Genomic DNA, 57,244 nt, shown 5'->3' with positions numbered 1-57,244 from the left:
CTGCGTCGGCTCGGCGATGATCGCGTCGGTGAACCCGTGTTCGCGTGCCAGGAATGCCGCGATGCAACGTGGGTCGTTTGCTTCCTCGTCGGTGCTGAAGAGGAAGGCCGCATCGCCCCGGGTCGCGCTCGCAGCCGCAAGCAACCCTGCCGCCGCACCCTTGATGTCGCAAGCGCCCAGGCCGATGGCGCGGTCGCTGGTCACGCGGAGCACGTGCGGGTTGGCCGTCCATGCCGGCGAATCCGGCACGGTATCCATGTGCACGTTGAACACGCGCCGCGGGTTGCCGCGCACCGCCAGCAGCGACACCGCACCTTCACCGTGATCGGTGACTTCGATGCGGAAGTCCGGCAGTTGCGCACGGATGTAATCGAACATCCCGCCGGTGCCGATCAGGCGTGGCGGGTTGCGGGTGTCGTGCGACACCAGCACTTCCAGGTGTTGCAGGACCTTGTCCAGCATGGTCGTCACTTGCGGTTGACCTCGGCCCACAGCGTGCTGCTCATGCCGAACAGCTTGATGAAACCCTCGGCCTCGGCCACGCCCCAGTCCGCCGACTGCGCGTAGGTCGCGCCCTTGGCGTTGAGGATGTGCGCCGATTCCACGGCCACCGCGCCCACGCTACCGCCTTGGGTCTCCAGCACCACGTCGCCGTTCACCGTCGCCTGGCTGGACGCCAGGAACGCCTCCAGGTCGGTCTTCAGCGGGTCGTGGAAGAAGCCCTCGTACACCAACTCCACCCACTTGCGCGCCACCTCAGGCTTGAAGCGGTTCTGCTGCTTGGTCAGCACTGCTTCCTCCAGCGCCCGATGTGCGGTCAGCAGCGCCGCCAGGCCCGGGGCCTCGAAGATTATCCGGCCCTTCAGGCCGATCGTGGTGTCGCCGGTGTACAGGCCCCGGCCCACGCCGTACTGCGCGAACAGGTCGTTGAGCTTGGCCAGGATGCGGTGGCCGTCCATCTTCTCGCCGTCCAGCGCCACGGCCTCGCCGTTGACGAAGCTCAGGCGCACGCGCAGCGGCGCCGTCGGCCATTCGGCGCGCGGCTTGCACCAGCCCACCGCGCCCTCGCCAGGGGCCTGCCACTTGTCGATTTCGCCGCCGGACATGGTCAGTCCCAGCAGGTTCTCGTTGATTGTGTAGGCCTGCTGCTTGGCGCGCACGCCAAAGCCGCGCTCCTCCAGGTACTTTTGCTCGTAGGCGCGGGTCTGGGTGTGCTCTTTCTGGATCTCGCGGATCGGCGCCACGATTTCGTAGTCGCCCGAGGCCTTAACCGCCAGGTCGAAACGCACCTGGTCATTGCCCATGCCGGTGCAACCGTGGGCGATGGCGTTGGTACCCAGTTCCGCGCAACGCTGCAGCGCCGCATCCACGATCAGGTAACGGTCGGAAACCAGCAGCGGGTACTGCCCCTGGTAGCCCTCGCCCGCCCACACGAACGGCTTGACGAAGCCGTTCCAGATGGCCGGGCCGCCATCCACCGTGACGTGCGAAGTGGCGCCCAGCTCAGCCGCGCGTGCCTCGATATAGGCCCGTTCGTCGGCGTCCACGCCGCCGGTGTCGGCGAACACGGTGTGCACGTTCCAGCCACGCTCCTGCAGGTACGGCACGCAGAAGCTGGTGTCGAGTCCGCCGGAAAAGGCGAGGACGATATCTTTGCTCATGGGGGGAGGTTCTCGGTTGGGGTGCCCCACTCGGGGCCAAGAAGTAGAGGGTGGTCCTGGACGCCTTCAGCCGCCGTCAAGGGCGCCTGGACAAACGCGTCGCGCGCGTCACTGCCCGATCAGCGCGGCCATCACGGCCTTCTGCACATGCAGGCGGTTTTCGGCCTCATCGATGGCGATGCACTGCGGCGAATCCATCACCGCGTCGGTGGCCTTGACGTTGCGGCGCAGCGGCAGGCAGTGGCTGAAGACGCCGTTGTTGGTCAGCGCCATCTTGGCTTCGTCGACGATGAAGTGCTGGTACTGGTCGCGGATAGGCTTCTCCGGCGCCCAGTTACCGAAGAACGGCAGCGCGCCCCAGCTCTTGGCATACACCACGTCGGCACCCGCGTAGGCGCTCTGGATGTCGTGGCTGACGGTCAGCGAGCCGCCGCTCTCGGCCACGTTCTGCTCTGCCCAGCCCATGTATCGCTCGTCGAGGATGTAATCGGGCGTCGGGCACAGCAGAGTCACGTCCATGCCCAGGCGCGTGGCAATGGTCAGCGCCGAGTTGGCCACGGCGGTGTTCAGGGGCTTGGGGTGGTAGGTCCATGTCAGCACGTACTTCTTGCCGCGCAGGTCGGTGGTGCCGAAGTGCTCCTGCAGCGCCAATGCGTGCGCCAGCTCCTGGCACGGGTGGGTGATCGTCTCCATGTTGATCACCGGCACCGGCGAGTACTTGGCGAACGACTTCAGCACGATGTCCTCGCGGTCATACGCCCAGTCCACGAACTTCGGGAACGCTCGTACGCCGATCAGGTCGACGTAGCGGCCCAGCACGCGCGCCACTTCGGCGATGTGTTCCTCGGTGTCCCCGTCCATCACCGTGCCTAGGTTGAACTCGATCGGCCACGCGTCCTTGCCCGGTTGCAGCACCACCGCGTGGCCGCCCAGTTGGAACGCGCCCAGCTCGAAGCTGGTGCGGGTGCGCATGGAGGGGTTGAAGAACACCAGCGCGATCGACTTGCCCTTCAGCGCGTCGCCCAGCTTGTGCTGCTTGAACAACGCCGCCTGGGTCAACAGGGCATCCAGGTCGGTACGCGACCAGTCCTGGGTGTTGAGGAAATGCCTCATGGAAGCCGGCGAGTGGGAGGTGGTCATCGGGGTGTCCAGGTGGTGGAGCTGGGTGGGGGTAGGGGTCGGTTGCGGCTGAAACTGAAAACGAAAAAGCCCAGCACTGAGGCTGGGCTTTTCGTGTGTCGTGTTGCGTTCACGAACGGCGTGCGCCGTTACCCAGCCGGATTGGGAGGCAACGGTCGGCGCGCGCGCGAAGTCATGCCCGCCGCCATCCAGGCGGAGGTCAGCACGTCGGCGTCGGCGTAAAAGGCGTTCATGAGGGAGCGAATGCTCGCACGTGGGGGCGGCGGGGGCAATAGTCCGTTGGGCGAACGCGCCCGGCTCAGCGGGTCCGCACGCCAGGCACCGCCGGGGTCACCCCGATCCGGATGCGCAGGCGGTTGCCGGGGTCTTCGGGCAGGCGCGAACGGTATCGTGCGCCCTTGTAGACATAGTCCACGTCATACGCGATGGGGCGCCGGAACTCCCGAGCGACCGGCACCGGGCGGCAGTCGACCTGGCCTTCGGCCTCGTCACGGGTCAACGCACCCTTCACCGCACCCACCACGCGACCAAGGCGACTGTCGCCCTTGCCGGCCTGTTCGCAGCGCTGCTCCACCCGGGTGGCCTTCAAGGTCTGGTACACGGGCGTCACCCGCAGCACCTGGGCGTAGTCGTACCGCACATTCTCGGACTGCAGGACGGTGGCGTCCTGCGCATGCGCACCGCTGGCGCACAGTGCCAGCAGCGCGCAAAGCGCAGCCGAGCGGGGGGCGTGGTAAGCGAAGGGCATACGCATGGCGTGCAAGTGTAGTCCGTGACGGCCGCCACGGGCTGAACCCCTGCTGTCACGATCTTGTCCTCCACGGGCCCGGAACCCGGGCAACGCCCCGGGGGGCCAGCGCCGGGCCACCGCGATACAGGGCCAGCCCCGCTACAATGCCCCGTCCACTGCCGTAGCCCCCATGAGCCTGCACCTCTACAACAGCCTGACCCGCCGGGTCGAACCCTTCGTCCCCGCCGATCCGAACCGCGTGACCATGTATGTCTGCGGCCCGACGGTCTACAACTACGTGCACATCGGCAACGGCCGCGGGCCCGTGGTGTTCGGCGTGCTGGCGGACGTGCTCCGCCGCCGCTACGGCGCCCTCGCCTACGCCCGCAACATCACCGACGTCGACGACAAGATCAACACGGCCGCCCGTGAACAGGGGGTGCCGATCTCGACCATCACCGACCGTTTCGCCGCTGCGTACCGCGAGGACATGGCCGCGCTGGGCGTGCAGCCGCCGGACATCGAGCCGGAGGCCACCCGCCACATCCCGCAGATCATCGCCATGATCGAACGCCTCATCGCGGAAGGCCATGCCTACGCCGCCGAGAGCCACGTCATGTTCGCCGTGGGCAGCTTCGACGGTTACGGCAAGCTGTCCCGCCGCGACACCGAGGACATGCTGGCCGGTGCCCGCATCGAAGTGGCGCCCTACAAGCGCGACCCGGGCGACTTCGTACTGTGGAAGCCTTCCACCGACGACCTGCCCGGATGGGACTCGCCGTGGGGTCGCGGCCGCCCCGGCTGGCACATCGAATGCTCGGCCATGGCCGAGGCGCACCTGGGCGAGACCATCGACATCCATGCCGGTGGCGTTGACCTGCAATTCCCGCACCACGAGAACGAGATCGCGCAGAGCGAGTGCGCCCACGGCGGCAAGCCCTTCGCCCGCTGGTGGCTGCACAACGGCATGCTCAACTTTGGCGGCGCCAAGATGAGCAAATCGCTGGGAAACATCGAGAAGATCCACGATCTGGTGCGCGCGCACCCGCCCGAGGCGCTGCGCTACGCCCTGATCTCGGCGCACTACCGCCAGCCGCTGGACTGGTCGGACAACCTGATCGAACAGAGCATCCGTACCCTGGACCGTCTGTACGGCACCCTGCGCGACATCGATGCGCTGGTGGCCCCGGGCGATGCCCCGGACGCGGCCATTCCCGCCGCCATCGAAACCGCACTGGACGATGACCTCAATACCCCGCAGGCACTGGCCGAGCTGGCGTCCATCGCCGGCAATGCCCGCGTGCTGCGCAATGCCCTCGCGAATGGCGAGGTGGAGGGCGACGACGGTCCGCTGAAGGCCCTGGCCACGTTGGGCAGCAGTCTGCGCGCCGCCGGCCGTGCGTTGGGGCTGCTGCAGCAGCAGCCGGAGGCGTGGTTTGCGCGGGGCGCGAGTGGCGACGACGATGCCCGCATCCAGGCGCTGGTCGATGAGCGCACCGCGGCCAAGAAGTCCCGCGACTTCGCCCGGGCCGACGCGCTGCGCGACCAGCTCGCCGCGGACGGTATCCTGCTGGAAGACACGCCACAGGGCGTGCGCTGGCGCCGGGCCTGAGTTGGAGCCACCGACATGACCGTCTCTCCCTTCCCGCTCGAACCCACCGCCCCCGAAGCCCAGGCCGCCATCCGCGAGGAATTTGCTTTCTTCGGCGACTGGGCCGAGCGCTACCAGTACCTGATCGACCTGGGCCGCAAGCTGCCCGACCTGCCCGCCGAATGGAAGGTGGAGGACAACCGCCTGCAGGGTTGCCAGTCGCTGGTGTGGATCGTGGCGGAAGGCGATGCCGACCGGCTGGTCTTCCACGCGATCAGCGACTCGGCCATCGTTTCCGGCCTGATCTACCTCGCACTGCGCGTGTATTCGGGCCGCAGCGCGCGTGAGATCCTCGCCACCGAGGCGGACTACATCGCCGACATCGGCCTGGCCAAGCATCTGTCGCCCACGCGCAGCAACGGGCTGACCTCGCTGCTCGGCTTCATCCGCGACAAGGCCCAAGCCGCCCTGTGAGCACGCCGGTACCGGGGGTGGCCACGGTACTGCGCAACCCTGCGTTCCTTGGCCTGCTGGGCTACCGCCTGCTGGCGATGCTGTCGTACCAGATCGTGGCCGTCACCGTTGGCTGGCACATTTACCAGCTGACGCGCGACACGCTGTCGCTGGGCCTGATCGGCCTGGCCGAGGTGTTGCCTTACATCGCCTTCGCCCTGTTCGCAGGCTATGCCGTGGACCACCTTCCCCGTCGCCGGCTGGGCATGGCCGCGTGCCTGGGGTTGTGCGTGACCACACTGGTGCTGGCCGGTGTCGCCCACGGCAGCGTGCCGGCGATGGGCACGATCACCATCTACGTCGCCATCGCCTGCAATGGCGTGGTCCGCGCGTTCCTTGCCCCGGTGTACATGTCCTTGTTCGCGCGGGTGCTGCCCCGGGAGGCCTACGCCCGAGGCGCGGGTATCAGCAGCGTGGTGATGCAGACCGGACTGGTGGTAGGCCCGGCCTTGGGCGGTGTGCTGGTGGCATTGGGAGGCAAGACCACTGCGTACCTGGTCGCCGCGGCATTCGCACTGGCGGCCGCCATCGCCATCATCAGCCTTCGCGTCTCCGAACCCGCCCTGCCGACCGAGCGCGCCCCTATCTTTCGCAGCATCGGCGAGGGCCTGCGCTTCGTCTTCAACAACCAGGTGATCCTGGGCGCGCAAGCCTTGGACATGTTCTCGGTGCTGTTTGGTGGCGCGGTGGCCCTGCTCCCGGCCTTCATCAATGACGTCTTCCACTACGGCCCCGAGGCACTGGGCATCCTCCGCGCGGCCCCGGCCGCGGGTGCGGTGCTGGTGGGCATGTGGCTGGCGCGCCATCCGCCGGACCGCAACGCCGGCCGGCTGTTGCTGGCCGCGGTGGCCGGCTTCGGCCTGTGCATCATCGGCTTCGCGCTGTCGCGCCACTTCTGGCTGTCGGCCGCGCTGCTCATGATGTCGGGCATGTGCGACAGCGTGTCGGTGGTGGTGCGCTCCACGATCCTGCAGTTGTCCACCCCCGACCACATGCGCGGACGCGTGGCCTCGATCAACGGCATTTTCATCGGCTCTTCCAACGAGCTGGGCGCGTTCGAATCGGGCGTGGCGGCGCGGGTACTCGGGCTGGTGCCGTCGGTGATCTTCGGCGGCAGCATGACCCTGGCGGTAGTGGGGATCACCGCGCGATATGCCCCGAAGCTCCGCAGGCTCAACCTGGGGGAGCTTCGCTGACCGCCGGCGTGCGGCTCACCGCCCCTGCCGTTGCATCGCGACTGCTGCAACGCTCCAAGCCCGCGCCTCAGAAACGGTACAAGGCGCTCAACAGGTAGTAGCGCCCGCGCGGGTCGTCCGTGGCGAAGTCGTAGCCCGCCTGTTCCACGTCATAGCTCACCGGATCGTGGCCGAAGACGTTGCGGAGGTGGAACGAATAACGCCACTGCGCTGATGCCGCATAGGCAATGTCGAGATCGAACAAGCTGAAGCCCGGCGTGACGCAACGACCCTGTTCCACGTTCTTCCACAGACACGGCTGGTCCGGCGCGTGCACCCGCACCGAACCCGCGCGGCGCCAGTTAAACGTGTGTGTCCACTTGCCCATGGCCCAGTCCACGGAGCCCAACAGGCTGTGGCGCGGTACGCGGTAGCCGGCGTGGTCGAGCGTGGGTGCCCCCGCAAAACGCGTGCGCTCCAAGCGCTCAAGGAAATACGCACCGCCCCGGATCCCGAAACGCCCGATCGACCTCGTCTGCCACCGGTATCGCAACTCGGCTTCGTACCCGCGCAGGTCACTGTCGCCGACGTTCTCGTAATAGTCGTTGATGCCGATGAGGTACCCCGCATCGTCGCGCACCAGCGACCGCGGAAACGCCGCCGCGTCATCGGCCGCGCTGACCGGCAGGATTTCGTCGTGTCGGCTGATGCGGAAATAATCGAGGCTCAACAGGAAACGCTCGGTGGGGGCCCACACCACCCCGAAGGTCTGGCTGGACGAGGTTTCCGGTTCGAGATCGGGGTTCTCCGTCGAGCCACGCAGCAGTCGGCAGTACGTGCCCAGGCCGGGATCGCTCACCTCGTCGAGGCATGGCCCGAATTCGGGCTGGAAAGCGAAGAAGTCGTAGTTCTCCTCCACGCCTGGGCGCCGCAGCTCGAACAGCGTCGGCGCACGGTAGCCCGTAGCGATGGTTCCCCGCACGGTGAGGGCGTCGACAACGTTCCACTTCAGCCCCAGCTTCGGCGACCACCGGCTTCCGTAGCCCTCACGATAGTCCAGCCTGAGGGCGAGGTCCGCGTGCACGCGCGGCACCAGCGGCAAGCTGAGCTCGCCATACAGCGCCGCACCTGCACGGTGCTCGTCGATGCGGATCTTCTGCGGGCCCAATGCGACATCGTGTTCGAGCATCAGGGCGTCCGGCCGATGCTCCAGTCCGTCAAGGAACACCTCCAGCCCGGTGGCGAACTTGGCCTGACCTCCCCTCATGGTCCACGCCGGCCCATTGGCACCCACGCCCACCTGTTCAAAGCTGGAGGTCCCGCGGGTCGTGAGTGCGGGCGATATCGCAGCCAGCAGCCCAGGCGGGTTCTCCCCCCCGAATCGGTAGGCGTTCTCGTACACTGCGTCCACGAACACCGTCTCGCGCACCAGGCCGCCGGTCCGGCTGGTCACAGCGTTGCGATGGTGCGCCGCGCTGGCGTGCCACTGCCACTCGCCCAGCCAACCGTTCAGCCCGGTGGCGAGGTCCCAGGATGTCGCGTCGGTGTCATTGCGGATGGGGCCGATGTCGAAGAAGGCATAATCCAGCCGCTCCATGCCCGATATCCAGTCCGGGTGGGTGCGGGGCACCAACACGCTGGCGTGGAATGGGGCGCGCCAGAGCGTCTGTTCCGCATGCGTCACCCGCAGGCTGGAATGCCACTCCGCGTTTTCGCCCACCGGGACGCGCGCGCTCGCATAAAGCGAGCCGCGCTCGGTTTCCGGTTCCAGGCTTTCGTAGCGCGGCGGGTCGAAGACGCAGCTGCCCTGCGAATCCGGGGTCGCGCCAGGGCAATGCCGACGAAGCAAACGACCGCTGGAACTACGGTACCCCAGGCGGTAGCGCCAGTCGCCCAGGCGCAGGTGTCGCAGATTGCGGGTGCGCCAGCTGCGCTGCGCACCCACCATCCCTTCATTGCGGAAGTACTCCGCGCCCAGGAACAGGTCGCCACCCTCGCCCCATGCGTGGCCCACCGTCATCGAAGCCTGCGTCTGTTCCGCCTCTCCGACCGCGGTCCCGCCGCGGCGGATGACCATCGTCGGCGCCTCGGCATCCTTGCGCAGGATGATGTTGATCACACCGGCCATGGCATCGGCACCGTAGATGGCCGACGCCCCCCCTCGGATGATCTCGATGCGGTCGACGATGCTCAGCGGGATGCTCGCGAGGTCGGTAAGCCCCCCCAGATCCGCCGAAACCAGTCCGTAATTAGCGAGGCGCTGGCCATCCACCAGGAACAGAGTTGCCCGCGGCCCGAGGGCGTAGAGACTGGTCGTCGCCGCAGAGGCGAAGGGCTGCTGGGTGCTACTGCCCCCCTCGACCGCCACCTCCACCGGATGGTGGCCGACCATGCCTGGTTGCTCGCGCAACAATTCGAACAGCGTGAGATGACCACTCGCCTCGATCTGCTCGCGGGTGATCCGGGTCATCGGGGACGCTTCGATCCCATCGACCGGCACGCGCGGAATATGCGTCCCCGTCACCGTCACCGGACCCACGTCCACGGGACGGTCAACAGGGATGCTGGAGCGGGGCGTGGCGCCCACCCGGCGCGGCTTCGGCGGCACCTTCTCTATGACGAAGGCGTCATCGGTCACCGCGACGGCACGGAGCCCAGTGCCATCCAGCAGCATGGCCAGTGCGGCAGCAACCGAGGGGGCGCCAGACACGGGGCGCGAGCGGAGGGGTGCCACCAGCACGGCGGAGTACAGCAGCTGGATTCCCGACTGACGTGCCAACGCCTTGAGCGCGTCGTCCAAGGGTCCTGCTGGAATGCTCAGCGAGCGCGCTTCACGCGTCGCCGGTCCACGAACCTGCGCCACAGCCGTCGGCACAATGCCGGACAGCATGGCAGCGAGGGTCAGGGCATTAGTGCAGCGCGGCCGGGGCATGCGCGGGCGTCACGGGTCAGGGTAAACGCCCCACATTACGGACGCGCGACATCGCGTGCAACGTCGGGACACGCGCCTCAGTTGACTGTCAGCGCTGTCACCGATGCAGGCGGATCTCATCCGGTCCGACACGACGGGCGTGCAGTCCCCACCCGCGTTCCAGCGCCGACACCAGCGCATCCTGGTTTCCGGCCCGGAACACGCCACTGACACTGATCTCGGCCAATGCCGGGTCGGCCAAGGTCAACTTGGTGGTGGAGTATCGATTGGCCTCGGCGAGGAGCGCGTCCAGCCGGTGCTCCTTGAACACCAGCTCGCCCTGCGTCCAGCCCTCCGCGACGGCGATGTCGAACGTCTCCACCGGGGCGAACCCGGCGCCAGCCTGCAGGGCCACCTGCTCGCCCGGCGCCAGGCGCACGCGTTCCACCTTGCCAGTGGACATCGGGGCCGAAACGACCACCGCGCCTTCAACCAGCCCCACGCGGGTCGCACCGCCCGTGCGGCTGACCTGGAACGTGGTGCCAATGTCGCGGATCGTCGTGGTGCCCGCATGCACCAGGAACGGGCGGGGATCGTCCCCCACCACCAGTTGCACGCGACCCGCGTCAACATCGACTTCGCGCTGGCGCTGGTCCATGCGGACGCTGACTGCCGACGCGGTATCGAGCAACAACGACGTGCCGTCGGCCAGTTCGATGGTGCGCTGCTCGCCCACGAGAGTCGCGAAGTGCTGCTCCGGTGTCGGGGCCGACGGCTGCAGACGCCAGGCCAGAACTCCGACCGCGACGGCCAGGCTGGCCGCCACTGCCCACCCCCAGTTCCGCAAGCCCTGGCGATCGGAAAAGGCGTTCCGGCCTTCACGACGCGCCTTCCGTGCCGCTGCCCGCAGCAGGTCGTCATCGGCAAGCTCGGCGGCCGCCGAGTGGATGGCGTCTGCCCACACCCACGCCTCGACATGCCGCGGCGACTGCGCCAGCCAGTCCTCAAACGCCGCGCGTTCGCTGGCATCGCAATCCGGGGCGTCCAGTCGCGCCACCCACCATGCGGCCTGGTCTGCGTCCAGCTTGGAGGTGTGTTCGTTCATGTTCATGGCCAATCCGTGTGACCGCCGTTGTTGCCGCGCAGGTGCACGCGCAGCAGTGAAAGGGCCTTGCCGATGTGCTTCTCGACGGCCTTGACCGAAATCCCGCAATGACGCGCGATCTCGGTGTAACTCATGTCTTCGATCCGGTTGAGCAGGTAGACCTCGCGGCAACGCGGGGGCAAGCGCAACACGGCTGTCCGCACCGCCATCAAGGCCTGCTGGTGCGCCACGCGTTCGTCCTGTGCCGGCTCCGCCGACGGCAGCGCAAGGACGTCGTCCTCCAGGCTGACGTGCGCATGGGCCATGCGACTGGCATCGCGGCGGCCGCGGTCGGCCAGCGCGTTGAGCCCAATCCGGTACATCAACGGGCGCAGGGCCTCGACCGGTTGGCCGCCGTAGCGCATCAGCCGCACCATCGTCTCCTGCGCCACGTCCTGTGCGTCGTCGTCGGATACCCGCCGACGCAGGAATGCCACCAGCAGCGGCCGGTGCTCGCGCACGAAGTGCTCAAAGCCAGCCCCCGGGGCGGTGTCCGGCCCAGGCGGCGACGCGGCGCTCAAGCACGCCTCCAGCGCACGTGCAAACGCGTCTTCGCAGAGTTCCGCCACTGGAGAGCCGTCATCCAGCACACGGCCTCCCGCCCGACGGTCGCGCGGAACCGTGGGTCCATCGGGTCTGGCGGTGACAACGGGAAACCCATCGACTCATGTCCCCAAGAACGCCGCCGGAATGCCACCTCCCTACCCCGCCGCGCAAACAACGACGCCCCGGCATGGGGGCGTCGTCGAGTCCGGGCCGGCAAACGCGACTGGCGCGCGGGCTTCGGTAGGCGTCAGTCGCCCATCTGCTTCTGCAGGTGCTCCCAGCGTTCCTGGGCGTCAATGGTGCGCTCGGCGGTCAGGCGCGCCTCGAGGCGCTCCAGGCCGATTTCCTCACCGGTGTCCACGCAGTAGCCGTAGTCACCCGAGTCGACGCGCTTGAGCGTGCTGTCAATCTTGCTGATCAGCTTGCGGTAGCGGTCGCGGGTTCGCAGTTCCAGCGAGTTCTCGGTCTCGCGGGTCGCGCGCTCGGCCTCGTCACCGACGTCGCGAACTTCGTCCTTGAGGTTCTCGATGGTCTGCTTGGATTCCTCGACCAGGTCCGCACGCCACTGCATCAAGCGCTGGCGGAAGTATTCGAGCTGCAGCGGGCTCATGTATTCCTCGTCCGCGCTGGGCTTGTAGCCCTTGGGAACGATGGGGCGGCCACTGCCTGGTTCAACGTTGTACTGCACGACTTTCACCTTGCCTTTCGGTGCCGGCTCGTGCGGCTTCGCCGCAACGGCCACGGCCACCTTTCCAACCTTGCGGGGGGCCGCAGGCGGATTGTTCTGGGGGGGAGCCTTCTCGACCGTGGGCTTGCTGGCCACTGCCTTCACCGGGGCTTCCGGCTTGGCGGCCGCGGGGGCGGGCGCCGTGGGCTTGGCCGCCGGCACGGAGGCCGGCTTGCTGACCGCGGTCGGCTTGGCGACGGGCTTCTCGGCGGCCACCTTGGCCACCGGGGTCTTCTTTGCAGCCGGGGCGGATTTGGTCGCCACGACCTTCTTGGCCACCGGCGCCTTGACCGGGGCCTTGGTCGCCACCGGCTTGCGGGCCGGGGCGGCCTTCTTGGCCACGACCTTGGAGCTGGTCGCGGCGGATTTCTTGGCGGGAGGCGCCTTCTTGGCGGGTGCCGACTTGCTGGTGGCGCCCTTCGTCGCAGCAGGCTTGGTTGCCACAGCCTTCTTGGACGCCGGCATCTTCGGGGCAGGCTTCTTGGCTGCCACCGGCTTGGTCGCGACCGACTTGGTCGGCGCCTTCTTGGCGACCGGCTTCTTGGCCACAGCCTTCTTCGCAGCCGGCTTGGTGGTCGCGGCCTTCTTGGCAGCCGCCTGCTTGGCGGCCGGCTTGACGGACTTCTTGATGGCCTTGGCGGCCTTCTTCGCGGTTTTCTTCACTGCCACGAGCGACGTGTCCTTTTGATTCCCTTGTGACGGGAAGGCGCGCTGTTATACCCTGCCCCGGTGACCGCGGCAACCGCGACTCCCCACTGCCTCCACCATACATCGCCACGGCTCCTCAGGCCATGACCGCAGGGCTGGGCGACAGGCGAATCATTCGCAGTTCCAACGCGCACCAACACCGGGGCGCATCATGGCGCCAGTCCGCATAAAGAACCCGTGATCGACCGACTGCTCATCGCCTGCCTTCGCTTCTACAAGCGCTGGATCAGCCCACTGCTGGGACCGCGCTGCCGCTTCCACCCCACGTGCTCGGTGTACGCGATGGAGGCGATCGGCCGCTTCGGCGCCCTCAAGGGCAGCTGGCTGGCGACCCGCCGGATCCTGCGTTGCCATCCGTTCCATCCGGGCGGCCTGGACCCCGTTCCGCCTGCTTCGGCAAAACCGCCCCACCCTCCCCACTCCCACTGACGGCCCCTACCGATGCCCAACACCCTCATCGTCAACGCACGACTGGTCAACGAAGGCCGCGAATTCGACGGCGACCTGCGCATCGAAGGCGGGCGCATCGCGGAAATCGGCAGCGGGCTGAGCGCGCGCGGCAACGAAACCGTGGTCGATGCCAAGGGGCGACGTTTGCTCCCGGGCATGATCGACGACCAGGTCCACTTCCGTGAGCCGGGCCTGGAGTACAAGGCCGACATGGCCACGGAGTCAGCGGCGGCCGTCGCCGGCGGGCTGACCAGCTTCATGGACATGCCCAACACCAACCCGCCCACGCTGGATGCCGACGCGCTGGAGGACAAGTACCGCCGCGCGAACGGCCGCGCGTGGGGCAACTACGGTTTCTACCTGGGCGCCAGCAACGACAACCTGGAGGCCGTGCGCCGCCTGGACCCGCTCACTGCGCCCGGGGTGAAGGTGTTCATGGGTGCCTCCACCGGCAACATGCTGGTCGACAACCCCGCGGTGCTGGACGGCATCTTCGCCGGCGCGCCCACGCCGATCATCACCCATTGCGAGGACACGCCGACCATCGACGCCGAACTGGCCCGCTACAAGGCCCAGTACGGCGACGACATTCCGGCCGAGTTCCACCCGGACATCCGCTCGCGCGAGGCGTGCCTGAAGTCGACCGAACTGGCCATTTCGCTGGCGCGCCGTCACGGCACTCGCCTGCACGTGCTGCACATCTCCACCGCCGACGAGCTGGCACTGTTCGAGGCCGGCCCGCTGATCCGCGCCGACGGCAGTCGCAAGCAGATCACCGCCGAGACCTGCATCCATTTCCTGCGCTTCGACCGCACCGACTACGCGACGCTGGGCCACCTGATCAAGTGCAATCCGGCCATCAAGGACAGCAGCGACCGCGAAGCCCTGATTGCCGCGGTGGCCGACGATGTGATCGACGTGCTGGCCACCGACCATGCGCCGCACACGCTGGAGGAGAAGGCCCGCCCCTATACCGGCGCACCGAGCGGCCTCCCGCTGGTGCAGTTCGCGCTCAACGCCGCGCTGGAACTGGTGCACGAAGGCAAGCTGACCACGGCTCAGGTGGTCCAGAAGTTCGCGCACGCGCCCGCACAGTTGTTCGACGTGGCCGAGCGCGGCTTCCTGCGCGAGGGTTATTTCGCCGACCTGGTGCTGGTGGATGACACGCCCTTCACCGTGCAGCGCTCTCAAGTGCTTTCCAAGTGCGGCTGGTCGCCGTTCGAAGGCCGCACGTTCCACTCGCGCATCGCCTCCACCTGGGTGAACGGCGTGTTGGCATGGGATGGTGAGCGGCTAGTGGGCGCGGCCAACGGCAAGCGACTGGTGTTCTCGCGCTGATGCGGCATTCGCTGGTGCGGCTCGCGTGGGTGGTGGCGCTGTCGGCATTGCTGGCCTCCGCCAGTGGCTGCGTCGCTGCCGGCGCTTCCGCTGCAGGACGCGCGAATGCCGACGTGGCACGGGTAACCTTCCTCCCGGCCGCCGTGCCCCAGGGGTCGCTGGTGCTAGGCCTGGCCGAAGCGGGTGCGACGGTGGAGTACGCCGGGCGCACCCTACGGATTTCCCCGGAGGGGCGTTTCGTGTTCGGCGTCGGGCGCGACGCCACGGGAGCGTTGGCAATCCACATCACCCGCCGCGACGGCACTGTGCTGGCCCACAGCATGGCGGTCACGCCGCGGGACTGGCCCGAGGAGCGCATTGACGGCGTGCCCCCGGCCACCGTGAACCCCCCGCCCGCGATCGCGGAACGCATCAGGGAGGAACAGGCGCGCGTGGCCGCAGCACGCCTGCGCGATGATGCGCGCGCCGACTTCGCCCAGTCGTTCGACTGGCCGGTTAAAGGACGGGTGAGCGGCCGCTTCGGCAACCGGCGTGTCTACAACGGCGAACCCGGGGCGGCCCACTCCGGCATGGATATCGCCGCGCCGGAGGGTGCACCGGTGAAGGCGCCGGCCGCCGGCGTGGTGTCGTTCGCCGACCCGGGTCTGTACCTCACCGGCGGCACGCTGCTGCTGGACCATGGCCATGGCATCAGCTCCAACTTCCTCCATCTGTCACGACTGGACGTGAAGGTGGGTGACCGCGTTGAACAGGGCCAGTTGATCGGTGCGGTGGGCGCTACCGGCCGCGCGACGGGGCCCCACCTGCATTGGGGCATGAACTGGTTCGACGTGCGGATCGATCCGCTGTTGGTGCTCGAGGCGTCGGAGGCGGCGCCACCGTAGCGCGTCTTCGATTCGCGCTCAGGCCGGCATTACCGGGCCGTGCCCGGCAACGTTCGCCACGGCATCGTGTGCGTGCAGGCTCTCGAAGTGGGACACCGTCGCGTCGAAGCGCTCAACCCGAGGGTCTGCCGATAGCACCGCCGCCACGCGGCGCGCGGCATCCTCGCAGAACATCAGATTCTCCGCGTTGAGCCGTGCGAATGCCTGCTCGTCCTCGCGCTTGACGGCGGTCTGCACAGGCGTGGCGAGACCCCGCTCCAACTCGTCGATCAGATGGCCCAACGGCAGTTCTTCGAAGGCGTGGCGCAGCTCGACGCGGACATCGGCACGGCTGCGCTGCGCGTGCGGAGTAGCGGCCATGCCGCGGGGCGAGGCCAGCCAGTCGCGCACCACGGCCGTGGACATCGGGCGCGCGTCGGCGAAATCTTCGGCAAAACGTTCGGCGTTGATCTGGCGTGACAAGGCCGCCGAGGCCGGGCAAGTACTGGAGTACTCGACGGCGAAGCGCAGCCCCAGGTGCAGGTGGCCGTCGGTGAGCCGGGCATCGATCTCCACCGGATACCGCTTCCAGCCGGCATGCTCACTGGCCAGCGCGGGGCGCAGCAGCAGGTGCTCGTAGCGCAGCACGAGCCGGGCCGCGCTGGAGAGTCCAGCTTGCGTGTCCACGAGCGTCTGGAGGATCCGACGCAGCCCAGCGGGCGTCACCACTTCGCTGGTGAAGGCGTGCTGCAGTTCCAGGTACAGGCGCGACATGTGGATGCCACGCTTGTCTGCCTTGGTCAGGTTGACGGCCACATCGGCCGAGGCCGCCACTTGCAGGGTCTCGCCGGTCCCGGAGGGCACCCGCAGCGGCAGCGCGATGTTTGACATCCCCACCCAATCCAGCGGACGCGCCGCGGCCGCAGCGTCGAAGGCCACGTCGGGAAGGGTGCGGGGCGGGTTGAGGGAAGTGGTCACGGCGGTTGATATGGGGTTGGATGGGAGGATCGCAACGCGACTCATTCTATCGGCCGGTCACGGGGTAACCGCTTGCGCCACCGGAACAATCAGTTCCGGGCTGCCTGCCACGTGGTCCACAGGGCGCGCCAGGCGGGCAACGGCCGGGCGACATCGCCCTGTTGGAGCCGCTGCCGGGCCAACGTGGCCGTCACTCGGCGAAATCGCGGGATGTCCGCCCGTGTTGTCGCAGCGCTCCGGCCGGCCAAGTCCGGCGCGGTAGCGTCGCCTCCCCCCCCGGGCGCTGGCGACAGCGCGGGCACGCGACGCGCCCACATGATCACCGCATTCCCCTGCCCCGCCCGGGCGAGTTCCTGTAGCGGCACGGCCCCTTCCCCCGAGACGACCAGCCGCGCGTGCAGCAATTGATGGCGCACCAGTAGGGCGCCGTTGAGCCCATGCGCCGCGCAGGGCGCATTGCGCGCCAAGGCGGCCTCGAGCGCGGCATCGATTCCGGCAAATGCGCGGGCTACCACCTCGACCTGCGCAAACGCCTCCGCGGCATCGGCCGGCCGCTCGCGACTGTCACGTAGCGCGGGCAGGACGTTGGCCAGGATCTGCCAGTCGTCTATTTGACCCTGCAGTACGCTACCCAACGGGTGGCGGCGCAGGCCGCGACTCCAGCCCAGCAGCTCTTCCTGCCACCAGCCCAGCTTTGCCTCGCCGGGGCGCGCATCCTGGCCGCCCCAAGCTGCGTCGGTAAGTTCCTGCTGCAGCGCGGCCCACGCCAGCAGCGTCCGCCGCTGGGCTTGTGGCACGAACACCTGCGCCACCGCCCATTCGGGCCAGCGCGCCAGCCATTTGTCGATGAAGCTGTCGGGGGCCGCGGTGATGTCGGGCGCCGACTGGGCGTGATTGTCCGAATCCTTCACGGCACAGGCCAGGCGCCAGGGGCACACAACACCTGTGGCTGCTCGACCATGGTGTCGCCGCGCCAGTCTTGCGGATGGTCACCGGGCAGGCGATAGCCCCACAGGGCCACGACCGACGGCATGCCGGCCGCGCGGGCGGCGACGATATCGCGCTCGTCGTCACCGACGTACACGCAGTCGGCGGGCGCCATCCCAATGCGCTCGGCGGCGACGATCAGCGGCAGCGGATCGGGCTTGCGCACCGGCAGCGTGTCGCCGCCGATGAGCACCGCACAGCGGTCCTCCCAGCCGAGCATCGGCACCAGCAGGGCGGCCAGGTATTCGGGCTTGTTGGTGACGATGCCCCACGCGCAGCCGGCGGCCTCCAGCGCGGTCAACATCGCTTCGACGCCCTCGAACGGCGCGCCGTGGCGGCCCAGTTCGCGGCCGTAGTGCTCCAGGAACTCAGGTACCCAGCCTTCGCGCTCGGCCACGTCCACATCCGGGAACGCTGCGCCGATCATCGCGCGGGCGCCCTTTGACACGTGTGGCCGCAGCGCGGCAAGCGTCATGGGTGCCCGGCCGCGCGCGGCAAGCATTCCATTGGTGGCCGCCAGCATGTCCGGGGCACTGTCCAGCAGCGTGCCATCCAGGTCGAACAGCACCGCCTTGGGGAAACCGATGGCCGTGGGATCAGCGCAGGGAGCGATGTCTCCTCCCCTCGCGGCCGCGGGATCGCGATGCTCGCGTCTCATGCCGGCTTGACCGCGCAGGCCAGGTAGTTGACGTCGGTTCGACGTGTCACCCGCGCGGCATTGCGCCACGGCTCGTACATCAGGCCGCTGACGTCCTCCAACTGCAGGCCGGCGTCGCGCAGCCAGGCCGCCAACTCGGACGGCTTGATGAAGTCGCGGTACTGGTGGGTGCCCCTGGGCAGCAATCGGGCCACGTATTCCGCGCCGACGATGGCCAGCGCGAAAGCGGCCGGGGTGCGGTTGAGCGTGGACAGGAACAGCTTGCCACCGGGCTTCAGCAGCGCGGCGCATGCCTGGATGATCGCCGCAGGATCGGGCACATGCTCCAGCATTTCCATGCAGGTGACAGCATCGAAATGGCCAGCCTTTTCCACGGCCAGGGTCTCGACCGACTGCAGTCGGTAATCCACCTTCACGCCCGACTCCAGACCGTGCAGGCGCGCGACCTTCACCAGTTCGGGCGCCAGGTCGATCGCGGTGACGTGCGCCCCTTCCTGGGCCAAGGCCTCGCTCAGCAGGCCGCCACCGCATCCCACGTCGAGCACGTCGGCATTGCGCAGCGTGGTCCGTGCCGCCACGTAGCCCAAACGCGCGGGATTCAGCGCGTGCAGCGCCTTCTGCGGGCCGTCCGGATCCCACCAGCGGTTGGCCAGCGCGCCGAACTTGTCGAGCTCGGCCTGGTTGAAGTTGGTGTCGTGTGACTGCGGCTGCGTGGTCATCAGGAAATCCGGATGGAGGCGATACGCGCGCGCCATTGGCGGGCGTTGGCGATGAGTTCTGCGAGGTCCATGCCCACCAGTTCGCGCTGGCGGAGCCTGGCCTTGCCGGCGATCCACACGTCGCTCACTTGCTGGCGACCGGCGGCATAGACCAACTGCGAGATCACATGGTGCAGGGGCTGGGTTTCCAGTTGGCCCAGGTCGACCAGCGCGAGATCCGCCAGCTTGCCCGCTTCGATGCTGCCCACCCGCGCGTCCAGGCCCAAGGCCTTGGCCCCGCCGAGGGTGGCGGCATGCAGCGCGCTGGCGGCGTCCAACGCCGATGCGTCGTTGGCCACCGCCTTGGCCAGCAGCGCCGCGGTGCGCATCTCGCCAAACATGTCGAGATCGTTGTTGCTGGCGCAGCCGTCGGTGCCGATGGCGAGGTTGACGCCGGCCTTCTGCAGCTTGCCCACGGGGCAGAAGCCCGAGGCCAGCTTCAGGTTGGATTCCGGACAATGCACCACGCTCACGCCGCGTTCGGCGCAGAGCGCGATCTCGGCGTCGGTCAGCTGGGTCATGTGCACGGCGATCAGGCGATCGTTGACCAGCCCAAGGCGGTCCAGGCGCCCGAGCGGGCGCTGGCCGTGCTTCTCCTGCGATTCGTCCGTCTCGTGCGCGGTTTCATGCACGTGGCAGTGCACGGGCACGTCCAACTGGTCGGCCAGCATGCGGATGCGCTCGAAGTTCGCGTCCGATACCGTGTACGGCGCATGCGGCGCGAAGGCCGTGCCCACCAGCGGGTCGTCGCGCCACTGGTCGTGCACCTCGGCGGCCTTGTCGAAGTATTCGTCAGAGGTGCGCGCCCACGCAGTGGGGAAGTCGATCACGGGCAGGCCGACGACGGCGCGGAAACCGTGGCGCTTGTACACCGCAGCCTGTACGTCGGGGAAGAAGTAGTTCTCGTTTGAGCAGGTTGTTCCGCCGCGCAGCATCTCGGCGATCGCCAGGGCGATGCCGTCGGCCACGAACCCGGGGCCGATGACTTCGGCTTCGATCGGCCAGATGTGGCCCTGCAACCACTGCATGAGCGGCAGATCGTCGGCGACGCCGCGCAGCAGCGTCATCGGGTTGTGGGTGTGGGCGTTGACCAGGCCGGGGATTAGCGCGCCGTCGGGGCGCGACACCACTTCGCGGGCCGAGAACCGCTGGCGGGCCAAGGCACGCGGCAGCACGGCCTGGATCACACCGCCGGTCACCACCACGGCATGGTCCTCCAGGACCACCCCGTGCGGGACGACCGGCACCACCCAGCCGGCTTCGATCAGAAGGTCACAGGCTTCGGGTGCGGCATGGATCGTCATCGGGCATTCCTGTCGGGGCCGCTCCCCGGCAGCCTGCACCGGGCGCATGACAGCGTGATGCAGGCCATCCGGCTGGCGGCAACGCACCGCCCGGTGTGGGCGGCGCGGGTTTCACCGGGGCGAGCTGGTCGCCCCGCCGGTATTACTTGACGCGCGAGACGTATTCGCCCGAGCGGGTATCGACCTTGATCACCTCATCCGTGCCCACGAACAGCGGCACGCGGACCACCGCGCCGGTCTCGAGGGTGGCCGGCTTGCCACCGCCGCCCGAGGTGTCGCCGCGCACGCCCGGGTCGGTCTCGGTGATCTTCAGCTCGACGAAATTCGGCGGCTGCACGGCGATCGGGGTGCCATTCCACAGGGTCACCACGCACTCCTCCTCGCCCTTGAGCCACTTCTCGGCGCCGCTCATGCCGGCCTTGTCCGACTGCACCTGCTCGAAGGTTTCCGGGTTCATGAAGTGCCAGTACTCGCCGTCGGCGTACAGGTACTGCATGTCGGTGTCGACCACATCCGCCACTTCCAGCGAGTCGGTCGCCTTCATGGTCAGTTCGACCACGCGACCCGACTTGATGTTGCGGTACTTCACGCGGGTGAACGCCTGGCCCTTGCCCGGCTTGACGTACTCGGTCTCGGTGATGACGCAGGGGTCATTGTTGACGAGGATCTTCTGACCGTTCTTCACGTCGTTCATGCCAAGGCTGGCCATGGTGCAACTCCTGGATGGTGCTTCTAGTTGGAATGGAGGGTCGCCAAGGGCGCGGCACGCGAGGCCACGCCCGGCTAGAATATTGGCCCGCGCTGCCGCCCGATGAGCAGCTTCGGCGCGAAATCAGTAGGCCATGATACCCGCTGCCCCCCTCCCCATGCAGCCCGCCCCTTCCCTGCCCCCCGGTTGGCAGCAACTGTGGCGGGACGCCGTGCGCGATCCCCGTGAGCTGCTGGCCATGCTCGGGTTGGATGGCCGGGGGCCCGGCCTGTCCGCCGAGGCCGCGGCACAGTTCCCGCTGCGGGTACCGCGCGGCTTCGTGGCCCGGATGCGCCACGGCGACCCGGCCGACCCCCTGCTGCGGCAGATCCTCCCGCTCGACGCCGAGATGCACCCCATGCCCGGCTTCAGCCTGGACGCGGTGGGAGATGCCGCAGCCAAGGCCGGCGACGGGGTGATCCGCAAATACAACGGTCGCGCCCTGCTGGTCACCACGGGCAGTTGCGCGATCCATTGCCGCTACTGCTTCCGGCGCCACTTCCCCTACGCCGAGGAGACCGCCGCGGCCGGAGGCTGGCAGGGAGCCATCGACCTGATCCGGGCCAATGCCTCCATCGAGGAGGTCATCCTGTCCGGCGGAGATCCGTGGTCGCTGGCCACCCACAAGCTGGTCGAGCTGACCGATGCGCTGGCCGCCGTGCCTCACTTGCGCCGCCTGCGCATCCACACCCGGCTGCCCGTGGTGCTGCCTGAGCGCGTCGATGGTGCCCTCCTGGCATGGCTGGACGCCCTTCCCTGGCCGGTCACGGTGGTACTGCACGCCAACCATGCCAACGAATTCGATGGGCACGTGGACACGGCGTTGGGCCGGCTGCGATCCACCGGTGCCCAGTTGCTCAACCAGGCGGTGCTGCTGCGGGGGGTCAACGACTCGGTCGATGCGCTGGCCGAGCTGAGCGAGCGTGGCCTCGCCGCCGGCGTACTGCCCTACTACCTGCACCAGTTGGACCGGGTCCAGGGCGCCGCCCATTTCGAAGTGGATGACGACCGCGCCAAGGCGCTGCACACCGCCCTGTCGGCCCGTCTGTCGGGCTACCTGGTGCCCCGGCTCGTTCGCGAGGTGGCGGGCGATACCGGTAAGCGACCGCTCTAGGTTGTGAGAACTCGCGTGAGGGATGGGCTCTTTCTCATGGACGGCCACCGCTGCTTCGTGGCATAACCCCGACCATGGAAATCGCCATGCAAATCGGCAAAGACAAGGCGCTTCGCCTGCTGATCGTCGACGACAGCGTCGAGGCGGCGGAGGCCATTGTCAGCGGACTGCGCAATGCCGGCATTGCCGTGCGCCCGACCCGCCCCGAGAACGAGGACGAGCTCAAGGAGCTCCTCGACAGCCAGACGCCGGACCTCATCATCGCCGCCCACGCCTCCCGGGCCGTCCCCCTGGCGCGGACGATGGCACTGGTGGTGGCCACCGGCAAGGACCTGCCCGTACTGGTCCTGTACGACTCGATCGACGATGCGCGCCTGCTGGAGGCCAGCGCCATGGGCGCGCGCGGCACCATCCTGCGCGACCGCGCGGCGCAGATCGAATACGTGGTGCGCTCCGAGTGGACCGACCTGGAGGCACGCCGCGCGCTGCGCCGGCTCGAGAACCACGTGCGCGAGACCGAGCGCCGCTGCGACGCGCTGATCGAGTCATCGCGCGACCCCATCGCATACATCCACGAAGGCATGCATATCCGGGCCAATTCGGCCTACCTGGAGATGTTCGGCTTCGACTCGTTCGAGGACATCGAGGGCATGTCGCTGCTCGACCTCGTGGCGCCGCAGTACGTGGAAGGCTTCAAGAAGCTGCTCAAGTCGCTGTCCAAGGGCGAGGCACCGCCGCCGCGGCACGAGATCCAGGCCCGGACGCTGGAAGGGGCGCAGTTCCCCGCGGTGATGGAATTCACCGTCGCCACGTACGAAGGCGAAGCCTGCCAGCAGCTCATCTTGCGCCGCCAGGAAACAGGCGCCGTGGACGAGGCGTTGCTGGAGGAACTGCGTCAACGCGACCAGGTCACCGGCCTGCTCAACCGCCAGGCTTTCCTGCGCCAGTTGGAGGACACGGTCGCCGACGCCGCCCAGAACGCGACCCAGCACGGCCTGCTTCTGGTGGAACCCGATCACTACGCCCGCCTGGTGCAGGAGATTGGCCTGGGTGCCGCGGATGAGCTGGTCAGCGCCTGCGCGGAACGACTGCGGCAGGCGCTGGGGCCGGACGACATCGCCGCCCGTTTCGGCGAGCACCAGTTCGCGATCCTGCGCCCGGGCGCCGACCACGGCGCGACCGTGGCACTTGCCGACCGGGTGCGTACGGCGTTTGCCGATGCCGTACTGGAAATGGGCAATCATTCCCTCAACATCACCGCCAGCATCGGCGGTGTGCAGATCAGCCAGCGCATCGCGAGCATGACCGCGGTGCTGGGCAAGGCGGCGGCCAGTGTGCAGTCGGCCATCGGCGTGGGCGGCAACCGTGTGGATCTCTTCGACCCGGGCGCCGTGGACCGCGCCGAGCAGGAGCGCATGGCCGCGTGGATCACACGGATCCGCCAGGCGCTGGACGGCGACGGTTTCCTGATGCACTTCCAGCCGCTGATCGGCCTGCATGGCGAACCGCGCGAGATGTACGAAGCATTCCTGCGCTTGCGCGGTGAGCACGGCGAAATCGTGCAGCCCCTGACGTTCCTGCAGGTCGCCGAGGAACACGGCCTGATGTGGGAGATCGACCGCTGGGTGGTGGGCAAGGCGATCAGCCTTATCGGCGAACGTGCCCGCAGCGACCATGAGACCACCATCCTGGTCAAGGTCACCGAGCATTCGCTGCAGGACGACGCCCTGGCGCGGCACATCGAGGAGCAACTGACCAGGCACGGTGCCGACGGACGCCTGCTGGTCATCGAGATCCCCGAGTCAAAGGTGTTCACCCACCTGCGAGCTGCCCAGGCTTTCCAGGCGCGACTGGCCCGGCTGGGCGTGCGCATCTGCCTGGAGCAGTTCGGCAGCGGCCTCAATTCGTTCCAGATGCTCAGTCACTTCGATGCCTCGGTGCTCAAGCTCGACCGGGCCTTCATGGACGACCTGCCAGGCAACCCCGAGCACCAGGCGCGCATCCGCGAGATGGCCGCCAAAGCCCGTGAACTGGGCAAGACCACCATCGCCGAGTTCGTGCAGGACGCAGGCAGCATGTCCATCCTGTTTGGCGCCGGGGTGGACTACGCGCAAGGTCACTTCCTGGCCGCCTCCAGCCCGAACATGGATTACGAATTCTAGGCAAGAAGCGTGGGCGGCACCTCCACGGGCCACTTCGTCCCGACCGGTTTCGGCTCGGAACCGGGCAACTGCGGGAGCCCCTCGGGCCAACCACCGGGCAAGTGCTCCCGCCGCAAAGAAAAAGCCCGCCTGCTGGCGGGCTTTTCACGCGGCCTGGAGGCGAACCTCAACCGACCACGGTGCCGCGGACCGGCGCGACCGGGGCGTCGCGCAGCGCCTGGATGCGCTCCGCCAGCGGCGGGTGGCTCATGAGCAGCTTGCGCAGGCCATGGCCCACCGCACCGCTGATGCCGAAGGCCGCCACCTGCTTGGGCAGGGTGCTCTCGCCATAGGTCTGGGACAGGCGCTCCAACGCGGCAATCATCTTCGGACGGCCCGCCAGACTGGCGCCGCCGGCGTCGGCCCGGAACTCGCGGTAACGCGAAAACCACATCGCGATCATGCTGGCGAACAGGCCAAACACCATGTCCAGCACGAACACGATGACGTAGTAGCCGATCCCGGGGGCACCGTCGCGGTTGCCGTTGAGGTAGCCATCCACCACGCGGCCGACCACGCGCGCCAGCACGATGACGAACGTATTCAGCACGCCCTGGATCAGCGCCATGGTCACCATGTCGCCATTGGCCACGTGGCTCACTTCGTGGGCCAGCACCGCCTCGGCCTCATCGCGATTCATCGCGCGCAACAGGCCGGTCGACACGGCGACGAGCGAGTTGTTGCGGCTGGGACCCGTGGCGAAGGCGTTGATCTCGGGCGCGTCGTAGATGGCCACTTCGGGCATCTTGATGCCGGCTGCCTCGGCCTGGCGACGCACCGTGGTCACCAGCCACTGCTCCGCCTCGTTGGCCGGCTGCTCGATCACGTGCGCGCCGGTGGAGCGCTTGGCCATCCACTTCGACATCATCAGCGAGATGAACGAACCGCCGAAGCCGAAGACCGTCGCCATCACCAGCAGGGCACCATTGTTGCCCAGTGTCACGCCGAACACGTTCTGCAGCACCGCCATGACGATGCTCAGCAACGCCAGTACGGCGAGGTTGGTGGCAAGGAAAAGTACGATCCGCTTGAACATGCTCAGAATCCTGCCGCGCACCGTGCGCGGATATCGGAAAAGTGTGGCAGTCTCGCATGGATTTCAAGTGAACCCTTCCGCTTTGCCGCTTCTGTCGGCGCACCTGCCCGCGTGAACCCGCCCCTCCCCAGCCCTCCCTATCGCGGCCGCTTCGCCCCTTCCCCGACCGGTGACCTGCATGCCGGCTCCCTGCTGGCGGCCTTTGGCAGCTGGCTGTTGGCCCGCCACGCCGGCGGCCGTTGGCTGGTCCGCGTGGAGGATGTCGATGCGCCGCGCGAAGTGCCAGGGGCGGCCCTGCGACAACTCCAGACCTTGGCGGCCTTCGGACTGCATTCCGACGAACCGGTGGTTTTCCAGCACCAGCGGGGCACGCAGTACCAGGCGGCATTGGACCGGCTGCTGGCGACCGGGCAGGCATTTGTCTGCCATTGCAGCCGCACCGCCCTGGCGGCGAGTCGTGGCATCCACCGGGAGTGCGTGTCCACTGCCCTCCGCCCTGATCCCGCCGTGCGCCTACGCGTGCCCGATGGCAGCGTCATCGCGTTCGACGATGCGATCCAGGGCCCACAGCGGCAGGACGTGGCGCACGAGGTGGGTGACTTCGTGATCCGCCGCGCCGATGGATGCTGGGCCTACCAGCTGGCGGTGGTGGTCGACGATGCCGACCAGGGCATTACCGACGTGGTGCGCGGCGCCGACCTGCGGGACTCCACCCCGCGGCAGATCCTGCTGCAGCGTGCGCTTGGACTGCCCCAACCCCGCTATGCCCACCTGCCGATGCTGCTTGACGCGCACGGCCGCAAGTTGTCCAAGACGGACGCTGCACACCCGGTGGACCCCAACGACCCACTGCCTGCCCTTCGCACCGCATGGAGCGAACTGGGGCAGCCGGCGGACGCACTGGCAACGTCGCACGACTTGCCCGGCCTCCTCGCCGCTGCACAGGCTGCCTTCGATCCGCACCGCATCCCGGCCACCGCATCGACCAAAGTCGCCGCAATGCAGCACCAAAGTTTCACAATGTAAGGCTAGTATCGAGGCGGAGCCGCAAGGTCGCGGCATGGAGAAGACGGCATGCAATCCCGCGTTGCACTGGTCACGGGTGGTACGGGCGGCATCGGAACCGCCATCGTCAAGAAACTGGCGGACATGGGCCACCGAGTGGCCACCAACTACCGTAGCGAAGAAAAAGCCAAGGCTTGGCAGGAACGCATGAAGGCCGACGGCTATGACGTCACGCTGGTCAAGGGTGACGTGACCTCGCCGGAGGAAGCGCAGGCGATGGTGAGCGAGATCGAGCGCAAGCTCGGTCCGGTGGAAATCCTGGTCAACAATGCCGGCATCACCCGCGACGGCACTTTCCATCGCATGAAGCCGGACCAGTGGACCGAGGTGATCAACACCAACCTCAACTCGGTGTTCAACGTGACCCGCCCGGTGATCGAGGGTATGCGCGACCGCAAGTGGGGCCGCATCATCCAGATCAGCTCGATCAACGGCCTGAAAGGGCAGTACGGCCAAGCCAACTACGCCGCGGCCAAGGCCGGCATGCACGGCTTCACCATTTCGCTGGCACGCGAGAACGCCAAGCTGGGGATCACCGTGAACACGATCTCACCCGGCTACATCGCCACCGACATGGTGATGGCGGTGCCCGAGGACGTGCGCGCCAAGATCGTGGCCGACATCCCCACCGGCCGCCTGGGCACGCCGGAGGAGATCGCCTACGGCGTCGGCTTCCTCGCCGCCGAAGAGGCCAGCTGGATCACGGGCAGCAACCTCGACATCAACGGCGGCCACCACATGGGCTGGTGAACCCCGGGGCCCGCCGCGCCGCCGGCGGGCCTGCCCGGAGGAACAGTTGCAAGGCCACGCGGGCTGAGCCATGCTGCAAGGCACCACGATTTAGAGTTCCCGCTCGATGGCCTCGACCCGCGTCATCAAGAAGTATCCGAATCGTCGTCTCTACGACACCGAGATTTCCAGTTACATCACCATCGAGGACGTGCGGCAGCTCATCGTCGATGGCGAGGATTTCGAGGTGCGCGATGCCCGCTCCGGCGAAGACCTGACGCGCCAGGTGCTGCTGCAGATCATCTCGGAGCACGAGCAGGACGGGGAGCCGGTGCTGTCGACGCAGTTGCTCAGCCAGATCATCCGCTTCTACGGCGACTCGCTGCAGGGGTTCATGGGCAACTACCTCGAGCGCTCGATGCAGGTGTTCCTGGACCAGCAGCAGCAGTTCCGCAGCCAGATGGGCGGCGTGCTGGGGCAGACTCCCTGGTCGCTGATGAACCAGCTCACCGAGCGCAACATGGCGATGTGGAAGGACTTCCAGCAGAACTTGACCGGTAGCGTCGGCTCCTCGCCCAACACCACGCGCAAGCCGCCCGATCCCAAGCGCGGGCGCTGAGACGACCTCCCAAATGCCAAAAAGCCGGCCTTGGCCGGCTTTTTTCTTGGGCCCTCCGCGGGGTTTGACGCTCCCCCGACGCAATCTTGCGTTGCCGAATGCAGCAGGTGGGCCGCCCAATCAACGGGCACTCCTCAGCAGCCAGCCCTCTCAACGGCTCGCCGTTGCCGCCCCTTGCTGGCAGTACTTGGCGCGGAACGCCTGGGCCTGCGGCATCAGCGACTGCAGGTGCTGGATGCGGTTGGCCGGGTTGGGATGGGTGGAGGCGAACTCCGGCGGGTGCTGTCCACCACTCAGGCTGGCCATGCGCTCCCACAGCGGAATCGCCTCCGCCGGGTCGTAACAGGCCGCCGCGGCCAGCATCAGGCCCACTTCATCGGCCTGGGTCTCGTGGTTACGCCCATACGGCAGGATGAATCCGTACTGCGCGCCGGCACCGAGCGCGGCCATGACGGCCTGCTGTTGCTGCGGGTCCATGCCGCCGACCGCCATGCCGGCCGCCACCTGGCCCATCTGGACCAGTTTCTGCTGCGCCATGCGTTGTGAGCCATGGCGCAGCAACGCATGGGCGATCTCGTGGCCCATCACCACCGCCATCGCGTTCTGGTTCTGGGCGACGGGGATCAGGCCGGTGTACACCGCCATCTTGCCGCCCGGCAGGCAGAACGCATTGGCCTGATCGGACTGGATCACCGCGACGTCCCACTCGAACGTCTGGTGCGACGTCGGCACTTCCTGCTGGTTCGCGGCCGCCATATCGGCGGTGACCTCGGGAACGCGCGCCACCAGGCGCTGCGCGATCGTGCGGATCTGCTGGCTGACCTCCGTGCTCGCCGGCAACAGCGCACCTTGGCTCTGCGCGTCCCCCACCACCTGCTGGAACGCCTGGGCGCCGAGTTGCACTTCTTCCTCGGGCGTCGCGCCGTAGTGCGCCTTCTCGCCAGTATACGGGTCGACCTTGGCGCTGCCGAACCACTGCCACGCGGCGTAACCGGCGAACAGGATCAGGATCCACCACCGGATGCCGCCACCGCGGCGCTGCCCACCGGCCTGCCTCTGGGCACCTAAAGGGTCAATCCTCATGCCGACTACTCCTGGAGATCAGATATCGCGTACGACCCGGAAGCCGACGCGGGCATTGGTCGTATTGCGGTCACTGCCCAGCCGCCAAGCGGACCGTGTCTGCGCTGGCGAACTGGCCCACGAACCGCCACGGACCACCGCGGTGCGGCAACCCGGGTTGACCCAGGCTTCGCCATCGTCGGGGGCTCGCCGGTAGGTGTCGTGCCAACAGTCCGCCACCCACTCGCTTACGTTGCCCGCAAGGTCGTGAAGACCGTATGCATTCGCTGAATACTTGCCCACTGGCGCCGGACCCCAGGCGCCGTCGGCATAACCGGCAAACGCGTTGCGCCAGCCGCGTCCACTCGGCGATGCGTCCTTGCCGCCGGTGAAATTGCCGGCGTTGGCCGGCGGCACGTCGCCTGGCCACGGAAAGCGCGACTGCGTGCCCGCCCGCACCGCGTACTCGAACTCCGCTTCGCTCGGAAGGCGGTAGGTCTGACCGGTCTGCTCAGACAGCCATTGAGCGTATGCGTGCGCGTCCTGCCAACTCACATGCACTACCGGCAGGTGCTCAGCCGCGCGCTTGCCGGTGTAGTCCGAGCGCCAATCGACGTTGCTGCGACGCACGAGGTTCCCACTGCGCTCGTCGTAGGCGGTTGAATAGCCGCGACGCTCGGCCCGGGAACGGTAGCCGGTGGCGGCCACGAAACGGCCAAACTCGCCAACCGTAACCTCGGTGCGCGCCATCGCCACGCCCCGGTCGAAGCGAATGTTGCGGGCGGGAAATTCGGCGTCGGTGGCATCGCGCTCAGCTTCGACGGCGCCCATGCGGAAGGCGCCGTGCGGCACCACCACCATCTGCGGACCACGGCCGCCATTGCGCAATGCCTCGGTGAACACCTGCCCAGGACGGAACACGCCGTAATGCGAAGCCAGCTCGATGCGCTGGCGCAACTCCACCGCGGCGGGATCGCCACTGGGCGCGATGCGCAACAGCGAGGCCAGGTGCCCCCGGGCGATGTCCAGACCGTCTTCCTTGCCCAATGCCACGACGCCGAGGTCGCGCAGTTCGCGGATGCGCGCGGCCCGTCGCTGCGCAATCTGGGCACGGGCATGGTCGACGGTACCCACGTCCTCGCGCACCTTGCCTGCAAGGGACAGCCATCGATCGGCGGCCTCATAGTCGTGTTTCTCGGCGGCCAGTTCCGCGCGGCGGATCAGCTGGCTTTCCGCCGCGGCCAGGCCCTGTTGCGCACGGGCGTCGCCCGGACGCCACTGCAGCGCCTGGCGGAACTGGCGCAGGGCACCGCCCTTGCCGTTTTCGCCAACCTGGCCGGCAGCCAGCGCGCGCTCGCCGCGGCGGTTGGCATTGGCGGCCTCCTCTGCCCGGTCCACCCGGCCCAGGTACGCCTGCACGGCCTCGCTGGCCGGGGCCACGGACCGCGCAACGGCCGCCACCTCATAGGCGCCGCGCAGCGCGTCAGGTTCCGTGTCGATGGCCGCCAAGGCCGCGTCCCCCTGGGCCAACAGTGCCCGGGTCGCGCGATCGAGTGCCAGGGTGACGTGTTTATCCTGGGGCGCAAACCGTGCCAGTGCCAACAGGATTGGCAGTGCACTGCCGGCGTCGGCGTACAGATTGCCTTGGGCGAGCGCGGCGTCCGCCTGACGCTTGAGCGCATCTGCGTTGCCCGCGGTGACCTCCACGACCGGGACATGCCAGGGCCCCACCGGCGAAACCGCCTGGTCGCCGCTGACCGTGACGACGGGACGCGGGCCCTTGGCCACCGTGTCACCGGCGGCTCCACGGCTGTCGCCCTGCTCGCGGGAGCACCCCGCCAGCAGGAGCGTCGCCGCCATGCTCGCCACCATGATCGCCCGCAATCGCCCTCTCCTGCCCCAACCCACGCCGGATGCCGGCCCGGGTGAAAGTAGGCTATTGTCGCCCGCCCCGGCAACCCAAACGCACAATCGACCGCCCCGTGCCCATCTGGATCAAAGACCCCGCCGCGCTGCAGGCGCGCTTCGCCCAACGCCCGGCCCGTATCGGGCTGGACACCGAGTTCATCCGCGAGCGCACCTTCTGGCCGCAACTGGCCCTGGTGCAGATCGCGCTGGACGCGGGAACGGGCGTCCTGGCGCCGGAGGACATCCTGCTGGTCGACCCGCTCGTTCCGGGCATGGCGCAAGCACTGGCCGAGATCCTGGCGGATACCGCCATCCTCAAGGTGATGCACAGCCCGAGCGAGGACCTGGTCGCCTTCCGCCACACCTGCGGCGTCGTCCCCTCGCCCCTTTTCGACACCCAGGCCGCCGCGGCCATGGCGGGCATCGGTGGTGGCCTGGGCTACCAGAAGCTGGTGGAGCAACTGACCGGCACGGCCCTGGCCAAGGGCGAGACCCGCTCGGACTGGCTGCGCCGACCGCTTTCCCCGGCGCAGCTGGAATACGCCGCCGATGACGTGCGCCACCTGTTCGAGATGCACGACATACTCGCCGACCAGTTGCAGCGCAGTGGGCGCATGGCCTGGCTTGAAGAGGACGCGGCCCGGACCATCGCCAACGCCATCAACGAAGGTCCCGAACGCTGGCCTCACCTGTCGCTGCGTTCCGGCGGCTTCCTCGAGCCGGAGCAACAGCGTCGGTTGCTGCGCCTGCTGCGGTGGCGCGACGCGTACGCGCGTACCCAGGATCGGCCGCGCACGTGGATCCTCGATAACGAATTGGCCGTCAGCCTCGCCCGCAACCCGCCCGTCGACCTGACGGGCCTGCTGCGGATCTTCGACAGCCAACCCAAGGCGCCGCGCAAGCTGGCGGATGCGATCTGGCAGGCGCTGCAGACGCCGCTGGCGGACGAGGCGGACGCACCCGACGCCCGCCAGGCCGAAACCCGCAACAAGGCGCAGTTGCGCCGCCTGCAGGACGCGGTGGCCGCATGCAGCAAGGCACTGGATCTGCCCGACGGCGTGTTGGCTTCGCGCCGCTGGCTGGAAGCTTTGATGGACACCGGCGAGTGGCCCGACGCAATTGGCGGCTGGCGGCGTGCCGTGCTGGAGCCCACGTTGGCGCCCCTGCTCACGACTAGCGACAACCCGTCGACATCCGTATAATGCCGACTGCCGTGGGGCCATAGCTCAGCTGGGAGAGCGCGTCGTTCGCAATGACGAGGTCGGGAGTTCGATCCTCCCTGGCTCCACCACGATTCCGAGAAAAGCCGGCCCTGCGCCGGCTTTTTTCTTTTGCGGCAACGGGTCGCGATTTCCGCCTCGCCCCACCTTCATGCGAAAATGATGGTTTGGCCCCGTAGCTCAGCTGGATAGAGCGGTCCCCTCCTAAGGGACAGGTCGCACGTTCGAATCGTGTCGGGGCCGCCATCACCCTCCGCGCCCGCCCATCCTGGCGGCGCCACGACGCATGGAGCCTGCAATGACCCACCCCGTCCTCGCCGCACTTGGCCTTGGTGCCTCCGAATCCGGCACCTTCCTGGGCAACGGCGAATGGTCCAAGACCAGCGACGCCGGCGTCCTCGAGCCGATCAACCCGACCACCGGCGAGGTGCTGGGCAAGGTCCTGGCGTCGTCGCAGGCCGATTACGACACGATCATCGAGCGCGCCCAGGCCGCCTTCAAGGTGTGGCGCACCACCCCGGCCCCGCGCCGTGGCGAGGCCATCCGCCTCTGCGCCGACGCACTGCGCAAGCACAAGGACGCGCTGGGCTCCTTGGTCGCGCTGGAAATGGGCAAATCGAAGCCGGAAGGCGATGGCGAAGTGCAGGAGATGATCGACATCGGCGAGTTCGCCGTCGGCCTGTCGCGCCAGCTGTACGGCCTGACCATGCACTCCGAGCGCCCGGGCCACCGCATGTACGAGCAGTGGCACCCGATCGGCATTGTCGGCGTGATCTCGGCCTTCAACTTCCCGGTGGCGGTGTGGGCGTGGAACTCGTTCATCGCCGCGATCTGCGGTGACATCACCGTGTGGAAGCCCTCGCCCAAGACGCCGCTGTCGGCCATCGCCAGCATGAAGATCTGCAACGAGGCACTGAAGGCCGGAGGTTTCCCGGACATCTTCTTCCTGTTCAACGACGCCGGCAGCGACCTGGCCCAAGGCTTCGTCGATGACAAGCGCGTGGCGCTGGTCAGCTTCACCGGCAGCACCAAGGTTGGCCGCATGGTCGGCGAGCGCGTGGCGCGCCGCATGGGCCGCTCGCTGCTGGAGCTGGGCGGCAACAACGCGATCATCGTCGACCCCACCGCCGAGCTGAAGCTGGCCATTCCGGCCATCGTGTTCGGCGCCGTCGGCACCGCCGGCCAGCGTTGCACCACCACGCGCCGCCTGTTCGTGCACGAGTCGATCTACGACGAGGTGCTGGGCAAGCTGGTCACCGCGTACAAGCAGGTGGAAGGCAAAATCGGCGACCCGACCGACCCGAAGAACCTGATGGGTCCGCTCAACAGCCGCGACGGCGTGGATGCCTACCTCGATGCCGTGGCGAAGGCCAAGGCCGCCGGCGGCAAGATCGAGACTGGCGGTGCCGCGATCGAGGGCAAGGGCAACTTCGTGCTGCCCACCATTGTCACCGGCCTGACCAATGATGCCGAGATCGTGCAGCACGAGACTTTCGCGCCGATCCTGTACGTGATGAAGTACAGCACCCTGGACGAAGCCATCGAGCTGCAGAACGCGGTGCCGCAGGGCCTGTCGTCGTCGATCTTCACCACCAACCTCAAGGCCGCCGAGGCGTTCCTGGCAGCCTCCGGCAGCGACTGCGGCATCGCCAACGTCAACATCGGCACCAGCGGCGCGGAAATCGGTGGTGCCTTCGGTGGCGAGAAGGAAACCGGCGGTGGCCGCGAATCCGGCTCGGATGCGTGGAAGGCCTATATGCGCCGCCAGACCAACACCATCAACTACTCCGACTCGCTGCCGCTGGCCCAGGGCATCAAGTTCGACCTGTAAGCGATGTACGGACTAGCGCGCCCCTTCCTGTTCCGCCAAGACGCCGAGACCGCGCACGGGCTCGGCCTCAAGGCGTTGGACGTCGCCTACCGCACCGGGCTCAACCCGCTGGTGGCGCGCAGGCCCGATCCGCTGCCGACCAAGGCGTTCGGCCTGACGTTCCCCAACCCGGTCGGCCTGGCCGCCGGGCTGGACAAGAACGGCGAGCACATCGACGCATTGATGGCGCTGGGTTTCGGTTTCGTCGAGATCGGCACGGTGACGCCGCGCGCGCAGCCGGGCAATCCCAAGCCGCGCATGTTCCGCATCCCGGAGCATCGCGCGGTGATCAACCGCCTGGGCTTCAACAACGGCGGCGTGGACGCGCTGGTGCGTAACGTGGAGAAGGCCCAGCGCCGCCACGGGCTGCTGGGCATCAACATCGGCAAGAACAAGGACACACCCAACGAGGCGGCTGCCGGCGACTACATGTATTGCCTGTCGCGGGTGTATCCGCTGGCGGACTACGTGACGGTCAACATCTCCTCGCCCAATACGGCCGGCCTGCGCGAGTTGCAGGAGGAGCAGGCACTGCGCGAACTGGTGAGCATCCTGCGCGAGGAGCAGGAGCGGCTGGCCGCCAAGCACGCCAAGCGCGTGCCGATGCTGGTCAAGGTGGCGCCGGACCTGAGCGACAGCGACATCGACGCGGTGGCGCGGGTGCTGGCCGACCTGGAGGTGGATGGCGTGATCGCCACCAACACCACCATCTCGCGCGTTGGCGTGGAGGATTCCCCGCTGGCAGCCGAGCAGGGAGGCCTGTCGGGCGAGCCTCTGCTGGCACCTTCCACCATGGTGCTGCGCAAGCTGCGCACCCGCCTGCCGGAGACCATCCCGCTGGTGGGCGTGGGCGGCATCCTGTCGGGTGCCGATGCGGTGACCAAGATGGCCGCCGGCGCGACGCTGGTGCAGTGCTATTCAGGGCTGGTGTACCGGGGCCCGGCCCTGGTGGCCGAGTGCGTCGATGCGATCCGTCGCCGCAAGGAGGCGCCCGCCAGTGGTGCCCCGCCCAAGGCCGCGTAAAGTCCGCGCATGACCGATTCCGTCCGCGTCGTCCGCGACGCCTCCCTGCGCGAGCGCAACACCTTTGGCGTGGAGGCCGTCGCGCCGTGGCTGGTTGAACTGGCGGACGCCTCGCGGCTGCCCGATGTGCTGCAACGGCCCGAGCTGCGGGCCGGACTCGCCCTGGTGCTTGGCGGCGGCAGCAACCTTCTTTTCGCCGGCAATCCGGCCGGCGCAGTCCTTGCGCTGACGGGCCGGAAAACCCAAGTGCTGGCCGATGGCGAGACAGCGATTGTCCGCGCTGACGCCGGCGTGCCTTGGCACGACTTCGTGATGCACTCCTTGTCGATGGGGTTGTGCGGGCTGGAGAACCTCGCGCTGATCCCCGGCACCGTGGGCGCCGCACCGATCCAGAATATCGGTGCCTATGGCGTGGAGGTGCGTGAGTTCGTCCACGCGGTGGAAGCATTCGAGCCCGGCACCGGCACCCTGCACCGCTTCAGTGCGACGGAATGCGGCTTTGCCTACCGCGATAGTGTGTTCAAGCGTGCACCGGACCGCTACCTGGTGACTGCGGTGGAGTTCGCCTTGCCGCGCACCCCGGCGCTGCGCCTGGACTACGCCGGTATCGCCGAGGAACTGGCGACAATGGGTGTTAGCGAGCCTACGCCGGCTCGCGTCGCGGATGCGGTGATCGCGATCCGCCGTCGCAAACTTCCCGACCCCGCTGTGCTCGGAAATGCCGGCAGCTTCTTCAAGAATCCCATCGTGCCAGCGACTCAGGCGGACGCGCTCAAAGCCGAGTACGACAGCCTGCCCATGTTCCGCGGCAGCAGCGAGGACACGCGCAAGCTGTCGGCGGCGTGGCTCATCGACCAGTGTGGCTGGAAGGGCCACCGCGAAGGCGATGCCGGCGTCGCTGCCTCACACGCCCTGGTGCTGGTCAACCATGGCCATGCCACCGGTGCGCAATTGCTGGACCTGGCACGGCGGATTGCCGCATCGGTGCACGAACGGTTCCAGGTGGATATCGAGCCTGAGCCACGGGTGATCGGCGCGACGTGGTGAACGGGCCCGCCAACCCGCACCTGCGCGCCGCGCTGCTGATGATGGGCAGCACGGTGTTCTTCGGGTTGATGGCGGTCGCGATCCGGTTGGCGTCCCAAACGCTGCACACGTTCGAGATCGCGTTCTTCCGCAATTTCTTCGGCCTGCTCGCCGCGATGCCGCTCTTGCTGCGGCATGGCCCTGACCTGATGCGCACGACGCAATTGCGGCGCTACCTGTTCCGCTGCGCGATCGGTGTCCTGTCGATGTTCTGCGGGTTCTGGGCCATCGGCCACCTGCCGCTCGCGCAGGCGGTCTCCCTGTCCTATTCCACGCCCTTGTTCGTGACGATCGCCGCGGTGCTGATGCTGGGCGAGCAGGTGCGGGCGCGGCGCTGGGCCGCCGTAGTGCTGGGATTCGTTGGCGTGCTCGTCATCGTGCGTCCGGGCAGCGCCAACTTCAGTCTTGGCACGTTGATTGCCTTGTCGGCCGCGGTACTCAGCGGCCTGGTCTCGATCCAGATCAAACAGCTCTCCCGCACCGAGCCGGCCGACCGGATCGTGCTGTGGACGACGCTGCTGTGGGTGCCCATGTCGCTGGGCCCGGCACTTTTCGTGTGGGAGTGGCCGCGTGGCATCACCTGGCTGTGGGTCGCAGCTGCGGGCATCCTCGGCACCAGTGGTCACATGTTGTGGACGCGCGCGATCAAGCTGGGCGACGTCTCGGCACTGACGCCGATCAGCTTCATGCAACTCCCGCTCGTCGCGGCGCTTGGCTACCTGCTGTTCGACGAACAGGTGGACCGGTGGACCGCCATCGGGGCGGGCATCATCTTCGCGGCAAATGCCTACATCGCCCACCGCGAGGCGCAGTTGGCGCGACGTGCGGCGACCAGTGGGCCGGTGCAGGCGGCCAAGCCCGGTGAGTGACGGGGACAGCACCCCCGTGGACTATTCAGGACCGCCAGCCGGTAGGCCCGCGCCGTGCCAGGGAGGTTGGCGATGGAATGCCGCGAGATAGCAGGCGACAGTCCAGGCGCTGCCGAAGGCCCATCCCGCCAACACATCTGATGGGTAGTGCACTCCCATATACGATCGGGACACGCCCACCAACAACGTGAAAGGCACCATCAACGCCAGGACTGGCACACGCCACCGCGTGCGCCATGCAAGCAGCGCAAGCACGAACGTCAGCGTCGCGGTCGCAGCCGCGTGGCCGCTGGGGAAGCTGTATCCGGAATAGCGCCACAGCGGCTCCCACAGGTCCGGGCGTGGCTCGGCGAAGGCCGCCTTGAGCACTCCGTTGAGCCAAAGCGAACCACCCAGCGCGACCAAGGCAAACAACCCTTCGCGCCACTGTCGCCGTAGCAATAGTGCGGCGACGAAGAGGATGTCGAAAGGCACGACGCCGTGGCTGTAGCCGAGATGGCTCACCCATACGATCGCGGCATCCATGCAAGGTCCAGACCAGGCATGCAGGGAATCCATCGCCGCAAGCTCAATCAAGCCCGGTTCTTTTCCCATCCGGTAATGGGCCAGCAATGCAAATATGCCAACCGGTACGAGCAGGCCCATAACCCACAGCCAGGCATGGCGTCGCCCGCGCTTGGAATCCGACGAATGCAATGCGGCCTCCCATCGTCCTTCGAAGTAGCCCCGCGACCGTCGGTAGCATGCGGATCGGCCCGGGCCCAGCCGCGCTTCCCAAAGCCAGGGTCAGGCGCGGCCGCCATAGCGGCGTTCGACGTAACGATCGATGATCGCCACGAACTCGTCGGCAATGCCCTCGCCACGCAGGGTTACGGACTTCTCACCGTCCTCGAACACCGGGGCCGATGGCGCTTCGCCCGTGCCCGGCAGCGAGATGCCGATGTTGGCGTGGCGGGATTCACCCGGGCCATTGACCACACACCCCATCACCGCCAGCGTCAGGTTCTCCGCGCCCGGGTGGGTGATCTTCCATTCCGGCATCTTCGCGCGCACATGTTCCTGGACCTTCTGCGCCAGTTCCTGGAAGAACGAGCTGGTGGTCCGGCCGCAACCGGGGCACGCGGTGACCATCGGGGTGAACGCGCGCATCCCCATGGTCTGCAGCAGCTCCTGCGCGACGATGACCTCGTTGCTGCGCGCCTGACCCGGTTCAGGCGTCAGCGAGATACGGATGGTGTCGCCGATGCCTTCCTGCAACAGCACGCCCAATGCCGCCGACGAAGCGACGATGCCCTTGCTGCCGATACCGGCCTCGGTCAGGCCGAGGTGCAGTGCATAGTCGCCACGACGGGCGAGCTCGCGGTACACCGCGATCAGTTCCTGCACGCCCGACACCTTGGCACTGAGCACGATGCGATCGGCGGGCAAGCCAATCTCCACCGCGCGCGCGGCCGAATCCAGGGCGGAACGGATCAGCGCTTCACGCAACACAGCGCCAGCCTCTTTCGGTTCGGCGAGCTTGTGATTCTCGTCCATAAGCTGCGCGGCCAACGCCTGGTCCAGCGAACCCCAGTTGGCCCCGATCCGCACCGGCTTGCCGTGCTTGATCGCCAGTTCGATCAGCGTGGCGAACTGGCTGTCCTTCTTCTTGCCGAAGCCGACGTTGCCCGGGTTGATGCGGTACTTGGCCAGCGCCTCGGCGCAGGCCGGTTCGGCGGTGAGCAACTGGTGGCCGTTGTAGTGGAAGTCGCCAATGATCGGGACAGAGATGCCCATCATGGCCAGCTTGTCGACGATGCGCGGCACGGCGGCGGCGGCCTCCACCGTATTCACCGTGACCCGCACCAGTTCCGAGCCGGCGCGCCACAACTCCGCCACCTGCTTCGTGGTGGAGGCGACGTCCGCGGTGTCGGTATTGGTCATCGACTGCACCACCACCGGCGCACCACCGCCCACGTTCACGCCCCCGATTTCAACGGAGCGGGTATGGCGGCGCGGCATCGGACCAAAGGCGGGAACAGCGCAGGGCTTGGGAGCATCGGCATTCATCCGCTCATTGTACTGCCGCGGCGTGACCCCGGCCGGCACCTGCGGTAGGGTGTGCTGCCGTCCGCCCGAACCGCCGATGTCCCGCGACGACACCCCCGATGTCCTGACCCCCAGCCAGCTCAACACCCTGGCGCGCGACCTGCTGGAAGGCGCCTTCCCGCTGGTCTGGGTGGAGGGCGAGCTGGGCAACCTGTCGCGGCCCGGTTCGGGGCACCTGTACTTCACCCTCAAGGACGCCCGCGCGCAGGTCCGCTGCGCGATGTTCCGCCCCAAGAGCAGCTGGTTGAAGTTCACGCCGCGCGAAGGCCTGAAGGTGCTCGCCCGCGGCCGCCTCACCCTGTATGAAGCCCGTGGCGACTACCAGCTGGTGCTGGACCACATGGAGGAGGCTGGCGAAGGCGCACTGCGCCGCGCCTACGAGGAACTGCGTGCCCGGCTGCAGGCCGAAGGGCTGTTCGATGCCAGCCGGAAGCGTGCCCTGCCCCCCTACCCGTCGCGCATCGGCGTGATCACCTCGCCCAGTGGCGCGGCCGTGCGCGACGTGGTGAGCGTGCTCGGCCGACGCTTCCCGCTGGCCGAGGTGGACGTGCTGCCCGTGCCGGTGCAGGGCGAGGGCGCCCCGCCGCAGATCCGGGCCATGCTGCAGCGCGCCGCGGCCTCGGGCCGCTACGACGTGCTGTTGCTGACCCGTGGCGGGGGCTCGCTGGAAGACCTGTGGGCCTTCAATGACGAGCACCTGACTCGCGCGGTGGCCGCGTCCCCGGTGCCGGTGGTCGCCGCCATCGGCCACGAGACAGACTTCAGCCTGGTGGAATTCGCCGCGGACCTGCGCGCCCCCACGCCCTCCGCCGCCGCCGAGTTGCTGGTGCCCGACCGCGACGACCTGGCACGCCGCACGGCCGCCCTGCATGCACGCCTGCAGCGCCAGTCGCTGCAGCGCCTGCGGCAGGCCATGCAACGCGCCGACCGTGCCGCCCTGCGGCTCAACGCCCAGCGCCCCCAGGCGCGCCTGGAGGCCCTCCGCCGCCGCCAGCAGGACGCACTGCGGCGGATGCTGCTGGCGTGGCGGCAGCGCCTCGCGGGCGAACAGGCGCGGCTGCGCCACGCCGAGACAGGGCTGCGTGCCACGCACCCGCAGCGCCGAATCCAGCGCCTGCGTGAACGTCTCGCCCTGTTGTCGCAACGCCCGAGGGCGGCAGTTGCACGGAAACTGGCCAACGACGCCCTGCGGTTGCGCGGCCTGGCCCGCTCCCTCGAAGCCGTCAGCCCACTGGCCACGGTGGCCCGCGGCTACGCCATCCTGCAGACGCCCGATCGGCGCGTGGTGCGCAGCGTCCTGGATGTCGCACCCGGCGACCGCCTGGAAGCGCGTCTGGTGGACGGAACGCTCAAAGTTCGGGTCGAAGACCAGCACAACTGATACATCCGGCAGGTCCGGTCAGGGCCAGCGGCCGCCGGGAAGTGCACTCGCGTCCGGCGCGATGTACTAACCTCGGCACAGGCCCCTCCCGTGCGCCCTGCCATGCTGAAGAAGCGTTACCCCTACTACCTCGCCAACCGCCCGGTTGAGGCCAACGCCGACCTCGAGGTCCTGGACAAATACAGCGGCAAGCGGGCCACCCGCGTGGCCCTGGCGGATGCCACGGCGGTGCGCAAGGCGATCGTCGCGGCGCACAAGGCCCGCGAAGCGATGGCCGCCTTCCCGCCGGACGCCCGCCGTGACGTGCTGGAGCACTGCGTCCGCCGCTTCACCGAGCGTGCCGAAGAGTTGGCGCAAGCGCTCTGCATCGAAGCTGGCAAGCCGATCAAGGACGCGCGCGGCGAGGTCACCCGCCTCATCGACACCTTCCGCATCGCCGCGGGCGAGGCCACCCGCATCGGCGGCGAGGTACTGGAGCTGCAGCTCTCGCCGCGCACCCGCGGCTACCGCGGCATGACCCGCCGCGTGCCGGTGGGGGCGTGCAGCTTCATCACCCCGTTCAATTTCCCGCTCAACCTGGTGGCACACAAGGTGGCCCCGGCCATCGCCGCCGGCTGCCCGTTCGTGCTGAAGCCGTCGGAGAAGACCCCGATCGGAGCGCTGATCATCGGCGAAGTACTGGCCGAAACCGACCTGCCCAAAGGCGCGTTCTCGGTCCTGCCCTGCTCCAACCAGGATGCAGGACTGCTGGTGGAGGACGAGCGGATCGCGCTGCTCAGCTTCACCGGCGGCCTGGTCGGTTGGGACCTCAAGACCCGCGCCGGGCGCAAGAAGGTGACGCTGGAACTGGGCGGCAATGCCGCCTGCATCATCGACGATGAACCCGGTGCCAGCCTTGACCACATCGTGGAGCGAGTGGTGTTCGGCGCCTATTACCAGAGTGGCCAGAGCTGCATCAGCGTGCAGCGCATCTACGCCCATGCGGCGATGTACGACAAGCTGCGCCGCAAGCTGAAATCCGCGGTGGCGAAACTGCCCATGGGCAACCCGCGCGACGAGCACACCTTCATTGGCCCGATGATCGACGAGGCCGCGGCCACGCGCGTGGAGTCCTGGATCGAGGAAGCACGAGACGGCGGCGCCAAGCGACTGGCCGGTGGCAAGCGCGAAGGCAACCTGTTGCCGGCGACGCTGCTGGAACGCGTGCCACGCGACTGCACGCTGTACCGCGAGGAAGCCTTCGGTCCGGTCGCCTTCATCGAGCCTTTCGAGCACTTCGACGATGCCATCGCCCGCGTCAACGACAGCCGCTTCGGGCTGCAGGCGGGCGTGTTCACTGGTCGCATCGCCCATGCAATGCAGGCCTGGGACCGACTGGAGGTGGGCGGCGTGGTGGTGGGCGACGTGCCCAGCTTCCGCGTCGACAACATGCCGTATGGCGGGGTCAAGGATTCCGGCGTGGGCCGCGAAGGCGTTCGCTGCGCCATCGAGGACATGACCGAGCCGCGGCTGCTGGTCATCCGCACGGGCTGACTGCACTCATCAACCCCGTTCGCCCGGGTCATGCGTTGGAAGGATCACCCAATCCCAAGGACGAGCCCCATGAAACGCACCCTGCTGTTTGCCCTGATCTCCAGCGCGGCCCTGGTGGGCTGCCACCGGGCGGCGATGCGCCCCGCCGAGGCCGAAGCAGCGGCTGCCGCCGATGCTGCTGCCGCCGTGATCGTCACCGGCAGTCGGGCCAAGCACGCCGAGGCCATGATGATGGCGCCGCCGCCTGCGCCGCCCGCTCCGCCGGCATCCGTTTACGTCGGCGTCCTGCCGTCGGCGGAGGTTGCCAACACCGAGCAATACGCCGCGCGCGAGGACAACCCCATCCACCGCACCAGCGAGCAGCCCGTGTCCACCTTCTCGGTGGACGTGGGCACCGGCAGCTACAGCAATGTCCGCCGGATGCTCAATGATGGCATCCGCCCACCGGCCGACGCGGTCCGCGCGGAAGAGTTCATCAATTACTTCCACTACGGACACCCTGCGCCCACACGCGCGGACATGCCCTTCCGCGTGACCACCGAACTGGCGCCCGCGCCATGGAACGCCAAGCGCCAACTGCTGATGATCGGTATCAAGGGCTATGAAGTGCCGGCCGCAAAGTTGCCACCGGCCAACCTGGTGCTGCTCATCGACACGTCAGGCTCGATGGACGCACCCGACAAGCTGCCCCTGCTCAAGCGCTCGCTCGCGCTGCTGGTGCGGCAATTGCGGCCGCAGGACCGCGTTTCCATCGTCGTGTATGCCGGATCGGCCGGGCTGGTGCTGCCGCCCACGCCGGGCAATCGCCAGGGCGAAATCCTGGCCGCGCTGGAGCGATTGCAGGCCGGCGGCAGCACCAATGGCGGCGAAGGCATCCAGCTGGCGTATGCCATGGCCAAGCAGGCCTACATCGCGGGCGGCGTGAACCGCGTGCTGCTGGCGACCGACGGCGACTTCAACGTCGGCGTGGTTGATCGCCGCGCGCTGGAAACGCTGGTGGCCGCCCAGCGCCAGCACGGCATCGCGCTGTCCACGCTGGGCTTCGGCCAGGGCAACTACAACGACGAGATGGCCGAGCGCCTGGCCGACGTGGGCGATGGCAACCATGCCTACATCGACACCGCGCTGGAGGCCCAGCGCGTGCTGGTGCAGCAGATGGGTGGCACGCTGCACACCATCGCGCGCGACGTGAAGGTGCAGGTGGAGTTCAATCCGGCACACGTGGCCGAGTACCGCCTCATCGGTTACGAAAACCGCCTGCTGCGCCGCGAGGACTTCGCCAACGACAAGGTGGATGCGGGTGACATCGGAGCGGGCCACGAGGTCACGGCGCTGTACGAGATCACGCTGGTAGGCAGCGGTGCGGAGCGCGTGCCGGCATTGCGCTACGGCGGTGCGGCTCCCACCGGCGGCGCCCGCAGCGGCGAACTCGCGCACCTGAGGCTGCGCTACAAGCAGCCCGGGGGCACCGACAGCAGGCTCATCGAGACGCCCATCCCCGCGAGCGCGCTGACGCAACAGCCGAGCAACGCCCTACGCCTGGCAGCAGGCGTGGCAGGCTTTGCCGATGCGCTGCGCGGGGGCACGCACCTGGAGCAGTGGAACTGGACCGCGATCGAGTCCACCATCCGCGGTGGGCGGGGCGAGGACAAGGACGGCCAGCGCGCGGAACTCGTGCAGCTGATCCAGGCCGCGCGGGGCCTGTCGGAGGGCGGCGCCACCCCGGGCGTCAGTGAATGAGCGCGCCGTCTCCCGCCTGAACCATGGCCTCGGCCGGGATTCCGAACAGGAATCCCTGGCCGTGGCTGCATCCCAGCTCGCGCAGGACTTCGCGCTGCAGCCGCGTTTCGATGCCTTCGCCGATGGTGTGGATGCCCAGGGTTCCGGCAAGGGCCTGGATGGCGCGAATCACTGCCTCGCTTTCCGGGCGCGTGTCGCCTTCCAGTCCCGCGACGAAGCTCTGGTCGATCTTCAGGCACTCGATCGGGAAGCGGTGCAGGTACGACAACGCCGAATAGCCGGTACCAAAGTCGTCCAACTGCGCCACCACCCCGTGGCTGCGCAGGGTGCGCAGCATGCGCAGGGCCCGCGGCACGTCGTCCAGCAGCGCCACTTCGGTGATCTCCAGGCGTAGCTGCGCGGGGTTGGCGCGATGCGTGGCCAGCAGTCGCAGCAGTCGGTCCGCGAACTCCGGCGACCGGAAGTGCCGTGGCGACACATTGATCGACACATACCCGTTCACGCCCTGGGCAAGGCGCGCCGCGACCTGGTCGTACATCACCCAGTCGACGGCCTCGATCAACCCGTTGTCTTCGCCCAACCCGATGAAATCGCGGGGAATCAGCAGACCGCGCCTTTCGTGGCGCCAGCGCAGCAGCGCTTCGTGCCCCACGATCGCCCCATCGCCGAGCTGCACGATGGGCTGGTAGTAGGCAACGAAGCCGTCGCCATTGATCGCCCGGCGCAGGTCCGCCTCGAGGTCGAGGATCTTGACGGCCTCCTCGCGCATGTCCTCGTCGAACACTGCGAGCCGATCGCGCCCTGCGGCCTTGGCGCGGTACATCGCAGCGTCGGCATCGCGCAGCAGCTCGACGCCATTGCGATAGCGCGGGTGCCAGAGTGCGATGCCGAGACTGGCCGACGGGAACACCTCACGGCCGGCGATCCAGCACGGCTGTCCCAGCGCGCCCAGGATACGGCGCGCCAGTTCCTCGGCGACGTGCTGGCCTTCGAGGCCTTCGATCAGGATGGCGAACTCGTCGCCGCCCAACCGGGCCACCGTGTCGCCGGTGCGCACCATCGACACGATGCGCCTGCCCGCCTCCACCAGCAGTTCGTCGCCGGCCGAATGCCCCACGCTGTCGTTCACCAGCTTGAACCGGTCAAGGTCGAGGAACAGCACGGCAAACAGGCGCGAGGGATCCTGCCGGGCGTTGGCAATAGCCGCGGCGAGCCGATCGAGCAACTGGTTGCGATTGGGCAAGCCTGTCAGGGCGTCATGGCGGGCCTGGTGGGTCAGTTGCTGCTCCGCACGCAGTCGCTCGCCGATCTGTTGCAGCAACTCGGCGTTGGTCGCGGCCAACTCCCGGGTACGGGCTTCCACGCGCTGCTCCAACTCGGCATGCGCTGACACCAGCCGGTCCTGCGCCTGCTTGCGCGCCAGCGCGATACTGATGTGGTGGGCGACGAAGGTCAGCAGCTCCTGGTCGCGCGCGCTGAACATGATGGCCGGCGAATAACTCTGTACCGCAATCACCCCCACCACGTTGTCTTCGCGATACAGCGGTACGCCCAGCCAGCAATACGCCAGCGCACCCATGCTGCGCGCCAGCCCCTGCGCTTCAAGCGCCTCGATCCGGGTCCTATCGGCGAGCAGTGGCCGCCCGTGTGCGATCACGTATTCCGTCAGGCCACTGGACAGCTTGCGCGTGGCGCGTGCGATGTCGCGTTCGTCGATCGAATAGGGAAACTCCAGCGAGTTGCCGTCCTCGGACAGCAGCGCGATGTAGAAATTGCGCGCGTACAACAGTTCACCCACCACGTCATGCACGTGGGCGTAGAAGCGTTCCAAGCTCTCGGCGGTGATCGACAGCTCGGCAATGCGGAACAGCGCCCGCTGCAGCCTTTCGGCGCGCTGGCGTTCCACGATTTCCGCCTGCAGGTCGCGGTTGCTCAACTGCAGCGCGCGCGTGCGTTCCTCCACGCGCCGCTCCAGCTCTTCGCGGGCCCGGTGCCGGTCCAGCGCGGTGAGGATGTGCTGGGCCACGAACGACAGCAGCGCCCGCTCCTCCTCGCCGAAGCAGTTGGGGCGGTCGTAACTCTGCACCACCACCGCCCCGCAGACGCGATCATCGCGGCGCATCGGCACACCCAGCCAGTCCTCGCTTTCCGGACCTGCTGCCGGGGGCGCGTCGCTTTCCGCGGCTTGCGGCGGCACGCCAATTCCCAGCTGCTGCCGGATGTCGTCGGTGGTGCCCTGCAAGGGCTCGCCATGGCGCAACAGCGCCAGCGTCAAGCTGTCAGGCATGTCGTCGGGGCCGAACTCGACGTCCGGATCGGCGACGAACGGATCGCGCTCATCGGCAAAGTACAGGAACCGCATGCGATCGCGCGCGTCGTCGTACAGCACGATGTAGAAGTTCTCCGCATACATCAGCCCGCCGACGATGGCGTGGATGCGGCGGAGCATGTCGGCCATGTCCAGGTCCGAGCCGGCCAGATCACCAATCTCGTATAGCGCCTGCTGCAGTTGCTCGGACTTCTGCAGCGCAACCACGCGCGCCTGGGCGCGGCGCAGTTCCAGCCACGCGGTGGCCAGGTCACGGACCAATCGCGGCCAGTCCCGGCGGACGTCCTCGGGGACTGGCCCGGTCGGCTCGCCCACCACCGCCACGCGCGTGCCGTCCGCCAATGCCCATGAGGTGGATAGCCGCCCGTTGGAGGCGGTGGTCGCCCCGGCTGCGTCCAACAATTGCCTGGCGAGTGCGATGCCCGACTCGGATGCGTCCAGCACCGAAAGCCCGCTGTCGCCGCTACCCGAGGCACGCCACGCCATGGCCAGCCCGGCACCGGGCAGCAGCGCGCGCTGCAGGCGGTCGGCCAACGACTGAGCGTCCGTCGGCTGCGCCATGTCCTCGCTTGTGTGGACTTTCATCATTGTTGACAACGCAATCCCTTCAGGGCGCGTGCCTCCCCAGCGCGCGTCCGTTCAGGCAATGCCAACCCCACCCCACCCACCCATTCGTTGTATGGAGGGTGACGTCCGAATCAGCCTGCCTGCCCCTGTCAATGTCCCCACCATGCCGCAACGGCTTCCCGACGGCAACGGGAGTCCGTACCCTGAACGGCATGAACTCCGCTGCCGCCCCCGGCGATGACGTGCTGATGCTCGCCTGGGTGGCGGGAGACGGCACGGCGTTCGAGCAGTTGTACGCCCGCCACCGGGGTCCGTTGTTCCGTTTCCTGCTGCGCCAGTTGCGCGACCAGGCGTTGGCAGAGGAATTCTTCCAGGACGTCTGGCAGCGGGTCATTGCCGCCCGGGCGGGATGGAAGCCGGAGGCCAGCTTTGCCACGTGGCTGTTCCGCATCGCCCACAACCGGCTCAATGACCATTGGCGCGGACTCAAGCACCGCCCTGCGGCGCCCGTGGATGGCGATGAGCGTGCCGCGCGCGTGCCCGATCCCGAGACGCCGGAGCACACCCTTTCGGAGTTCGAGCAACGGCGCCGCCTGCAATTGGCCATCGAGGCGCTGCCCGAGGAGCAACGCGAGGTCGTGCTGCTTCGCCTGGAGCAGGAACTTAGCCTGGACGACATCGCCACGATCACTGGCGCCGGGCGCGAAACCGTCAAATCGAGGCTGCGCTACGCCATGGACAAGCTTCGCGCGGGACTGATGCCATGACTCCTGTTTCCCGTGATCCGCTGACCCCGGAAGAACGCGAGCTCGCCTCGCGCCTGTCGCGCATTGGGCCGCACGGCGAGCCGCCGGCGGCGCTGGATGCGCGCATCCTCTCGGCGGCCCACGCGGCGCTGTCCACGACGCCGCAGCGGCGCCGCCGCTGGCCTGCGGTGCTGGGCGTGGCCGCCACGCTGGCCCTCGCCGTGGGGATCAGCTGGCAGATGCGCCCCCACCCGGATGCCGCGCCCGCGCTGGAAGAGGGCCCCGCGGCTGCGCCCCAAGAGACCTCGCCCCGTGCCGAGGCGGCGGACGCTGCAGCCGCCATGCCGCCAGCCCCGACCTCCGGGGCTGAAGCAGAAGCAGAAGCAACCACCGAGACGCCGCAGCCGCAGATGGTGCCGCCCGCGGCGGCCAGGTCGAAGGTTCCCGCGCCCGAGGAGCCGCCGGTCATCATCGAATCGGTCGAAGCCGCGGACGAGTCTCCGATGGAGCTTGCCCCGGCACCCGCACCTGCAGCGGCACCACCCGCACCGCCACCGCCGCGCCCTACGCCGGTACCCGTTGCCGCGCCCACGTCGGAAGCAGCCGCGTCCGATCGCGCCGCGGCATCCAGCGCCGCCAGGTCCCTGCAGCGTAGCGCCGAGCCCGCATCCGTCATGGTTACCGGCAGCAAGATGGAGAGCTCCCCTCGAATCGGTGATCGCGCGCTACGCGACGTACCTATCGATGAAGACACACGCCTGACGGCCAGCGACTGGCTCGACCGCATCCGCCTGCGCCAAGCCGCCGGTGACGTCGAGGGCGCCCGCGCCAGCCTCGCCCTGTTCCGGCGCTATCACCCAGATCGGGCCATTCCGCAGGACCTCGCGCCCCTTGCGCAGTAGCGCGCGAGGTAAAATCCGCGGCATGGGCCTTCAGGCATGAGCATCGACACCTTGGCCGCGCGTGCCACGCACCTGCTCGAGGTCAAGCACAGCCGCTTCCTGGCGCACGCCGCGCCGGTAGCCACACCCGACCAGGCGCTGGCCTTCTTCGACGAAGTGGGTGACCCCACTGCCACCCACAACTGCTGGGCCTATCGCATTGGAGGCCTGTACCGCTTCAACGACGATGGCGAACCTGCCGGCACCGCGGGCCGTCCCATCCTGTCCGCGATCGATGGCCAAGGCTACGACCGGGTAGCGGTCGTCGTCACCCGCTGGTTTGGCGGCGTCAAGCTGGGTGCAGGCGGCCTGGTGCGCGCCTACGGCGGTGCCGCCGCCGAATGCCTGCGTACCGCGGTCCGCCAGCCGCTGGTGTTGCTGGCACGCGTCACCGTGGCCTACCCGTTCGAAGACACCGGCGCCGTACACGCGGCAGTCGCCCAGTTCAGCGCCGAGAAGCTCGACGAATCCTTCGGGCCGGATGGCGCGCGCCTGTGCCTCCGCTTGCCCGCCGAACGCCTCGCCCCCTTGAAAGTGCAGCTTCGCGACGCAACCCGTGACCGGGTGCGCATGATCGATCAGGACAACGAATGAACCAGCCGGCTGACGTCGCCCCTCCCAAGGCCAAGGCGCCCATCGGCAGCCTGCGCACGCTGTGGCCGTTCGTCAGCCGGCACCGCGGGTTGTTCAGCGCATGGCTGGTCGCACTGGCCTGCTCGTCGGCGGCCACGCTGACCTTGCCCAAGGCCTTCGGCACGATGATCGACCAGGGCTTCACGCAGGGCGGCGGCGCGGCAATCGATCGCGCGTTCCTGCTGCTGTTTGCCGTCGCCGTGGCCTTGGCGCTGGCCACCGCTGCGCGCTTCTTCTTCGTGTCGCTGCTGGGAGAAAAGGTGGTGGCGGACCTGCGCGACCGCCTGTATGCCCACCTGGTCGGGCTGGACATGGGATTCCACGACCGCAACCGCAGCGGCGAACTCGTTTCGCGCCTCACCGCCGATGCCGAACTGCTGCGCAGCGTGATCGGCACGACGATGTCGGTGGCCTTGCGCAGCGTCGTGACCTTCCTCGGCAGCCTGACAATGCTGTTCGTGACCAGCCCACGCCTGGCGGGCGTCGCCCTGCTGGGCATTCCGCTGGCGGTGCTGCCGATCGTGCTGGGCGCACGCCGACTGCAGAAGATCTCGCGCGCCAGCCAGGACCGCGTGGCGGACGCCAACGCACTCGCCGCTGAAACCCTGGGCGCCGTCGCCACGGTGCAGGCGCACGCACGCGAGTCTTATGAGCGCGGGCGCTTCGCCAGTGCGCTGCAGACCGCCGTGGCCACCGCGGGCCGCCGCATCCAGGCGCAAGCGTGGGTCACCGCGATCGCCATCGTGCTGGTGTTTGGCGCGATCACGCTGGTGCTGTGGTCCGGCGCGCATGACGTCGCGTCCGGGCGCATGACCGCTGGCACGCTTGGCCAGTTCGTGCTGTACGCACTGATCGGCGGCGGCTCCGTGGGCGCACTGGCCGAAGTCTGGAACGAGCTGCAACGCGCCGCCGGTGGCATGGGGCGCATCAGCGAACTGCTGGAGGAAACGCCAGCCATCCGCGCACCGGCCTCCCCCACCGGCATGCTTGCCCCCGTCCGGGGCGAGATCATGCTGGACCGCGTCACGTTCCACTACCCGCAGCGCCCCGACGCACCGGCGCTGGAGGACTTCAGCCTGCATGTCAGGCCGGGCGAAACCGTGGCCCTGGTGGGACCGTCGGGCGCGGGCAAGAGCACCGTGTTCTCGATGTTGCTGCGCTTCCATGATCCGCAGTCCGGCATGGTGCAGGTCGACAACGCCGACCTTCGCCAGCTCGACCCGACAGCACTGCGCGAAGCCATCGCGCTGGTGCCCCAGCACCCGACCATCTTCGCCACTACCGCGCGCGACAACATCCGCTATGGCCGCCTCGACGCCAGCGATGCCGATGTGGATGCCGCGGTGAAAGCCGCGCACGCCGCCGATTTCGTCGCCGCCTTGCCCGAAGGCCTGGACACCCAACTCGGCGAGCGCGGCGCGCGCCTGTCGGGGGGCCAGCAACAACGCATCGCCATTGCCCGCGCCCTGCTGAAGGACGCGCCCATCCTGCTGCTGGACGAAGCCACCAGCGCCCTGGACGCGCAGAGCGAGCGCGCCGTGCAGCAGGCGCTGGAAACGTTGATGGAAGGCCGTACCACCATTGTCATCGCCCACCGCCTGGCTACCGTGCTCAAGGCCGACCGCATCGTGGTGATGGACCATGGCCGCATCGTCGCCGAGGGCCGGCACGAGGAGTTGCTGGCGCAGGACGGCCTGTACGCCGAGTTGGCACGGCTGCAGTTCATTGACTGAAGTCATCCCAGCCCATCCAACGGGCTCAGCACGCCGCCCGCGCCACGATTGAGCACGTGGGTGTAGATCTGGGTGGTCGCAACGTCTTTGTGGCCCAGCAGCTCCTGCACGGTACGGATGTCGTAACCGCGCTCCAGCAGGTGCGTGGCGAACGAGTGGCGGAACGTATGCGCGGTCACCGGCTTGGCGATGCCTGCCTGCAACCGGGCCCTACGGAGCACCCGGGACAACGACTCCGGATCCACGTGGTGGCGCCGCTCCCGACCCGACTTGGGGTCCAACGAACGCCTCGCGGCAGGGAACAGGTATTGCCAGCCAAAGTCCCGCGCTGCCTGCGGATATTTGCGCATCAGCGCCGCCGGCAGGTAAGCCTCGCCGAAACCCTGGCGCAGGTCGTCGTCATGCAACGCGCGCGCCCGCACCACCTCGCGCTCTAAGGCCGATGCCAGCGATTGCGGCAATACCGTGCGGCGATCCTTCGCGCCCTTGCCCTCGCGCACCGTGATCTCGTTGCGCGAGAAATCCACGTCTTTCACCCGTAGGCGCATGCACTCCAGCACCCGCCTGCCCGTACCGTACAGCAGGCTAGCGACCAGCCACATCCTCCCGTCAAGGTGGGCCAGCACCGCCGCGACCTCCTGCTTGGACAGCACCGTGGGCACCCGTTGGGGACGCTTGGCACGCACGATGCCATCCAGCCACGGCAACTCCATCGCCATCACCTCGCGATAGAGGAACAACAGCGCCGACAGGGCCTGGTTCTGCGTGCTCGCAGCGACGTGCCCTTCCACCGCCAGATCGGAGAGGAAGGCCTCGATCTCCACCTGCCCCAAGTCCCGCGGATGGCGCTTGCCGTTGGCCAAGATGAAGCGGCGAATCCAAGCGATATACACCCGCTCGGTGCGCAAACTGTAGTGTTTGACGCGGATCCTGCGGCGAACTTCATCGAACAAGCGGGGACGCGGAGGGACTGTTGCGTCCGTGCTTATCACTGACTTTTGCGGTTGATAATCCATATCACCTCACTTTTGCCTGATATCACGGCAACGGTAAGGCGTCTGATGGCCCCGCACAGTCGGCCAAGGGATTGATCTGGCGTAGGAATTTTCCGTTTGACAGCGTCAGGGGGCGTCCCGACCATACGGTGATATCGTCCGGAAACGGGATCTAATTAGCGTTAGGCTGCAAGAGAGAGTTCTCAGTAGCCAATGAATCAAGCGGTTACAAACGAGATTGTCAGGCTTGGCGGTGACCCAACAGATGAGGTCTGGCTCTGGCTGGTCACACGTGGTCCACATGGGTCTTCCTTCACGTGGGGTCAAACCCGCAATGGGCCACCCGGCTATGTCGCCGTCACTCATCTCCAAGAGATTGCCGATCAACTAGCCGATTCCATCCCGGCGTTTGAGCAGCGTGCTCGGAAGGTTGTGGCCGCTGCCATGCAGTCGGAGCTCAGTGACTTGGCTAGGCGCGCTCTCCAGGTCGCGGCGGTCATTGGAGGGAGTGCTGAGCTTCAATTGGTCAGGCAACTTGCGGACAGCCAAGACCCGGCGGTAGCTTCTGACGCAAGGGCTTGTGCCTTCTATCTCAAGGGTCGCGCCTAGCGGCCTAACAGTTCATTCAAGCCGAAGTTGCTTCGCAACTCGGCTTAATTCAAGCGTTAGGCGCCACATGCAACCTCACGAGCTGTTGCGAGTTGAATCAATCGATATTCAAGAGAGTTCCGCTCTCGTTAGCTATACGTGGTGGCAGAACGACTCCGAACTGCAGGACAGTCTGGTCGTGTCACGCGAGACAGGGCTCGGCCTGGAGGCCTTTCTGGCCAAGAGACCTTTCAAAGATCAGCCGGCGCCGCCTTACACCTATTGGATAGGCGGCGTAACGTGCCACCTCGAACAGCTGGCAGCCTCCGCATGTGTTCGATCTGACCCGCGCTTGGTTGTCTATATCAAGCGTGGTAAGAGCCGAGTTCTAGATAATGTTGACTGCACCCCAGAGGACTGGGAGCAGTTCAAGGCCGTTTGCCTTCGGGCGTGGACAAAAGGCCGCCGCGATCTCCACACCAGTCTGGAGGCGGGTAACACGTACACTTGGGCTCGGGCGTCGTCGGGTGGCGCCTAACAATTCATTCAAGCCGAAGCCGCTTCGCGGCTCGGCTTAATTCAGGCGTTAGGGCTCATGTCCGAGAAGATCATCGCAGCCTTGGCAGTCATTCTCCTGGCGTCTTGCACAGAACGACCTGCCCCAGCCGCCGACCCTGAGCCGCCTGACAACGTCGCCACTAGCAGCACTGGCGAGGCATACTTTCTTGAGCCTGCTGAACTTTCTGCGCAAATGGAGCGCGCCAAAGCAGGTGACAATGAGGCAGCTCTACGGGTGGCAAACCATTACTCGCTTGCGGAATTCAATCCAGAACTAGAGCTTCCTTGGCTAGTCATGGCCGCAGAACGCGGGGACATCGGTGCCATGAGGTCACTCAGCCATCGCTACGGGAGCGGAATGTACCCAAACACCGACTGCGCCAAAGCGATCGAATGGTTGGAGCGGGCCATGAATCAAGCTAGTCCGGCCGAGTTGAAGGAACACGGCATTGTTGAGCAGATGGCCCATATCACAGGTGGCAGCGGTGCGTGCAAGGGCATGAGCCCTAACAATTCATTCAAGCCGAAGCCGCTTCGCGGCTCGGCTTAATTCAGGCGTTAGGCCGCATGGACGAACTCCAGAAACTCCAAGATTGGTACATCTCTCAGTGCAACGACGACTGGGAGCACTCCTTTGGCGTGAAGATCGACACGCTGGACAATCCTGGTTGGACGCTAGAGGTCGACCTCCGCGAGACAGAACTAGCGGGACGCAGCTTTGAGCCGCTTAGCCGTGGGGACAGCGAGGATGACTTTGACGGGATTCACTGCAAGGTGGAGCAAGAGAAGTTCATTGGCGCAGGTGGTGCGAACAATCTCACCGAGCTTTTGCGCGTATTCCTTACATGGGCTGCCAGTGCGGCCTAACAATTCATTCAAGCCGAAGCCGCTTCGCGGCTCGGCTTAATTCAGGCGTTAGGCCGCTGGAGAAACAATGCTGCGTCTTTCAATTGAATCTCTCGTCTACTCCATGTCCGTGAAGAACGGCGAGCCCTTCAGTCAGATCTATGCAACGGCCTCTATCCCTGAGGGCGTTATTGTCCGGGATTCAAAGTTCCGCGGTCCGGTCCATGTAGTAATTAGCGACAAGCCTATAGACCCTCCGTTTCAAAACGGGTCTATCTATTGGGACCCATCTTCCGGCTCATTTGCCAGCGCTTGGCTATATGCCCCAACTGAGACAATCGACCGGATAGCTGACAGAGCGAGCCTTCTTCGGCAAATCGAGCTTGATCTGGCTACCCTGGTGGTCAATGGCGGCTTCTGGACCAATGCTGAGGACTCTATTGCAGCCAACGGATTTAGCTGCACTTTCAGCAACGGGCCAGCGGCCTAACAATTCATTCAAGCCGAAGCCGCTTCGCGGCTCGGCTTAATTCAGGCGTTAGGTCTATGGAGATAGCATTCGGCAATCGAAGCACTAAAGTGCACCGCTGGCTGCGTCCTTGGGCACCGTCCATCGTGACGTTGTTCGTTGTTCTATGGACCGCGGTCATTGCTCCCATCAGCTCGTACGGGGATAACTGGGCTATAGCGCCAGTCCTCTGCGCGATTCCGGTCGCGCTCGCGTGGCATGGCCTGGTGGTTGTCTTCAATCCATCGCGCCGCGGCCATTCGGCTCTCGTTGCCGTGCTCAACCTAGCCATCCTTGCTCTAGGCTGTCTTTACTCTCTAATGCTCATCTCAAAGGACAGTCTATGAGCCATAGCCCTAACAATTCATTCAAGCCGAAGCCGCTTCGCGGCTCGGCTTAATTCAGGTGTTAGGCACCATCACAAAGCATGTGGCGACTAATCTCCCCCATGGAAGCTGCAATCGTTGAGCGCGCACTTCAAGTTGCGCCGACCACTGAGGTTGCGCAGGAGGTCTTTGCCTCGATTCACTCCTTACAGGTAACAGCAACCTGTGATTGCGGCTGCGCGACCGTGTGGTTTGGCCCCGAGGGAGCCGCCTCAACCGGAAAGATTCTGGCAGACGCTCGAGGCACCGCTAACGGGCAAGATATGGACGTCATCGTCTGGTCAAGCCAAGGAGCGCTCGTCGGTCTGGAGCTGGTTGGTGTGGGCGCAACCCCATTGCCCCAGCCGGAGTCAATTCGAGGGCATGATGTTGCCTAACAATTCATTCAAGCCGAAGCCGCTTCGCGGCTCGGCTTAATTCAGGCGTTAGACCTTAGACATGATTAAGCGGTTTCTCCAAGGATTAAAAAAGGCACCGTCCGCAACGGCTGGCGGTAAGCCTTCCGGCGCGCCTTTCGCAGAGATTTATGAGCTGCTTTTTTGCGACCGCCCTGACCTCTTCGCGCCGCACGACCCAGAAACTGCAACGCTCTGGCAGCGCACACTCTACGGCCCGGCTGATCCAGACGTCGTCCGGAGTATCGCGTCTGATCCGAATGCAGAGAGCCGGGTAAGGCTCCTCGCTTACCGTTGGCTCATGGCACACGGCTTCGCACCGAACTCCAAGGAGATTCTGGGTGTCGTTATTGAAGTTGGCCTGGAGACCGCCAACGACACCCTCGCCGCCTATGCGGATGGATCCGTCCGCTATATCAACCAAAGCGGCAAATTGGCTGTTTTCGAGGGTGGTCCACCCGAGTTGGCTGCGCACGCAATGAGCCTTATTGCTGTATCACGCAGCACCGTCAATCAAATTGGGCCATGGGAGCACCCTCGGCGAACCCCGCCGGGCAAAGGCGACATTCGCCTTAGCTTCCTAGTGGCAGATGGACTGTACTTTGGGGAGGGGCCTATCAATCTTCTGGCCAATGAGCAGCTCGCCCGCCCCGTGATTCAGGCAGGCCTGAAGCTGTTACAGCTCTGTGTTGAGGCAGCGACGGCTAAGGTCTAACAATTCATTCAAGCCGAAGCCGCTTCGCGGCTCGGCTTAATTCTGGTGTTAGGCCGTACTGGAGGCATCGTGACTGGACATCGCACAAACAGCGGCGCACGGCTTCTGAAGCAGTGGAGCATTCCGGCCAAGCAGGCCATGTACCACAAAGACGGCGTTTTCTTTATGCCGCTTGAGAGATTCCCAGGCGCGTACTGCGATCCAGATGGCTATGTCATCTTTGCAACTCAGCAGGAATTTGACTCCTGTAAGAGCATCAGTATCGGAAAGCGCGCCAATGTTCATCAGGGCATCTCAAAGCTTCCCGGCTATGTCCGCGTTAAGTAGCCTACGGCCTAACAGTTCATTCAAGCCGAAGTTGCTGCGCAACTCGGCTTGATTCAAGCGTTAGGCCCACAGCAAAGCATGAACGCGATCCTAGAGAGCATAGACAATCGTGATTTGGCTCTATGCTTTTGGCTTTCTGTGCTTTCTACGTGGATCCTTTGGAAACCAGATCTTCGTCGGCCACTCAAAGCAGTCTGGAAAGCCGCCACCCATCATCGCATTCTGATCGCGTTTGGGTTCGCTGCCGCAACGGTCGCGGCACTTTCGTATCTACTCAGTCTGGTTGGGCTTTGGACTTTGAGTCAACTAAAGGGTTCAGTTGCATGGTTCCTTGTGGCCTGCATCCCTTCCATAATGGACATCCCGAAGCTCAGCCATAACTTCGGCCTGTTTCGTGCAGCTGCTTTAAAGAACTTTGAGCTGTCGGTGCTGGTTGACTTCTACATCAACCTCTATCACGCACCGCTACTCGTAGAGATCATCTTGTTGCCGGTAGCTACCGCACTCACCGCAATGATCGTCCTGGCGGAAATGAAGCCAGAGCTAAAGGCCGCGCATCGCCCTCTTACAAACATCCTGGCGACGATTGGCATCTGTTGGCTCGTCTTTCAGACATACAAACTTGGGTCGAGCTTCGAGGAAGTCCGGAACTTCAATACCATAAGAGACTTCGCCCTTCCTTTGGCACTTAACTTGGCCTTCCTCCCCGTCTTGGTTCTGTATGCTGTCTACGCAGCATATGATTCAGTGTTCGCGAGGGTGCAATTCGTAGTAAAGGAGCCCAAGTTGCGTCGATTTGCGAAGATTTCACTCCTTCTCCGCTGCGGTCTAAACTACATGCGGGCTCATCGATGGCTAAAGCGAGCGTGGCAAGTAGATCTCGACAGTCGCGCTGTTGTATGGAGGTCCGTCGGTGAGGCCTAACATTTCATTCAAGCCGAAGTTGCTTCGCAACTCGGCTTAATTCTGGCGTTAGGCACGCCGCAGAGAGACATTGATGTCCTTGTTTGATGCCTTCGATCTTGTAGACCTCATTGACCCAAGCGCTTGGCGCTTATTCGTTCCGCTGCTTGTCGGAATCGGGGCAGGTCTGTTCGTCTATTTCACATCAGGTCAAACGCCTGCATCCGCTGCGGTCGCCTTTGCATTGGGCTTCGGTGGGCTTATCGTTGGCTGGGTTTGGGAGTTCTCTCACGGGCGACGGCGCTGAGCTGGCTGCTGCCTAACAGTTCATTCAAGCCGAAGACACTTCGTGTCTCGGCTTAATTCAGGCGTCAGGCACCATGGAAAGGCCCCTCCTCACTGACATAGAAGATCGGACACTCGCCTTAGCGGAGGACGACTACGTGCACTTCAAGCTCGCCAGACCTGTGCTCGGCACCTTTTATGAGCGGGACGTGAGCTTTAAGGAAATCTCGGCCGTTGTCGGCCGCCTATCGTCGCTCGGCCTGATCCGCTGGCGCATCCGGCAGAACGGACATGCGCACTTTCGGGCCAGGGCAT

General features: G+C 66.8%; 51 protein-coding genes and 2 tRNA genes (2 of these 53 running past the window's edge). 32 read left to right on the top strand and 21 right to left on the bottom strand.

Features of this window, described 5'->3' with window-relative positions; translation table 11 throughout:
• From AC3ARF_RS05410 to AC3ARF_RS05395, 4 genes are all read right to left on the bottom strand, one after another.
• A protein-coding gene (locus AC3ARF_RS05410) for an acetylornithine deacetylase (RefSeq protein ID WP_498930974.1) crosses the window boundary here: on the bottom strand, positions 1-462 show its beginning. It extends 636 nt beyond the left edge of the window; the window shows 462 of its 1,098 coding nt (coding positions 1-462); it begins with the start codon at positions 460-462; the stop codon falls past the left edge of the window.
• Between the two features lie 5 nt (positions 463-467).
• Positions 468-1,661 carry an argininosuccinate synthase gene (locus AC3ARF_RS05405; RefSeq protein WP_498930972.1) on the bottom strand — a complete coding sequence of 398 codons (1,194 nt, stop codon included), beginning with the start codon at positions 1,659-1,661 and terminating at the stop codon, positions 468-470.
• A 108-nt stretch (positions 1,662-1,769) separates the two neighbouring features.
• On the bottom strand, positions 1,770-2,801 hold the full coding sequence (locus AC3ARF_RS05400) for an N-acetylornithine carbamoyltransferase (RefSeq protein ID WP_498930970.1): 1,032 nt from the start codon (positions 2,799-2,801) through the stop codon (positions 1,770-1,772).
• A 298-nt stretch (positions 2,802-3,099) separates the two neighbouring features.
• On the bottom strand, positions 3,100-3,549 hold the full coding sequence (locus AC3ARF_RS05395; RefSeq protein ID WP_498931765.1) for a hypothetical protein: 450 nt from the start codon (positions 3,547-3,549) through the stop codon (positions 3,100-3,102).
• 172 nt (positions 3,550-3,721) lie between these two features.
• Between AC3ARF_RS05395 and cysS the strand changes: the two genes are divergently transcribed.
• The 3 genes from cysS to AC3ARF_RS05380 are packed head-to-tail and all read left to right on the top strand — an operon-like array spanning position 3,722 to position 6,831.
• The gene (cysS, locus tag AC3ARF_RS05390; protein WP_498930968.1) at positions 3,722-5,143 is read left to right on the top strand and encodes a cysteine--tRNA ligase; all 1,422 of its coding nucleotides are present in this window, start codon (positions 3,722-3,724) and stop codon (positions 5,141-5,143) included.
• A gap of 15 nt (positions 5,144-5,158) precedes the next feature.
• A complete protein-coding gene (locus AC3ARF_RS05385) occupies positions 5,159-5,596 on the top strand; it encodes a SufE family protein (protein ID WP_498930966.1) in 438 nt (145 codons plus the stop codon).
• Positions 5,593-6,831: an MFS transporter gene (locus AC3ARF_RS05380; protein WP_498930964.1), complete on the top strand. Its 1,239-nt coding sequence runs from the start codon at positions 5,593-5,595 to the stop codon at positions 6,829-6,831. Before AC3ARF_RS05385 ends, AC3ARF_RS05380 begins: the two co-directional genes overlap by 4 nt.
• Before the next feature lie 67 nt (positions 6,832-6,898).
• Here AC3ARF_RS05380 and AC3ARF_RS05375 read toward each other — a convergent pair whose 3' ends face one another.
• The 4 genes from AC3ARF_RS05375 to dksA form a co-directional block, all read right to left on the bottom strand.
• Positions 6,899-9,700, bottom strand: coding sequence for a TonB-dependent receptor domain-containing protein (locus AC3ARF_RS05375; protein ID WP_498930962.1), 2,802 nt, complete (start codon positions 9,698-9,700; stop codon positions 6,899-6,901).
• Positions 9,701-9,839: 139 nt separating this feature from the next.
• The gene (locus AC3ARF_RS05370; protein WP_498930960.1) at positions 9,840-10,832 is read right to left on the bottom strand and encodes a FecR family protein; all 993 of its coding nucleotides are present in this window, start codon (positions 10,830-10,832) and stop codon (positions 9,840-9,842) included.
• Entirely contained in the window at positions 10,829-11,386 is a 558-nt protein-coding gene (locus AC3ARF_RS05365) for an RNA polymerase sigma factor (RefSeq protein ID WP_498930958.1), read from the bottom strand. The genes AC3ARF_RS05370 and AC3ARF_RS05365 overlap by 4 nt, the downstream gene beginning before the upstream one ends.
• Positions 11,387-11,658: 272 nt before the next feature.
• Positions 11,659-12,807: an RNA polymerase-binding protein DksA gene (gene dksA, locus AC3ARF_RS05360; RefSeq protein WP_498930956.1), complete on the bottom strand. Its 1,149-nt coding sequence runs from the start codon at positions 12,805-12,807 to the stop codon at positions 11,659-11,661.
• A gap of 216 nt (positions 12,808-13,023) precedes the next feature.
• Here dksA and yidD point away from each other — a divergent pair, with 216 nt between their 5' ends.
• Genes yidD through AC3ARF_RS05345 form a run of 3 tightly spaced genes read left to right on the top strand, consistent with a single transcriptional unit; the run spans position 13,024 to position 15,518 of the window.
• Positions 13,024-13,275: a membrane protein insertion efficiency factor YidD gene (gene yidD / locus AC3ARF_RS05355; protein ID WP_498930954.1), complete on the top strand. Its 252-nt coding sequence runs from the start codon at positions 13,024-13,026 to the stop codon at positions 13,273-13,275.
• 12 nt (positions 13,276-13,287) lie between these two features.
• Positions 13,288-14,634, top strand: a complete 1,347-nt coding sequence (locus AC3ARF_RS05350; RefSeq protein ID WP_498930952.1) for a dihydroorotase — start codon at positions 13,288-13,290, stop codon at positions 14,632-14,634.
• Positions 14,635-14,672: 38 nt separating this feature from the next.
• A complete protein-coding gene (locus AC3ARF_RS05345; protein ID WP_498931763.1) occupies positions 14,673-15,518 on the top strand; it encodes a M23 family metallopeptidase in 846 nt (281 codons plus the stop codon).
• 18 nt (positions 15,519-15,536) lie between these two features.
• Here AC3ARF_RS05345 and folE2 read toward each other — a convergent pair whose 3' ends face one another.
• The 6 genes from folE2 to efp all read right to left on the bottom strand — a co-directional run bounded on the left by folE2 (position 15,537) and on the right by efp (position 20,891).
• Positions 15,537-16,475, bottom strand: coding sequence for a GTP cyclohydrolase FolE2 (folE2, locus tag AC3ARF_RS05340; protein WP_498930950.1), 939 nt, complete (start codon positions 16,473-16,475; stop codon positions 15,537-15,539).
• A gap of 89 nt (positions 16,476-16,564) precedes the next feature.
• Positions 16,565-17,386, bottom strand: coding sequence for a hypothetical protein (locus tag AC3ARF_RS05335; RefSeq protein WP_498930948.1), 822 nt, complete (start codon positions 17,384-17,386; stop codon positions 16,565-16,567).
• Positions 17,383-18,120, bottom strand: a complete 738-nt coding sequence (locus AC3ARF_RS05330; protein WP_498930946.1) for a phosphoglycolate phosphatase — start codon at positions 18,118-18,120, stop codon at positions 17,383-17,385. Before AC3ARF_RS05330 ends, AC3ARF_RS05335 begins: the two co-directional genes overlap by 4 nt.
• Complete coding sequence (ubiG, locus tag AC3ARF_RS05325; RefSeq protein WP_498930944.1) at positions 18,117-18,839, bottom strand: bifunctional 2-polyprenyl-6-hydroxyphenol methylase/3-demethylubiquinol 3-O-methyltransferase UbiG; 723 nt, start codon at positions 18,837-18,839, stop codon at positions 18,117-18,119. The genes AC3ARF_RS05330 and ubiG overlap by 4 nt, the downstream gene beginning before the upstream one ends.
• On the bottom strand, positions 18,839-20,182 hold the full coding sequence (locus tag AC3ARF_RS05320) for a TRZ/ATZ family hydrolase (RefSeq protein WP_498930941.1): 1,344 nt from the start codon (positions 20,180-20,182) through the stop codon (positions 18,839-18,841). The genes ubiG and AC3ARF_RS05320 overlap by 1 nt, the downstream gene beginning before the upstream one ends.
• A 142-nt stretch (positions 20,183-20,324) precedes the next feature.
• Positions 20,325-20,891: an elongation factor P gene (gene efp, locus AC3ARF_RS05315; protein WP_498930940.1), complete on the bottom strand. Its 567-nt coding sequence runs from the start codon at positions 20,889-20,891 to the stop codon at positions 20,325-20,327.
• Positions 20,892-21,024: 133 nt separating this feature from the next.
• Between efp and epmB the strand changes: the two genes are divergently transcribed.
• Both epmB and AC3ARF_RS05305 read left to right on the top strand, forming a co-directional pair.
• Entirely contained in the window at positions 21,025-22,044 is a 1,020-nt protein-coding gene (epmB, locus tag AC3ARF_RS05310) for an EF-P beta-lysylation protein EpmB (RefSeq protein ID WP_498930938.1), read from the top strand.
• Between the two features lie 86 nt (positions 22,045-22,130).
• Positions 22,131-24,206 (top strand): EAL domain-containing protein, encoded by a 2,076-nt coding sequence (locus AC3ARF_RS05305; RefSeq protein WP_498930936.1) that lies wholly within the window; start codon positions 22,131-22,133, stop codon positions 24,204-24,206.
• A gap of 166 nt (positions 24,207-24,372) precedes the next feature.
• On the opposite strand, the gene htpX is transcribed toward AC3ARF_RS05305, so the two are convergent.
• A complete protein-coding gene (htpX, locus tag AC3ARF_RS05300; protein ID WP_498930934.1) occupies positions 24,373-25,281 on the bottom strand; it encodes a protease HtpX in 909 nt (302 codons plus the stop codon).
• A 111-nt stretch (positions 25,282-25,392) separates the two neighbouring features.
• On the opposite strand from htpX, the gene gluQRS reads away from it, so the two are divergent.
• The 3 genes from gluQRS to phaR all read left to right on the top strand — a co-directional run bounded on the left by gluQRS (position 25,393) and on the right by phaR (position 27,694).
• Positions 25,393-26,307 (top strand): tRNA glutamyl-Q(34) synthetase GluQRS, encoded by a 915-nt coding sequence (gluQRS, locus tag AC3ARF_RS05295; RefSeq protein WP_498930932.1) that lies wholly within the window; start codon positions 25,393-25,395, stop codon positions 26,305-26,307.
• Between the two features lie 48 nt (positions 26,308-26,355).
• Positions 26,356-27,096, top strand: coding sequence for an acetoacetyl-CoA reductase (gene phbB / locus AC3ARF_RS05290; RefSeq protein WP_498930930.1), 741 nt, complete (start codon positions 26,356-26,358; stop codon positions 27,094-27,096).
• 106 nt (positions 27,097-27,202) lie between these two features.
• Positions 27,203-27,694, top strand: a complete 492-nt coding sequence (phaR, locus tag AC3ARF_RS05285) for a polyhydroxyalkanoate synthesis repressor PhaR (RefSeq protein WP_036136434.1) — start codon at positions 27,203-27,205, stop codon at positions 27,692-27,694.
• A gap of 150 nt (positions 27,695-27,844) precedes the next feature.
• Here the strand turns inward: phaR and AC3ARF_RS05280 are convergent, their stop codons facing one another.
• A complete protein-coding gene (locus AC3ARF_RS05280) occupies positions 27,845-28,777 on the bottom strand; it encodes a M48 family metallopeptidase (RefSeq protein WP_498930928.1) in 933 nt (310 codons plus the stop codon).
• A gap of 18 nt (positions 28,778-28,795) precedes the next feature.
• Positions 28,796-30,616 (bottom strand): SUMF1/EgtB/PvdO family nonheme iron enzyme, encoded by a 1,821-nt coding sequence (locus tag AC3ARF_RS05275; RefSeq protein WP_498930926.1) that lies wholly within the window; start codon positions 30,614-30,616, stop codon positions 28,796-28,798.
• A 122-nt stretch (positions 30,617-30,738) separates the two neighbouring features.
• On the opposite strand from AC3ARF_RS05275, the gene rnd reads away from it, so the two are divergent.
• The 7 genes from rnd (at position 30,739) to AC3ARF_RS05240 (ending at position 36,732) form a co-directional block, all read left to right on the top strand.
• Positions 30,739-31,866: a ribonuclease D gene (rnd, locus tag AC3ARF_RS05270; protein ID WP_498930924.1), complete on the top strand. Its 1,128-nt coding sequence runs from the start codon at positions 30,739-30,741 to the stop codon at positions 31,864-31,866.
• 13 nt (positions 31,867-31,879) lie between these two features.
• A tRNA-Ala gene (locus AC3ARF_RS05265) sits at positions 31,880-31,955 on the top strand.
• 98 nt (positions 31,956-32,053) lie between these two features.
• A tRNA-Arg gene (locus AC3ARF_RS05260) sits at positions 32,054-32,130 on the top strand.
• 52 nt (positions 32,131-32,182) lie between these two features.
• A complete protein-coding gene (amaB, locus tag AC3ARF_RS05255) occupies positions 32,183-33,715 on the top strand; it encodes an L-piperidine-6-carboxylate dehydrogenase (RefSeq protein WP_498930922.1) in 1,533 nt (510 codons plus the stop codon).
• 3 nt (positions 33,716-33,718) lie between these two features.
• Complete coding sequence (locus AC3ARF_RS05250; protein ID WP_498930920.1) at positions 33,719-34,777, top strand: quinone-dependent dihydroorotate dehydrogenase; 1,059 nt, start codon at positions 33,719-33,721, stop codon at positions 34,775-34,777.
• A 9-nt stretch (positions 34,778-34,786) separates the two neighbouring features.
• A complete protein-coding gene (gene murB, locus AC3ARF_RS05245) occupies positions 34,787-35,824 on the top strand; it encodes a UDP-N-acetylmuramate dehydrogenase (RefSeq protein WP_498930918.1) in 1,038 nt (345 codons plus the stop codon).
• Between the two features lie 20 nt (positions 35,825-35,844).
• Positions 35,845-36,732 (top strand): DMT family transporter, encoded by an 888-nt coding sequence (locus AC3ARF_RS05240; protein ID WP_498931761.1) that lies wholly within the window; start codon positions 35,845-35,847, stop codon positions 36,730-36,732.
• Positions 36,733-36,753: 21 nt separating this feature from the next.
• Here AC3ARF_RS05240 and AC3ARF_RS05235 read toward each other — a convergent pair whose 3' ends face one another.
• Positions 36,754-37,377 (bottom strand): phosphatase PAP2 family protein, encoded by a 624-nt coding sequence (locus AC3ARF_RS05235; RefSeq protein ID WP_498930916.1) that lies wholly within the window; start codon positions 37,375-37,377, stop codon positions 36,754-36,756.
• Positions 37,378-37,518: 141 nt separating this feature from the next.
• Complete coding sequence (gene ispG / locus AC3ARF_RS05230) at positions 37,519-38,781, bottom strand: flavodoxin-dependent (E)-4-hydroxy-3-methylbut-2-enyl-diphosphate synthase (RefSeq protein WP_498930914.1); 1,263 nt, start codon at positions 38,779-38,781, stop codon at positions 37,519-37,521.
• A gap of 76 nt (positions 38,782-38,857) precedes the next feature.
• Here ispG and xseA point away from each other — a divergent pair, with 76 nt between their 5' ends.
• The 3 genes from xseA (at position 38,858) to AC3ARF_RS05215 (ending at position 43,474) form a co-directional block, all read left to right on the top strand.
• Complete coding sequence (gene xseA, locus AC3ARF_RS05225; RefSeq protein ID WP_498930912.1) at positions 38,858-40,201, top strand: exodeoxyribonuclease VII large subunit; 1,344 nt, start codon at positions 38,858-38,860, stop codon at positions 40,199-40,201.
• Positions 40,202-40,303: 102 nt separating this feature from the next.
• Positions 40,304-41,734 (top strand): aldehyde dehydrogenase family protein, encoded by a 1,431-nt coding sequence (locus AC3ARF_RS05220; protein ID WP_498931759.1) that lies wholly within the window; start codon positions 40,304-40,306, stop codon positions 41,732-41,734.
• Positions 41,735-41,803: 69 nt separating this feature from the next.
• Positions 41,804-43,474: a vWA domain-containing protein gene (locus AC3ARF_RS05215; RefSeq protein WP_498930910.1), complete on the top strand. Its 1,671-nt coding sequence runs from the start codon at positions 41,804-41,806 to the stop codon at positions 43,472-43,474.
• Here AC3ARF_RS05215 and AC3ARF_RS05210 read toward each other — a convergent pair.
• Complete coding sequence (locus AC3ARF_RS05210; protein WP_498930908.1) at positions 43,464-46,388, bottom strand: bifunctional diguanylate cyclase/phosphodiesterase; 2,925 nt, start codon at positions 46,386-46,388, stop codon at positions 43,464-43,466. The two genes, AC3ARF_RS05215 and AC3ARF_RS05210, sit on opposite strands and share 11 nt — an antisense overlap.
• Positions 46,389-46,582: 194 nt before the next feature.
• On the opposite strand from AC3ARF_RS05210, the gene AC3ARF_RS05205 reads away from it, so the two are divergent.
• Genes AC3ARF_RS05205 through AC3ARF_RS05190 form a run of 4 tightly spaced genes read left to right on the top strand, consistent with a single transcriptional unit; the run spans position 46,583 to position 50,423 of the window.
• Entirely contained in the window at positions 46,583-47,137 is a 555-nt protein-coding gene (locus tag AC3ARF_RS05205; protein WP_498930906.1) for an RNA polymerase sigma factor, read from the top strand.
• Positions 47,134-48,018: a hypothetical protein gene (locus tag AC3ARF_RS05200; RefSeq protein WP_498930905.1), complete on the top strand. Its 885-nt coding sequence runs from the start codon at positions 47,134-47,136 to the stop codon at positions 48,016-48,018. The genes AC3ARF_RS05205 and AC3ARF_RS05200 overlap by 4 nt, the downstream gene beginning before the upstream one ends.
• Positions 48,019-48,054: 36 nt before the next feature.
• Positions 48,055-48,651, top strand: a complete 597-nt coding sequence (locus AC3ARF_RS05195) for an IMPACT family protein (protein WP_498930903.1) — start codon at positions 48,055-48,057, stop codon at positions 48,649-48,651.
• Positions 48,648-50,423, top strand: coding sequence for an ABC transporter transmembrane domain-containing protein (locus tag AC3ARF_RS05190; RefSeq protein WP_498930901.1), 1,776 nt, complete (start codon positions 48,648-48,650; stop codon positions 50,421-50,423). Before AC3ARF_RS05195 ends, AC3ARF_RS05190 begins: the two co-directional genes overlap by 4 nt.
• 2 nt (positions 50,424-50,425) lie before the next feature.
• Here the strand turns inward: AC3ARF_RS05190 and AC3ARF_RS05185 are convergent, their stop codons facing one another.
• Complete coding sequence (locus tag AC3ARF_RS05185; protein ID WP_498930899.1) at positions 50,426-51,439, bottom strand: integron integrase; 1,014 nt, start codon at positions 51,437-51,439, stop codon at positions 50,426-50,428.
• Positions 51,440-52,601: 1,162 nt separating this feature from the next.
• On the opposite strand from AC3ARF_RS05185, the gene AC3ARF_RS05180 reads away from it, so the two are divergent.
• The 7 genes from AC3ARF_RS05180 to AC3ARF_RS05150 all read left to right on the top strand — a co-directional run.
• Positions 52,602-53,114 carry a hypothetical protein gene (locus AC3ARF_RS05180; protein WP_498930897.1) on the top strand — a complete coding sequence of 171 codons (513 nt, stop codon included), beginning with the start codon at positions 52,602-52,604 and terminating at the stop codon, positions 53,112-53,114.
• A 17-nt stretch (positions 53,115-53,131) separates the two neighbouring features.
• Complete coding sequence (locus AC3ARF_RS05175) at positions 53,132-53,431, top strand: immunity 53 family protein (protein ID WP_498930895.1); 300 nt, start codon at positions 53,132-53,134, stop codon at positions 53,429-53,431.
• Between the two features lie 67 nt (positions 53,432-53,498).
• Positions 53,499-53,900: a hypothetical protein gene (locus tag AC3ARF_RS05170; protein WP_498930893.1), complete on the top strand. Its 402-nt coding sequence runs from the start codon at positions 53,499-53,501 to the stop codon at positions 53,898-53,900.
• 842 nt (positions 53,901-54,742) lie between these two features.
• Positions 54,743-55,414, top strand: coding sequence for a hypothetical protein (locus AC3ARF_RS05165; protein WP_498930891.1), 672 nt, complete (start codon positions 54,743-54,745; stop codon positions 55,412-55,414).
• Positions 55,415-55,483: 69 nt separating this feature from the next.
• Positions 55,484-55,741, top strand: a complete 258-nt coding sequence (locus AC3ARF_RS05160) for a hypothetical protein (protein WP_498930889.1) — start codon at positions 55,484-55,486, stop codon at positions 55,739-55,741.
• A 78-nt stretch (positions 55,742-55,819) separates the two neighbouring features.
• Complete coding sequence (locus tag AC3ARF_RS05155; RefSeq protein WP_498930888.1) at positions 55,820-56,665, top strand: hypothetical protein; 846 nt, start codon at positions 55,820-55,822, stop codon at positions 56,663-56,665.
• Positions 56,666-57,087: 422 nt separating this feature from the next.
• Positions 57,088-57,244, top strand: the 5' portion of a protein-coding gene (locus tag AC3ARF_RS05150; RefSeq protein ID WP_498930886.1) for a hypothetical protein. 89 nt of this gene lie beyond the right edge of the window; the window shows 157 of its 246 coding nt (coding positions 1-157); the start codon lies at positions 57,088-57,090; its stop codon lies off the right edge, out of view.

The organism is Lysobacter sp. KACC 24251 (assembly GCF_057747755.1).
This window is presented reverse-complemented; position numbering and strand designations above follow the sequence as displayed.

Bases quoted from the DNA above. Each gene is read 5' to 3' on its own strand.
- AC3ARF_RS05305 (WP_498930936.1), top strand. From the start codon at position 22,131: ATGCAAATCGGCAAAGACAAGGCGCTTCGCCTGCTGATCGTCGACGAC.
- ispG (WP_498930914.1), bottom strand. From the start codon at position 38,781: ATGAATGCCGATGCTCCCAAGCCCTGCGCTGTTCCCGCCTTTGGTCCG.
- amaB (WP_498930922.1), top strand. From the start codon at position 32,183: ATGACCCACCCCGTCCTCGCCGCACTTGGCCTTGGTGCCTCCGAATCC.
- AC3ARF_RS05320 (WP_498930941.1), bottom strand. From the start codon at position 20,182: ATGACGATCCATGCCGCACCCGAAGCCTGTGACCTTCTGATCGAAGCC.
- AC3ARF_RS05350 (WP_498930952.1), top strand. From the start codon at position 13,288: ATGCCCAACACCCTCATCGTCAACGCACGACTGGTCAACGAAGGCCGC.
- AC3ARF_RS05155 (WP_498930888.1), top strand. From the start codon at position 55,820: ATGAACGCGATCCTAGAGAGCATAGACAATCGTGATTTGGCTCTATGC.
- AC3ARF_RS05400 (WP_498930970.1), bottom strand. From the start codon at position 2,801: ATGACCACCTCCCACTCGCCGGCTTCCATGAGGCATTTCCTCAACACC.
- AC3ARF_RS05205 (WP_498930906.1), top strand. From the start codon at position 46,583: ATGAACTCCGCTGCCGCCCCCGGCGATGACGTGCTGATGCTCGCCTGG.
- phbB (WP_498930930.1), top strand. From the start codon at position 26,356: ATGCAATCCCGCGTTGCACTGGTCACGGGTGGTACGGGCGGCATCGGA.
- AC3ARF_RS05180 (WP_498930897.1), top strand. From the start codon at position 52,602: ATGTCCGAGAAGATCATCGCAGCCTTGGCAGTCATTCTCCTGGCGTCT.
- ubiG (WP_498930944.1), bottom strand. From the start codon at position 18,839: ATGACCACGCAGCCGCAGTCACACGACACCAACTTCAACCAGGCCGAG.
- AC3ARF_RS05220 (WP_498931759.1), top strand. From the start codon at position 40,304: ATGCTGAAGAAGCGTTACCCCTACTACCTCGCCAACCGCCCGGTTGAG.
- AC3ARF_RS05190 (WP_498930901.1), top strand. From the start codon at position 48,648: ATGAACCAGCCGGCTGACGTCGCCCCTCCCAAGGCCAAGGCGCCCATC.
- AC3ARF_RS05395 (WP_498931765.1), bottom strand. From the start codon at position 3,549: ATGCCCTTCGCTTACCACGCCCCCCGCTCGGCTGCGCTTTGCGCGCTG.
- AC3ARF_RS05330 (WP_498930946.1), bottom strand. From the start codon at position 18,120: ATGAGACGCGAGCATCGCGATCCCGCGGCCGCGAGGGGAGGAGACATC.
- efp (WP_498930940.1), bottom strand. From the start codon at position 20,891: ATGGCCAGCCTTGGCATGAACGACGTGAAGAACGGTCAGAAGATCCTC.
- AC3ARF_RS05370 (WP_498930960.1), bottom strand. From the start codon at position 10,832: ATGAACATGAACGAACACACCTCCAAGCTGGACGCAGACCAGGCCGCA.
- murB (WP_498930918.1), top strand. From the start codon at position 34,787: ATGACCGATTCCGTCCGCGTCGTCCGCGACGCCTCCCTGCGCGAGCGC.
- htpX (WP_498930934.1), bottom strand. From the start codon at position 25,281: ATGTTCAAGCGGATCGTACTTTTCCTTGCCACCAACCTCGCCGTACTG.
- AC3ARF_RS05385 (WP_498930966.1), top strand. From the start codon at position 5,159: ATGACCGTCTCTCCCTTCCCGCTCGAACCCACCGCCCCCGAAGCCCAG.
- AC3ARF_RS05215 (WP_498930910.1), top strand. From the start codon at position 41,804: ATGAAACGCACCCTGCTGTTTGCCCTGATCTCCAGCGCGGCCCTGGTG.
- AC3ARF_RS05275 (WP_498930926.1), bottom strand. From the start codon at position 30,616: ATGGCGGCGACGCTCCTGCTGGCGGGGTGCTCCCGCGAGCAGGGCGAC.
- AC3ARF_RS05280 (WP_498930928.1), bottom strand. From the start codon at position 28,777: ATGAGGATTGACCCTTTAGGTGCCCAGAGGCAGGCCGGTGGGCAGCGC.
- phaR (WP_036136434.1), top strand. From the start codon at position 27,203: ATGGCCTCGACCCGCGTCATCAAGAAGTATCCGAATCGTCGTCTCTAC.
- AC3ARF_RS05250 (WP_498930920.1), top strand. From the start codon at position 33,719: ATGTACGGACTAGCGCGCCCCTTCCTGTTCCGCCAAGACGCCGAGACC.
- epmB (WP_498930938.1), top strand. From the start codon at position 21,025: ATGATACCCGCTGCCCCCCTCCCCATGCAGCCCGCCCCTTCCCTGCCC.
- AC3ARF_RS05235 (WP_498930916.1), bottom strand. From the start codon at position 37,377: ATGGGCCTGCTCGTACCGGTTGGCATATTTGCATTGCTGGCCCATTAC.
- AC3ARF_RS05375 (WP_498930962.1), bottom strand. From the start codon at position 9,700: ATGCTGTCCGGCATTGTGCCGACGGCTGTGGCGCAGGTTCGTGGACCG.
- AC3ARF_RS05210 (WP_498930908.1), bottom strand. From the start codon at position 46,388: ATGAAAGTCCACACAAGCGAGGACATGGCGCAGCCGACGGACGCTCAG.
- AC3ARF_RS05175 (WP_498930895.1), top strand. From the start codon at position 53,132: ATGGACGAACTCCAGAAACTCCAAGATTGGTACATCTCTCAGTGCAAC.
- AC3ARF_RS05195 (WP_498930903.1), top strand. From the start codon at position 48,055: ATGAGCATCGACACCTTGGCCGCGCGTGCCACGCACCTGCTCGAGGTC.
- AC3ARF_RS05185 (WP_498930899.1), bottom strand. From the start codon at position 51,439: ATGGATTATCAACCGCAAAAGTCAGTGATAAGCACGGACGCAACAGTC.
- AC3ARF_RS05165 (WP_498930891.1), top strand. From the start codon at position 54,743: ATGATTAAGCGGTTTCTCCAAGGATTAAAAAAGGCACCGTCCGCAACG.
- xseA (WP_498930912.1), top strand. From the start codon at position 38,858: ATGTCCCGCGACGACACCCCCGATGTCCTGACCCCCAGCCAGCTCAAC.
- AC3ARF_RS05405 (WP_498930972.1), bottom strand. From the start codon at position 1,661: ATGAGCAAAGATATCGTCCTCGCCTTTTCCGGCGGACTCGACACCAGC.
- AC3ARF_RS05170 (WP_498930893.1), top strand. From the start codon at position 53,499: ATGCTGCGTCTTTCAATTGAATCTCTCGTCTACTCCATGTCCGTGAAG.
- AC3ARF_RS05200 (WP_498930905.1), top strand. From the start codon at position 47,134: ATGACTCCTGTTTCCCGTGATCCGCTGACCCCGGAAGAACGCGAGCTC.
- cysS (WP_498930968.1), top strand. From the start codon at position 3,722: ATGAGCCTGCACCTCTACAACAGCCTGACCCGCCGGGTCGAACCCTTC.